The 57,671-nt window shown below is 37.4% G+C and carries 42 protein-coding genes (1 of these 42 running past the window's edge); 22 read left to right on the top strand and 20 right to left on the bottom strand.

From position 1 onward, the window contains the following. Together uvrA and FW754_RS00205 are read left to right on the top strand one after the other, a co-directional pair. Nucleotides 1-2,766, top strand: partial view of an excinuclease ABC subunit UvrA gene (gene uvrA / locus FW754_RS00210; RefSeq protein WP_446323545.1) — the 3' portion only. Its footprint begins 66 nt before the window's first position; only the last 2,766 of its 2,832 coding nucleotides appear in the window; its start codon lies off the left edge, out of view; its stop codon occupies nt 2,764-2,766. A 110-nt stretch (nt 2,767-2,876) separates the two neighbouring features. Further along, entirely contained in the window at nt 2,877-3,719 is an 843-nt protein-coding gene (locus FW754_RS00205; RefSeq protein WP_446323544.1) for an AbiJ-NTD4 domain-containing protein, read from the top strand. 32 nt (nt 3,720-3,751) lie between these two features. Here FW754_RS00205 and FW754_RS00200 read toward each other — a convergent pair whose 3' ends face one another. The 4 genes from FW754_RS00200 to blaOXA form a co-directional block, all read right to left on the bottom strand. Next, a complete protein-coding gene (locus FW754_RS00200) occupies nt 3,752-4,219 on the bottom strand; it encodes an HIT family protein (protein WP_446323543.1) in 468 nt (155 codons plus the stop codon). A 282-nt stretch (nt 4,220-4,501) separates the two neighbouring features. After that, nucleotides 4,502-6,757, bottom strand: coding sequence for a TonB-dependent siderophore receptor (locus FW754_RS00195; protein ID WP_446323542.1), 2,256 nt, complete (start codon nt 6,755-6,757; stop codon nt 4,502-4,504). Between the two features lie 160 nt (nt 6,758-6,917). Continuing rightward, a complete protein-coding gene (locus FW754_RS00190; RefSeq protein WP_446323541.1) occupies nt 6,918-8,633 on the bottom strand; it encodes a diguanylate cyclase in 1,716 nt (571 codons plus the stop codon). 215 nt (nt 8,634-8,848) lie between these two features. Beyond that, a complete protein-coding gene (gene blaOXA / locus FW754_RS00185; RefSeq protein ID WP_446323690.1) occupies nt 8,849-9,631 on the bottom strand; it encodes a class D beta-lactamase in 783 nt (260 codons plus the stop codon). 1,010 nt (nt 9,632-10,641) lie between these two features. On the opposite strand from blaOXA, the gene omp33-36 reads away from it, so the two are divergent. Then, nucleotides 10,642-11,538, top strand: a complete 897-nt coding sequence (omp33-36, locus tag FW754_RS00180) for a porin Omp33-36 (protein WP_446323540.1) — start codon at nt 10,642-10,644, stop codon at nt 11,536-11,538. 81 nt (nt 11,539-11,619) lie between these two features. Here omp33-36 and FW754_RS00175 read toward each other — a convergent pair whose 3' ends face one another. From FW754_RS00175 to FW754_RS00160, 4 genes are all read right to left on the bottom strand, one after another. Continuing rightward, nucleotides 11,620-13,587: a BCCT family transporter gene (locus FW754_RS00175; RefSeq protein WP_409512314.1), complete on the bottom strand. Its 1,968-nt coding sequence runs from the start codon at nt 13,585-13,587 to the stop codon at nt 11,620-11,622. Between the two features lie 161 nt (nt 13,588-13,748). Next, entirely contained in the window at nt 13,749-14,435 is a 687-nt protein-coding gene (locus FW754_RS00170; protein WP_409512313.1) for an ion channel, read from the bottom strand. Between the two features lie 154 nt (nt 14,436-14,589). Next, nucleotides 14,590-16,305 carry a cation acetate symporter gene (locus FW754_RS00165; RefSeq protein ID WP_409512312.1) on the bottom strand — a complete coding sequence of 572 codons (1,716 nt, stop codon included), beginning with the start codon at nt 16,303-16,305 and terminating at the stop codon, nt 14,590-14,592. A gap of 1 nt (nt 16,306) precedes the next feature. After that, nucleotides 16,307-16,639, bottom strand: coding sequence for a DUF485 domain-containing protein (locus tag FW754_RS00160; RefSeq protein WP_409512311.1), 333 nt, complete (start codon nt 16,637-16,639; stop codon nt 16,307-16,309). A 187-nt stretch (nt 16,640-16,826) separates the two neighbouring features. Here FW754_RS00160 and FW754_RS00155 point away from each other — a divergent pair, with 187 nt between their 5' ends. Both FW754_RS00155 and FW754_RS00150 read left to right on the top strand, forming a co-directional pair. Beyond that, nucleotides 16,827-20,318, top strand: coding sequence for a hybrid sensor histidine kinase/response regulator (locus tag FW754_RS00155; RefSeq protein ID WP_409512310.1), 3,492 nt, complete (start codon nt 16,827-16,829; stop codon nt 20,316-20,318). 444 nt (nt 20,319-20,762) lie between these two features. After that, entirely contained in the window at nt 20,763-21,530 is a 768-nt protein-coding gene (locus FW754_RS00150; protein ID WP_409512309.1) for a hypothetical protein, read from the top strand. 94 nt (nt 21,531-21,624) lie between these two features. Here FW754_RS00150 and FW754_RS00145 read toward each other — a convergent pair whose 3' ends face one another. Then, the gene (locus FW754_RS00145) at nt 21,625-22,275 is read right to left on the bottom strand and encodes a response regulator (protein ID WP_409512308.1); all 651 of its coding nucleotides are present in this window, start codon (nt 22,273-22,275) and stop codon (nt 21,625-21,627) included. A gap of 395 nt (nt 22,276-22,670) precedes the next feature. On the opposite strand from FW754_RS00145, the gene msuE reads away from it, so the two are divergent. From msuE to FW754_RS00115, 6 genes are all read left to right on the top strand, one after another. Continuing rightward, entirely contained in the window at nt 22,671-23,402 is a 732-nt protein-coding gene (msuE, locus tag FW754_RS00140; protein ID WP_446323539.1) for an FMN reductase, read from the top strand. Nucleotides 23,403-23,428: 26 nt separating this feature from the next. Further along, nucleotides 23,429-24,544, top strand: a complete 1,116-nt coding sequence (gene sfnG, locus FW754_RS00135; protein WP_409512306.1) for a dimethylsulfone monooxygenase SfnG — start codon at nt 23,429-23,431, stop codon at nt 24,542-24,544. A 115-nt stretch (nt 24,545-24,659) separates the two neighbouring features. Next, on the top strand, nt 24,660-25,049 hold the full coding sequence (locus FW754_RS00130; protein WP_409512320.1) for a DoxX-like family protein: 390 nt from the start codon (nt 24,660-24,662) through the stop codon (nt 25,047-25,049). 14 nt (nt 25,050-25,063) lie between these two features. Continuing rightward, a complete protein-coding gene (locus FW754_RS00125; protein WP_446323538.1) occupies nt 25,064-25,900 on the top strand; it encodes an SDR family NAD(P)-dependent oxidoreductase in 837 nt (278 codons plus the stop codon). 267 nt (nt 25,901-26,167) lie between these two features. Beyond that, nucleotides 26,168-29,002 (top strand): ImpA family metalloprotease, encoded by a 2,835-nt coding sequence (locus FW754_RS00120; RefSeq protein ID WP_446323537.1) that lies wholly within the window; start codon nt 26,168-26,170, stop codon nt 29,000-29,002. Nucleotides 29,003-29,376: 374 nt separating this feature from the next. Beyond that, nucleotides 29,377-29,541 (top strand): tautomerase family protein, encoded by a 165-nt coding sequence (locus FW754_RS00115; RefSeq protein ID WP_446323536.1) that lies wholly within the window; start codon nt 29,377-29,379, stop codon nt 29,539-29,541. Between the two features lie 36 nt (nt 29,542-29,577). On the opposite strand, the gene FW754_RS00110 is transcribed toward FW754_RS00115, so the two are convergent. From FW754_RS00110 to FW754_RS00090, 5 genes are all read right to left on the bottom strand, one after another. Continuing rightward, entirely contained in the window at nt 29,578-30,756 is a 1,179-nt protein-coding gene (locus FW754_RS00110; RefSeq protein ID WP_446323535.1) for an acyl-CoA dehydrogenase family protein, read from the bottom strand. 275 nt (nt 30,757-31,031) lie between these two features. Beyond that, nucleotides 31,032-32,975 carry an acetate--CoA ligase gene (acs, locus tag FW754_RS00105; protein ID WP_446323534.1) on the bottom strand — a complete coding sequence of 648 codons (1,944 nt, stop codon included), beginning with the start codon at nt 32,973-32,975 and terminating at the stop codon, nt 31,032-31,034. A gap of 254 nt (nt 32,976-33,229) precedes the next feature. Then, nucleotides 33,230-34,549 carry a niacin transporter NiaP gene (gene niaP, locus FW754_RS00100; protein WP_419345743.1) on the bottom strand — a complete coding sequence of 440 codons (1,320 nt, stop codon included), beginning with the start codon at nt 34,547-34,549 and terminating at the stop codon, nt 33,230-33,232. A 143-nt stretch (nt 34,550-34,692) separates the two neighbouring features. Then, nucleotides 34,693-35,337 carry a trimeric intracellular cation channel family protein gene (locus FW754_RS00095; RefSeq protein WP_409512300.1) on the bottom strand — a complete coding sequence of 215 codons (645 nt, stop codon included), beginning with the start codon at nt 35,335-35,337 and terminating at the stop codon, nt 34,693-34,695. A gap of 61 nt (nt 35,338-35,398) precedes the next feature. Further along, on the bottom strand, nt 35,399-35,878 hold the full coding sequence (locus FW754_RS00090) for a YchJ family protein (protein ID WP_409512299.1): 480 nt from the start codon (nt 35,876-35,878) through the stop codon (nt 35,399-35,401). A 331-nt stretch (nt 35,879-36,209) separates the two neighbouring features. On the opposite strand from FW754_RS00090, the gene FW754_RS00085 reads away from it, so the two are divergent. Further along, complete coding sequence (locus FW754_RS00085; protein WP_446323533.1) at nt 36,210-37,259, top strand: linear amide C-N hydrolase; 1,050 nt, start codon at nt 36,210-36,212, stop codon at nt 37,257-37,259. 10 nt (nt 37,260-37,269) lie between these two features. Beyond that, nucleotides 37,270-37,743 (top strand): hypothetical protein, encoded by a 474-nt coding sequence (locus FW754_RS00080; RefSeq protein WP_409512297.1) that lies wholly within the window; start codon nt 37,270-37,272, stop codon nt 37,741-37,743. Between the two features lie 221 nt (nt 37,744-37,964). On the opposite strand, the gene FW754_RS00075 is transcribed toward FW754_RS00080, so the two are convergent. Next, a complete protein-coding gene (locus FW754_RS00075; protein WP_446323532.1) occupies nt 37,965-39,542 on the bottom strand; it encodes a TerC family protein in 1,578 nt (525 codons plus the stop codon). Between the two features lie 340 nt (nt 39,543-39,882). Here FW754_RS00075 and FW754_RS00070 point away from each other — a divergent pair, with 340 nt between their 5' ends. Then, complete coding sequence (locus FW754_RS00070) at nt 39,883-40,506, top strand: LOG family protein (protein ID WP_409512295.1); 624 nt, start codon at nt 39,883-39,885, stop codon at nt 40,504-40,506. Between the two features lie 282 nt (nt 40,507-40,788). Here the strand turns inward: FW754_RS00070 and FW754_RS00065 are convergent, their stop codons facing one another. Further along, nucleotides 40,789-41,763 (bottom strand): hypothetical protein, encoded by a 975-nt coding sequence (locus FW754_RS00065; RefSeq protein WP_409512294.1) that lies wholly within the window; start codon nt 41,761-41,763, stop codon nt 40,789-40,791. 251 nt (nt 41,764-42,014) lie between these two features. Here FW754_RS00065 and mdtD point away from each other — a divergent pair, with 251 nt between their 5' ends. From mdtD to FW754_RS00025, 8 genes are all read left to right on the top strand, one after another. Further along, complete coding sequence (mdtD, locus tag FW754_RS00060; protein ID WP_409512293.1) at nt 42,015-43,406, top strand: multidrug transporter subunit MdtD; 1,392 nt, start codon at nt 42,015-42,017, stop codon at nt 43,404-43,406. 182 nt (nt 43,407-43,588) lie between these two features. Further along, complete coding sequence (locus tag FW754_RS00055) at nt 43,589-44,281, top strand: glycoside hydrolase family 25 protein (protein ID WP_419345880.1); 693 nt, start codon at nt 43,589-43,591, stop codon at nt 44,279-44,281. A 179-nt stretch (nt 44,282-44,460) separates the two neighbouring features. Further along, complete coding sequence (dinB, locus tag FW754_RS00050) at nt 44,461-45,519, top strand: DNA polymerase IV (RefSeq protein WP_419345737.1); 1,059 nt, start codon at nt 44,461-44,463, stop codon at nt 45,517-45,519. Nucleotides 45,520-45,976: 457 nt separating this feature from the next. Next, the gene (gene creB, locus FW754_RS00045) at nt 45,977-46,693 is read left to right on the top strand and encodes a two-component system response regulator CreB (protein WP_446323531.1); all 717 of its coding nucleotides are present in this window, start codon (nt 45,977-45,979) and stop codon (nt 46,691-46,693) included. Nucleotides 46,694-46,696: 3 nt separating this feature from the next. Beyond that, on the top strand, nt 46,697-48,178 hold the full coding sequence (gene creC / locus FW754_RS00040) for a two-component system sensor histidine kinase CreC (RefSeq protein ID WP_446323530.1): 1,482 nt from the start codon (nt 46,697-46,699) through the stop codon (nt 48,176-48,178). Nucleotides 48,179-48,325: 147 nt separating this feature from the next. Next, nucleotides 48,326-49,756: a cell envelope integrity protein CreD gene (gene creD / locus FW754_RS00035; RefSeq protein WP_446323529.1), complete on the top strand. Its 1,431-nt coding sequence runs from the start codon at nt 48,326-48,328 to the stop codon at nt 49,754-49,756. A 105-nt stretch (nt 49,757-49,861) separates the two neighbouring features. Continuing rightward, nucleotides 49,862-50,113, top strand: a complete 252-nt coding sequence (locus FW754_RS00030; RefSeq protein ID WP_446323689.1) for a hypothetical protein — start codon at nt 49,862-49,864, stop codon at nt 50,111-50,113. A 40-nt stretch (nt 50,114-50,153) separates the two neighbouring features. Continuing rightward, nucleotides 50,154-50,510, top strand: a complete 357-nt coding sequence (locus FW754_RS00025; RefSeq protein WP_446323528.1) for a RidA family protein — start codon at nt 50,154-50,156, stop codon at nt 50,508-50,510. 46 nt (nt 50,511-50,556) lie between these two features. On the opposite strand, the gene FW754_RS00020 is transcribed toward FW754_RS00025, so the two are convergent. The 4 genes from FW754_RS00020 to FW754_RS00005 all read right to left on the bottom strand — a co-directional run bounded on the left by FW754_RS00020 (nt 50,557) and on the right by FW754_RS00005 (nt 57,084). Then, nucleotides 50,557-51,096: a DUF2726 domain-containing protein gene (locus FW754_RS00020; protein ID WP_446323527.1), complete on the bottom strand. Its 540-nt coding sequence runs from the start codon at nt 51,094-51,096 to the stop codon at nt 50,557-50,559. 463 nt (nt 51,097-51,559) lie between these two features. Further along, complete coding sequence (locus tag FW754_RS00015; protein WP_446323526.1) at nt 51,560-53,974, bottom strand: YgiQ family radical SAM protein; 2,415 nt, start codon at nt 53,972-53,974, stop codon at nt 51,560-51,562. Between the two features lie 396 nt (nt 53,975-54,370). Continuing rightward, entirely contained in the window at nt 54,371-55,594 is a 1,224-nt protein-coding gene (locus FW754_RS00010; protein WP_446323525.1) for an MFS transporter, read from the bottom strand. Nucleotides 55,595-55,740: 146 nt separating this feature from the next. After that, on the bottom strand, nt 55,741-57,084 hold the full coding sequence (locus FW754_RS00005; RefSeq protein WP_409512283.1) for an aromatic acid/H+ symport family MFS transporter: 1,344 nt from the start codon (nt 57,082-57,084) through the stop codon (nt 55,741-55,743). Nucleotides 57,085-57,671 lie beyond the last annotated feature (587 nt).

The following is a 57,671-nucleotide window of genomic DNA, read 5'->3' as shown; positions in this document are numbered from 1 at the left end:
ATTCCACGCGACAAGTTTGTGGTGATTACGGGACTTTCAGGTTCAGGTAAATCATCACTGGCATTTGATACTTTATATGCAGAAGGTCAGCGACGCTATGTAGAATCACTTTCAGCATATGCACGTCAATTTCTATCACAAATGGAAAAACCTGAAGTCGATTCAATTGAAGGTTTAAGCCCTGCCATTGCTATTGAGCAAAAATCGACAAGTCATAATCCACGTTCAACGGTAGGAACGATTACCGAAATTTATGACTATTTACGACTTCTCTATGCACGTGTCGGTACACCGTACTGCCCTGAACATGATTTACCGATGGTGGCACAAACGGTTTCGGAAATGGTCGATGCAGTAAAAGCCTTAGAGGAAGGCACAGCATTGATGCTTCTTGCACCTGTCGTGCGTGAGCGCAAAGGTGAATACACCAACCTGTTTGAACAATTACAAAGCCAAGGTTTTGTTCGTGCCCGTGTCGATGGTGAAGTCATTGATATTGATACACCCCCAGAACTCGATAAAAAGAAAAAACACACCATTGAAGTAGTAGTAGACCGCTTTAAAGTCCGTGATGATTTGGGTAACCGTATTGCAGAAAGTTTTGAAACTGCACTTCGTTTAGGCGGTGATATTGCAACATTGTCGTGGATGAATGGCGAACACTCTGATCGTGTTTTTTCAGCAAAACATTCCTGTCCAAAATGTGACCGAGCTGTTGCTGAATTAGAACCTCGCCTATTTTCATTTAATAATCCATTTGGTGCATGTCCTGTTTGTGATGGTTTGGGTACACGTAGCCATTTTAGTGCCGACAAACTCATTCCAAGCCCTGAATTTAGCCTAAATCAAGGTGCAATTCGAGGTTGGGACAGACAGCGTCCGTACTATTACAGCATGATTGAAAAAGTCGCTGCGCACTTTGAGTTATCTTTAGATACGCCATGGAATGAACTTGATGCCGATACCAAAAAGAAATTCCTTTATGGTACAGGCAAAGAAAAAGTGGACTTAAGTTATATCGATGAACGTGGTCGTAAACATAGCCGCGTGCAAGCTTTTGAAGGGATTTTGCCACACCTAGAACGCCGCTACCGTGAAACTGAAAGCAACTATGTTCGTGATGATTTAGCACAGTATTTGTCGAATGCAGCATGCGATGCTTGCGATGGTTCGCGTCTGAATGAAATCTCTCGTAATGTAAAAATTTTGGATAAAACCATTGCCCAAGTCACAAAAATGTCAATTGGTGATGCGGAAAATTATTATCAAGATTTAAATCTTGAAGGGGCAAAAGGCGAAATCGCCGATAAAATTTTTAAAGAAATCCGTGAGCGTTTGCACTTCCTTGTATCTGTGGGTTTGAATTATTTAAGTTTGTCACGTTCTGCTGAAACCCTTTCAGGTGGTGAAGCACAGCGTATTCGTTTGGCATCGCAAATTGGTGCAGGCTTAATGGGAGTCATGTATGTCCTTGATGAACCTTCAATCGGTTTGCATCAACGAGATAATGATCGTCTATTAGAAACTTTAGTTCGTTTACGTGATCTTGGAAATACCGTTTTAGTCGTTGAACATGATGAAGATGCCATCCGTGCAGCCGATCATATTATTGATATTGGTCCAGGTGCAGGTATTCACGGCGGGCATGTCATTGCCGAAGGAACATATGATGAAATTTTGGCAAATGAAAATTCTCTTACAGGACAATATTTATCAGGTAAATTAAAAATTGCCGTACCAAAAGTCCGCACTCAGCCACCAAAACCAGAAGAACAAATTAAGCTGATGGGTGCATCAGGTCATAACCTACAAAATGTCGATTTAACTATTCCTTTGGGTGTGATGACATGTGTAACTGGTGTTTCGGGTTCAGGAAAATCAACTTTAATTAACCGTACATTATTACCTCTTGCTGCAACGCAGTTGAATGGTGCAACGACGCTTACCGCTGAAAAATTCGATTCAATTGATGGTCTACAATTTTTAGATAAAGTCGTCGATATTGACCAAAGCCCAATTGGACGCACCCCTCGTTCTAACCCAGCGACCTATACAGGTTTATTTACTCCAATTCGTGAATTGTTTGCTCAAACACCTGAAGCCAAAGCACGTGGTTATGCTGCGGGCCGTTTCTCGTTTAACGTAAAAGGCGGTCGTTGTGAAGCCTGCGAGGGTGACGGCATGATCAAGGTAGCGATGCACTTCTTACCTGATATGTATGTGCCATGTGACTCGTGTCATGGTGATCGTTATAACCGTGAAACTTTAGAAGTTGGCTATAAAGGCAAAAACATTTCTGATGTTTTAGGTATGACTGTTGAAGATGCAATGCATTTCTTTGATGCGATTCCTGTCATTCACCGTCGTTTAGAAACCTTGAATCAAGTCGGTTTGGGTTATATCCGTTTAGGGCAATCTGCAACGACACTTTCAGGTGGTGAAGCTCAACGTGTAAAACTCGCTCGTGAACTTGCGAAGCGTGATACAGGTAAAACCTTGTATGTGCTTGATGAGCCAACGACTGGTTTGCATTTCCACGATATTGCGAAACTTTTGGATATTCTTCATGAGCTTCGTAATAAGGGCAATACCATTGTGGTGATTGAGCATAATTTGGATGTGATCAAAACTGCTGATTGGGTGATTGATTTGGGTCCTGAAGGTGGTGCAGGAGGCGGTATGATTATTGCCGAAGGTACGCCAGAAGACGTGGTGAAATCTAAAGTTTCACATACAGCAAAGTTTTTGAAGCCGTTGTTGAAGTAAGAATCACCCCTAGCCCCTCTTTCTTAAAGAGGGGGAATTCCCTCCTTTAGAAAAGGAGGGTTAGGGAGGATTAAAAGAAAAAGTTTAAACAGTAATTTATTGGGGACACAATGCGCTTTTCGGAAAGATATGGATATAAACCTGTTCGAGAAATTATTCAAAAAGAGTCAATAGATAAAGAACTAAGAAATGCTTTATGGTCTCTATATGACAGAATCATCTTTGCTAATTATCAACATCTAGTCAATCATCGAAGCACAAGAATTCTAGGAAGTAATTTAGAAGGATTTTTCCTAAATATTTATATGAATCAATTTCATAAGCCCACTGATGAAATACCTCCATTTATTGATGGCGGTATTGCTAGCTTAAAACAGTATTTTATGCGTTGTGAGTGGTATAGCATTTATGATTTCATTGAAATTACTTTAGATAATTATCCTAACATTTCACATGATGCTAAGAGTTTTTCTCAATCAATCAACTCAAGCCTTGAGCAGTATTTATCAGCATATCGCCTTTTCAATGGCGCTATCATTGAACTTACAAGTGAACAAGAAATCCAATCCATCGAAGAAGCATTTGAAAATACAAGTCCATATTCGGGTGTTCAACAACATTTAAAGCAAGCCTTACAGCTTATGTCAGATCGTCAAAATCCTGATTACCGAAATTCGATCAAAGAATCTATCAGTGCTGTTGAATCTATTTGTAAAATAGTGACAGGTGATGACAAAGCCACTCTAGGAAAAGCCTTAAAAATCGTTGAGGATAAATTTGGCTTACATCCTGCGCTTAAAGGAAGTTTAAGCCAACTCTATGGTTACACATCTGACGGTGATGGTATCCGCCATGCAATGATTGAAGAATCAAATTTAAGTTATATAGATGCTAAATTCATGCTTGTTGCTTGTACCAATTTCATCAATTACTTGATTGAAAAGACTAAATAATAATTTAAAGGAGTAATAAAATTTGCTCCTTTTTAGTTAAAATCTCTAATCCCCTCTGCCAACTTAGCCAGCTCTCCATCATCCGCACGTTTAAAATCATGCGAGGAAATATAACCTTCATATTGGTCAAAATACTTATCGACATTTGAACTGACTTGCTTCCAATTTTCATGCATTTGCTTGGTTCCGTGCATTGGAAATAATTTCGCATGAATATGATCCACACCGAAACCCTCAAATACCATCGCTGTACGACCAACATCCTCAAAAAAATGATCTAACTTTTTAGCAATCTGTTTGGTATAAAGCATCAAACCAGTTAAAACATCATCTTCAAGATCAAAGGCATAACTTGGATAATGCTTTTTCGGAATCACAACCGTTGCACCCAAAGTATTCGGAAAAATTGTTAAAAAAGCCATAAAATCTTCGTTTTCATCAACCAAATGGCACGGCATTTCATTTTTAATTATTTTACAAAAAATACATGACTCACTCATTATCATTATCCCTATTCATTCATTTTTATAACTTCAAATCTTCTACTAGACTACATTCTATTTCAATCAACTCAATACTTTATTTTCGCCCTTGCACCTTTGCTTTAAACAAAAACTTAATTTGGAAATATCAAACAAAATATGCCTATATTGATCATTAATAAGATTAAAGTAATCAATATTTAAAAAACATATCCGTCTAACGTAATAAAACCCGAGTTCAATTACAATTTTATTGAAACTCAGGTTTTATATTCAAAAATAACTTATCTTATTTATATCTTAGAATCGAGTTCTTAAAGACAAGGTGACATTACGTGGCTCACCCCAATACACACCATTGTAGAAACCCACTTGCTGATAATACTTTTCATCAAACAAGTTATTTACTTGTAAGTTTGCACTGAAGTAATCACTAAATGTATAACCAACATTTGCACTTGCTAAGAAGTACGCATCTTGTCGAACATAACCATCGGAGTTCTTAGGTGCACTGCTCGATTTACTTTCAACATCACTTTGCCAATTCACACCAAAGCCGACATTCACTTTATTGGCACCTGTCCACAACGTCTCAGGCAATTTAAAATTTGTATACACTTTAACTAGGTTCTGAGGAATTGTTGTTGAAGCCTTAACCTGTTCCGAACTAACACTATTAACATACGTATAGCCTGCTGTGATATTCCAGTCTGGCGTAATACGACCAATCGCTTCAATTTCAAAGCCTTCTATTTTAAGACCTTCACCTGAAGCCTTCATTGGATCACCACCATCATCGGTTTTAATCCCTTCAGCAATTGCCTGTTCATCTCGAACAGCTACATTGGTTTTCTTTGTCCAAAACATAGCAGCTGTTGCCAACAGTTGATCATCTAACAAACTCGCTTTTAAACCCGCCTCGTAGCTTTCACCTGTTTCTGGATCTAAGAAACTATTATTACGATCTTTACTACTGCTCGGATTAAACATATCTGTGTAGCTTGCATATGCTGTTACAATATCATTAATATCATATGTCGCCCCAAAATACGGCGTAAAAGCATCGGTCTCAACATCACTTTTAGTACCATTCGTTGCAGAATAGTCACTATAACGACCACCTAAAATAAGTTTTAATGCTTCCGTCATATTTAACTTTAACGTTGTATAAACGCCGTAATTTCGCTGTTCTGCATCTTTAGTACTCGGTATTACCGTATAACTAGGCTTTGTTGTTGCATTGCCATCCCAAATACGCCAATCATTAATTACACATGTATCTCCAAGATTATTTGATGGAACTTTCACACCATTAACTGTTTTAGTACATGTAAGCTGATCACTTGCAATACCGTTTATAGTACCCGAAGGGCTATCTGTTGAACGGTCGAAACCATTACCTCCAATTACTAACTCATGCTCACGGTTAAACAGTTTGAACGGACCACTTGCATACAGCTCTAAACTTGTTTTCTTTGATTCTGAAGTAGGATAGGTTGTAGACCAAACTCCTACACCTGTACCATCTTGATTCGGAAAACCAGAACCGCCGTAGGACATCAACCAAAAACTCTTAGATAATGAATATGAGCCTGCAGCTTTTATGATCCAATTATTATCAAATTTATAGGTTAAATCTGCAAAAGCAGTTTTGTCACTTTGGCTAATTGTATTCCAGCGATTCGCCAAACTAAAATTACGAGGTAAGTTTGCTAAAGAACCATCCTGATACCAATATGGGACTGTTCCCCAAGTCGATCCTCTTGGCTGATTATCTTGATATTGGAAGCCAATACTTCCTGTTAAATTTGATGAAAAGTCAGCTTCGACCATCGCCATTGCAGCTGTTGACTCCAATGAATAATAATCCATGTAAGACTCGCCATCTCGATGTGCTGCCATTACACGACTCCGAACACTTCCATCTTTTGTTAATGGAATAGAAACATCCGCTTCTGTTCGAATCGTATCCCATCGACTAAACGATGTAGCTGCAGAACCCGACAACTCTTTTGTTGGTCGCTTTCTAATCATATTAATAGTCGCTGATGGGTTTCCTGTTGCTCCAGTTAAACCTGCTGCTCCTTTAATCACTTCAATTCTATCGAAGAAAAAACTGTCTACTCGTGGGCTATTTTCTCCAATAGGCATTCCATCAATTTGACGATTTGTAATTCCATAGCCTCTAGCCGAGTAGTTAGATCGTTCACTATCATTTTTCGTCACAGTTACGCCAGGAGTAGCGGCAAGGACATCATCAATAATATTGAGATTTCGCTGTTCAATTTGCTCTCGCGTAATCACACTCACCGATTGAGGCGTATCTTTTAAGGAGAGTTTTAATTTAGACGATGTCCTAGATGACTCAGCTTTATAACTTTTACTGCCTTCTGTTACATCCTTATCTGAATTAGCAACAATTGTAATAGTAGGTAAGGAATAATTTTCGGCTTCATTGTCTTGCTCTTGCGCAAAAACACTTTGTGATAAAACACAGCTGATCAAAACTGATTTTATAGCAATATTTAAAGCAGTTTGTTTAAGCTTAATTTCCATAATACTTAAATCTAAATATAAATAAGAATTATTATTATTACTATTTAATAAAGAAAAACAAACAATTTCTACATACTATTTCTATAATTCAAAGGCAGCCAATAAAGCATACCCGTACAAACCATTGATATATATCTATTTTTATAAATATTAAATATAGTTAGACAATGAGTCGATTCCGCCCACCTGCCTTGGCTTTAAATAATGATTGATCTGCTTTCATAAACAGAGCTTGCCAACTCTCAGCACCACTCGCAATACCTATACTCACAGATACTTTTAGTTTTTCATTTGATTCAACTTTACTTGGTAAATCAAACTCTAACGCGGAAACATCCGCCAAAATACTTTCTGCAATTTGTATAATCCAATCTGTATGAGTTTTTTCTAATAAAATCAAAAACTCATCACCACCAAAACGAATAATAAGGTCAGAATGTGCAACATTATTTTTTAAACAAGAGGAGATTGCAACGATCACTTCATCACCAAAAAAATGTCCGTAACAATCGTTCACTGCTTTAAAATTATCAATATCAACAACAATTAAATTTAAAGTTTGAAAGCGTTGTGGCTGCATTTCCATGTCTTTCAAATAAGCATCCAAAGCTGTTCTATTAGAAACACCCGTTAAGCGATCCGTATTTGCCATATTTTTGAGTTGTTCTTCAAATGCATCTCTTTGAATCAACATATTTTTTAAACTTTCAATCGCCTCAGATAAACTTTCTTTGCCATCATGCCGAGCTAAATTATTTAACTCTTGACCTAAATCGGCCTGAGAAGATAATGCAACAATACTATTTCGTGCCTGAATTAACGGTTCAAATAAATTTTTTCGCGTATAAATCATGATAAAAATCGCAACACCCAAAGACAGTATTGAAATAAATAAAGTTAAAAAGAATTTACGCTGAGCAATATGAATATTGTGTCGGGCATTAAGTGCATGTGCTTCTAAAAGATAAGTTTGTAAATCAACCACGCTTGAAAAACGACTTACCATATATTCTGTCAATTGATTTGGCGTTAAAAAATAAGCTTGATTGTGCTGACTTTCTGAAATTAAACGATTTACAGCTGACAATCCCTGCCCCAAAAAATTTGCTTCAACATTTTTATGCAATTCAATATATTGGGGTGTTTTTAATTGCTCAGGTTGCATTGAATCCATTAGACGCCACAAATATTTTGCTTGCTCTTGTGCCAATAGTGAACTCAGGTGATTTTCTTCAGGAATTTTCTGTTGCGCGCTTAAGGGAGCCATTATAGTTGATGCAACTCGCCCTGCTTGATCACGCAAATCTGCTAATAATAAAACAATCGATGCAAAGTCATTTACAGACGTATTATTTTTCTTAGCCGCTGCAATTAATTGCTGAAAAATATTCCGACAACTATCCCATGCACCAAACATTGAAAAAATTGCTGCATTCATTTGTGTTGTTGTTCTTTGATCAGCATGTATATAACGATCTACTTGATGGCGTGCACTTTGTAAATCTGACCGTAACTCAACATCGACTTGTTGCGCTAACTGATAAAATCCTGATTTTTCAAGCATCCTAACAGTCAAATCCATTTGCTGATCGACTTCAATACGATATTTTTGCAATGCGTTCAAGTTAATTGCTAAATTACTTATATCACTCGACATTGCTTTATTTGCAGGCGCACGTTCACGTGAAATTTTATTAGATAATTCTGCAAATACTCTTAAATTTTGAATATCAACTAAGGTTTGTTGTGATTGTTGGTAATAGCGTTTACTTTCTAAAATTTGAGGTAATGCAATAAAAATAATAGATAAAATAACGACAAGCATCAGAATTAACAATCGGGCTTTTATTTGCTCTGAATGTAATTCGTTCGTCATAATCTCTATCCTACTCAAAGCTTTTTGACATTTACGAATTTTCAATATCAATGAATGATGCTGATTTACTCTATATAGTCATCATCTCTTGAGGACAGCACTACATAAAGCCTAAACAAACGAATGTTTTAATTTTAACCACATCTATTGCTACACATTCTATTTAAAAAAAGCGAGATGTCTACTTTTATCATTCCCGCTTAAAAAAGTGACAATTATCGTAAGTAAAAAAATATGCCTAACTTATCTAAAACATCTAAAGTCAGTTGCTTACGCTCTGTTGCATCATCCCCTTCTTTCATTTCCATGTTTAAAGTAAAAGCTGTGATTTTGCCATTCGGTTGCTCCACCCAACCTGTATACCAACCGACTTGTGGACTCACATCCGAAGCCCAACCACTTTTAGCATATAATTTGGCATCACCTCGTCTTTCTATATACAGCATCTCTTTCACTTGTTGTTGAACAGCAGTATCAAAAGGCAAAGATTGGGTTGCTAATTGATAAGCAAATTTAGCTTCTTGCTCAGGTGTCACTTTCAAAGGTCCAACAAGCCAAAAATTATCGACTTGATGACCTATGTCAGCATTACCAAAACCAACACGTTTTACTTCGCTACGCATTAAATCTAAACCAATACGACGTGCCAATTCTTGATAAACTGGGACTGCTGAAGCCTGCATTGCTTCAGTTAAAGTCATATCTTTTTCCCAAGCTTTGAAAGATCGCTTTTCGCCCTGCCATTTAAACACTTCATTTGGATCAGTCTTTTTATGTTGCAAACCAATCAACGCATTTAGCATTTTAAACGTCGACGCTGGTACATAAGCCCTTTGTGCACGTGTTAAATCATTACCATAGCTTTTCAGCTGAATACCATCATAAGTGACAAAAACCGCTTGAGTTTGCGCTTCATTGAATAATAGTGGAATTTCTTGTACACGAGATGTTTGAGTGGAATCCATCATATTTTCCTTAATATCTATATGATGATTCATCGATACATTTGAACTACATGCGCCAAGCAGAGCCGAAACCATAATTAATATAAAATGACGATACATTGCAAAATTCTCACTTTCTCTTTCAGTCTGAATTTTAATCTATTGCTTTCCGCTAACACTATAAATTTTATTAAAAAATTATTTTTTTTATTCAACTCAGGAAAAATAATATTTACACATGCTACATCATAGTGCATAATGCACCGCATTAGGGCAGTAATAGATTTTTCCTCAGCAGGATGTTTATTTCTCCCTCAGATTTTGGCGAGAAAATCCGAATTTTAACGAATTCGGATTTTTTTTATGCTAAATATTACATTTTGAAATAAATCATACCTAATAGCTCACTTATTTACGCACCATATTGATGCACTTATTTTATACATTCTTTACTTATCAAAACTTTAGTTTTTAACTAATCTCAAATTTTAGACAAAAAAAAAGCCCAACCTTGGGGAAAGCTGGGCATATAAAAACAAATATGGAGAACATTTATAGAAAATAAATCTATATTTGATATAAATATTATGTGAAAAAAGCATGATTATGTAAAGTTGATTAATTTGATCAGATTTAAATTATTTATCATAATATTCGATTAACATTGATATTGTCACAGTTCAATTGCAAAATTGATTGCGAATAAACATAATCTATTTTTTATGTATTTTAAGATCGTAAATTTTAAAAATTAATGATGTTTATCTTCATTTCTTAATCAAAATTAACGATTAATAATCGAAATTAAATTTATTTTTACCATGAAAATTATGGTTAAAATAAAATCAACCCTTCATCTTTCAATCTATTTTTTAAGCTTTAGCTTCTTGTTCTTATTTAAGTTTTATGTTCGTTGACAAATCAAATTTTGTTTGAACACTTTTCACCCATACCATAATTAAAGCCAATTACCAAATGTTAAATATTGTTAAACATCATTGATATAATATTTTGTAACAATACAATGGCTCACGTTTAACCCATTTCAACCTTTGGAAATGATCATGAAAAAACTCGGTTTAGCCACTGCTCTATTATTAGCCATGACCGGCGCTCAAGCGTATCAATTTGAAGTACAAGGTCAATCTGAGTACACAGATACAACTGTAAATGACAAAGATTTCACTGGTGGTCTTCAAGGGACTTACTACTTCAAAAATGTTGACGCAACTAAAGGTCCACTTGCTGAAGCTGCTTTTGTAAACCAAGCATCAAATGTATCTTTGGCTTACAACTATGGTGAAATCGGTACTCAAGGTATTGATATTACTGCGCACAACTATGGTGCTAAAGCTGAAGCTTATGTTCCAACTAAATTCGTTCCTGCTTATGCAAGCGCGTCTTATAGCCACACAATCTTAGATAGCAAGAATGACAGTGCTAAAGATGATAGTGGCGACCGTTATGCATTAGAACTTGGTGTACTTCCTACTCAGAACTTTTTGGTTGCTGTAGGTTACACAAGTGCTGCAAACCAAGCTGCTGTTGATGCATTCAATGTTATGGGTAACGGCGTAGCGAAAGCTGCTGCTGAAGCTGTAACGATTGGTGATGATCAAGATGCCGTTACTGCTCGTGCTAAATACGTTGGCGGTATTGATAATACAAATATGTCTATCGGCTTTGAATCTGCAATCATTTATGGTGATGACACTGCTTACCAATTCAAAACTGACCTATTCTTAACGCCTAAGTTAAGCGTTGGCGCTTCTTATGCAGAATCAAGCTACGAAGGTACACCTGACTCAGCTTGGGGTGCAAACGTAAATTACTTCATCACTCCTGCTATTGCAGTTGGTGCAAGCTACGTAAATGCAAACTACGAAGCAGCTAAAGGTCAAACTGTTGCTTATGCTGGTGACACTCAATCTGTTGGCGTAAATGCTAAATTCCGTTTCTAATTTTTAAACTTTAGATACTGAAATAAAAAAGGACTCTAATTTAGAGTCCTTTTTTATGCTTTGTGCTACTTAATAAAAATATTAATTCCGAACTACATTTAAGAAATGTAAATGACGCTCATACTGATCAATAATATCTTGCAATAAATCATCTTGCGTCCAATCCATGACATTATAATTTTGACCGCCTTCTCGTAAAAACACTTCAGCTTGATAAAAATTATCCGTTTCTTGATGTTGTTCATTCATCATAAAACTTGGTGCAACTGTTGGGCGTGCAATCACTTTATAAATAAAGTTAAATTCATCATGATGATCTACACTCAGTTGAAGACCATCTTCAACCTCTTTCACTACAACATTTAAATGTCGACGTTTAAATTCGTAACGTACACTTTCAAATGCTTTAATCACCTCTTGATTAATATAACTTTGAACTTCTACATGATGATGAGGATGATGCATAATCAGTCCTAATCGTTGTTGCCAACTCCGAGGATTTTGCACAGCACGTGGCGTAATTCTTGCCACTTGTAAAGCCTGAGTTTTAGTGACATCTAGACGCAATGATTTCAGCAATCCCCAACAAAGTAACAACATGATGATAGTAAATGGTAAAGCACTCAACATGGTCGCCGATTGTAAAGCACCTAAACCACCAACAACCAACAAAATAATGGATAAAATTGCCATTAATGCTGTCCAAAATAGACGTTGCCAGATTGGAGAGTTTTCAGTTTTTGCAGTTAAATAATCTGTCACTAATGCACCTGAATCTGCCGAAGTCACAAAAAATAAAATAACCAAAACCGTAGCGACTAAACTAGAAATACTCGCAAATGGAAGATAGGTGAGAAACTCAAATAGCGCCACTGAAGAATCCTGTTGTACTGCTGAAATCAGTCCAACGTGCCCTTGCTCCAAAATGCTAAATAAAGCCGCATTACCCATAAAGCCCATCCAAATCAGGGTAAAACCTGTAGGAATAAGCAATACACCAACAATAAATTCACGAATCGTACGTCCTTTGGATACCCTTGCAATGAACATCCCTACAAATGGCGACCATGAAATCCACCATGCCCAATACATGATTGTCCAGCCACCAATCCAATCACCTGGTTGATAAGCATATAAATTAAAGGTCATGCTAAATAAATTGGAAAAATACTGTCCAGCATTTTGAATCGTGCCTTGTAAAATATAGACACTTGAACTTGCGAAAAAAACAAAACCAAGCAATAGCAAGGCTAAGAGCAAATTCAACTCAGATAAACGTTTAATCCCTTTATCTAAGCCTAAAAATACTGATAATGAAGCCAAACTACTGACAAAAATAATCAGTATGATTTGCATGCTAATCGTGCTTTCCCAACCCAACAAATAACTTAAACCTGAGCTAATTTGGGTTACACCAAAACCTAAAGTTGTCGCAACACCAAAGACTGTACCAATAGTTGCAAAAGTATCGACAGCATCACCAATAGGACCATAAATTTTTTGTCCTATCAGTGGGTATAAGCCCGAGCGTACTTTAAGGGGTAGGTTATAACGAAATGCAAAATACGCTAGTGTCAGTCCAACGATGGCATAGATTGCCCATGCATGAAAACCCCAATGGAAAAAAGTAATTCTCATGGCTTGTTGTGCAGATTGAATTGTTTGTGGATCGCCTGTCGGTGGATTGACATAGTGCATCACAGGTTCAGCAATACCAAAGAACATCAGTCCAATACCCATGCCTGCGGTAAATAACATCGCAAACCATGAACCATTGCTGTATTCAGGTTGACTATGATCTGGACCTAATTTAATTTTACCCATTTCAGACATGGCAATAAAAATGAGTACTATTAAAAAAATCGCAACAGATAATACATAGAACCAACTAAATGAATCTGTGATCCATTGTTTCATTTGCTGTGTAATGAGTTCAAATGCATTTGGTGCAAAGATGACAACCATCAGAAAAATAAAAATAATTCCAACGGTACTTAAGAAAACATTTGGATTGACGTTATCAAACCAAGTTGTTTTTTTGGAAGGCATATTTCCCCCAGGTTTTTATATTTAAAGGACAGACTTTTAAAGTCAAAAAGGCATTCACAGATGTGAAAAAAGACGAACTCTGTAGAAAATCGTTCGAGTTCGGTAAGAATTGTAATTTAAATTGTTGCTTTTAGCAGTTTAGCAAATGTAACCATTTACCATTATTCACTCGAATCTCTTTTATGTACTACATAATGTAATGATATTAATCTCGATACAATTAATGCCAAATACATCACTCCACAAAGCATCTGAATCATGGCAATGACACGAGCGGCAGGTAATATTGGCATTAAATCGGATAGTCCAGTTGCCGATTGAAGACTAAAACTCAAAAAAAGTAAGTCTAACCAACGCTGATAATCCCCTGCGAAATTTGGATTTTGAAAACTTCCTGGAATCAATAACTGACAAATACTATAGAGAAATGCAAAGCCCCAAGCGATAAGAGTAAAAACGGCTCCTGCCGCAAACAATTCATCTTTGGTTAAATACTTGTCTTCAAACATATAACGAATTAAACCATACGCTGCACAAAAATAAGCCGATGCTTCAAAAGCATGTGCAATTACTTGTAAATAATTATTGTTTATTCCAAATAACATCAGCGATGAAAAAATGAATGCTCCTCCAACAAAAATCAGCCCCATCATTGTAAAAGTCGGCGTATTTCGAATCACTTTGGCAATAATCAATAAAGCAAGTACACCCATTGCCCAACTTAAAATCTGGTAAGTTCGGCTTTCTATAGTAAAAATAGACAGAATGAGAATTAACAACTGTACTAATAACAGCCAAGCAGAAGGAAGTAATTTTAAGTCTTGCCAAAAGTGATTGATTATTTTCATCTTTGATCAGATTTTGTTTTATTTGAATGATTTCAACTTAACATATTTAAAATCTCAACGAAAAGAGAAAAATGTATGGTTAAGCAGTTTAAAACCTTTCAATTTTAGACATAAAAAAAACACCTCAAATGAGGTGTTTTTTCAGTGAGTCAGATTAGTGATCTGATGCACCTGAGATACCAATACCTGTTTGTGAGCGTACAAACTGTGCATCAAATGCTTTACGTTCAGCTTGTGCACGTGGCGAGTTATCGGTTACAGAGAACAACCAGCAGCAGAAGAACGCTAATGGCATTGCAAAGATTGCAGGACCATTGAATGGGTTTACTGGTGTATCAGAGATCCCCAATGTATCAACCCAAACCGCTTTAGATAGAACAATCAGTGTTACTGCTAGTCCTAGCCCTACAACACCACCAACAACAGCACCACGAGTCGTTAAACCTTTCCAGAACATTGAAAGTACAAGTACTGGGAAGTTTGCACATGCTGCTACAGAGAATGCTAAACCAACCATGAATGCAACGTTTTGCTTCTCGAAGATAATACCAAGAATCATGGCAAAAATCGCAAGACCTAAAGTTGCAATTTTAGACATACGTAGTTCAGATTCAGGCGTTGTTTGACCTTTCTTAAATACGTTTGCATATAAGTCATGAGAAATTGCAGATGCACCAGACAGCGTCAGACCTGCTACAACCGCAAGGATTGTTGCAAATGCTACAGCTGAAATAAAGCCCATGAACAAGTCACCGCCAACCGCATCAGACAAGTGAACCGCAGCCATGTTATTACCACCAACAAGCTCAAGCTTGCCAGTCACAGCCATTTTCGCTACATCAATAAATTGTGGGTTGTTTGATACAAAAAGAATCGCACCGAAACCAATAATGAAAGTTAAAAGATAGAAGTAACCAATGAAACCTGTTGCTACAACCACAGATTTACGTGCTTCTTTTGCATCTTTAACTGTAAAGAAACGCATTAAAATGTGTGGAAGACCTGCTGTACCAAACATTAATGCCAAACCTAAAGACAATGCATCTAGTGGATTAGCCGCAAGTTTACCAGGTCCCATAATGTTAGATGCTTCTGCAACCGTCATATTATGTACTTTCGCAAATACATCAATAGATTGACGGAACATTTCAGAAAAGCTATATCCAACAGAATGCATCACCATAAATGCCATGAACGTTGCACCAGACAGCAACATTACTGCTTTAATGATTTGTACCCAAGTCGTTGCTAACATACCACCAAACATTACATAAGCCATCATTAGAAGACCAACGATAACAACAGCAATATTATAGTTCAAACCAAATAATAGTTTGATCAACTGACCTGCACCAACCATCTGCGCAATTAAGTAAAATGCAACAACAACCAGCGAGCTAATTGCAGCCAAAGTACGAACTGGTTTTTCTTCCAAACGGAATGAAACCACATCAGATAAATTGAATTTACCTAAGTTACGTAAACGTTCAGCAATTAAGAACAATACGATTGGCCAACCCACCATGAAGCCTAGAGAATACAATAGACCGTCAAAACCTGAACTAAATACAAGTGCAGAAATACCCAAGAACGATGCTGCTGACATATAGTCACCTGCAATCGCCAAGCCATTTTGAAAACCTGAAATACCACCACCAGCGGTATAGAAATCCGCAGTACTTGTCGTTTGTTTTGCAGCCCACTTGGTAATGAATAGTGTAAAACCAACAAAAATAGCAAACATGACAATCGCATGCCAGTTGGTTGCTTGTTGTTGTGCTTCACCTAAATCAGGACCTGCCTGAGCAACGGTAGACAACAATGCGGTTGATGCGAGTGCCGCACACGTTTTAATTGAATTCCATTTCATCTTAATGCTGTCCTTTTTCATGTGCGATCGCTTCCACTTCCTTCATCGCATCTTCATTGAGTTGATCAAGTGTGTTATTAGCGATATATGAATAAACGCCGCACAGTACAAAAGACAAAACAATAATACTCAGACCTAATGGCATACCAATAGTCGTTACACCACCACTGACAGAGGTCATTAAAAATTCTTTGTTGTAGCCGACTAAAAGCATAAATCCAACATAAACAACTAGCATAATTGCCGTAAGTGTCCAGCTTAGATTTCTTTTTTTAGCAACCATTTCCTTAAACTTTGGATTTTGAAGAATCGCTTCTACTTGTTTCTCATCCATAACGCTGCTCCTTGATAAGCCATCAGTCCACTGATTGCTTTTTTATTCATCTTTTTTACTGCGCTAAAATTAACAATGTTATAGGGGGGACGTAACTTAGACTTTGGTCGTTAAATTTTTCTCAAAATCAATGTCAATGCTGTCCAATGCGGTATCATTATGACCATCCTTTATACTGTAAAACCTTATGAACAGTTGGTTGATTATTGGGGTTCTAGCCCTTTACATCCTCATTTTATTTGTCTGTGCATTCTTTGGTGAGAAGCATGCAAGCCGATTAAGCACACGTGGACGAATGCTTCTCTTTAGTCTAACACTGGGGGTGTATTGCTCATCTTGGACCTTTTATGGTGCAACAGGAGCAGCTGTTCGTGAGGGGATTATTTTTCTACCCATTTATCTTGGACCTCTCATTTTTGTCGGTTTGGGCTATGACATTTGGCGTAGATTGGGTCGTGTCAGACAGCATCATGCCATCTCATCGATTGCCGATTTTGTCGCAGCACGTTACGGTAAAAGTGGGACGTTAGCATCTTTAGTCACCATTTTGGCTGTAGTTGCCATTATTCCGTATTTGGCTTTACAGCTACGTGCTATTGCACTCAGCGCATCGGTCATGCTCGATCACAACACTCAAGTTGTTTCGACCACAACCAATGGCGTACTGGGACTTACAGCAGTTCTTGCAATACTTGCCATGATGTTTGGTACACGACAAATTGCCAACACAGAACAACATGGCGGTTTGATGCTTGCTGTGGCATTTGAATCATTCGTTAAACTGTTTGCCCTACTCTGTGTTGCTCTATTTTTTATTTTTGAAGCACCTGAAAATATTATTCAAATTTCAAAAGATGTCACACAAACATTTCATCAAGTTCAGCTCTTTGGTGTGCCTGAAACTTTTTGGATTCAAACACTACTTGCCTCTTTAGCGATTATTTGTTTACCGCGTCAATTTCATGTCGCTGTGGTTGAATTACGTGATGAAAAACACATCCGTGGTGCGCGTCGTTGGTTTGCCGCTTATCTGATTTTAACTATTGTTGCCATTATTCCTATTGCAAGTTGGGCATTGCATGCAGCACCTGAATATCTGTCTATTCCCGATGTTGCAGTTTTGTCTTTACCACTGAGTTACAACCAAGACTGGCTAACCTTATTGGCATTTTTAGGGGGCTTTTCAGCATCTACAGGCATGCTGTTGGTTTCATCTGTGGCATTATCTATCATGCTGAGTAATGACTTGATCATGCCTGCATTGTGGCGTTTTAATATTATTTCTCGACATGATAAAAGACTGCCTCAGGTGCTTAAATTTACCCGTAGAGTCTGTATTCTTGCGGTGATGTTCCTTGGCTTCTTATTTTTCCATTTCTTTAATGATATTGATCAACTTTCAACTTTTGGTTTATTAGCATTTAGTGCTGTCGCACAGTTTTCTCCCGCGCTCATTGGCGGGCTCTATTGGCGTGGTGGGAGTCGTCAAGGAGTTTATGCAGGATTAGTGACTGGGTTTATCTTATGGAGTTATACCCTTTTACTACCGACTATTTTACGTAGTTTTCCTTCCGAATATAGCGTCATTGGGCAACAGTTTCTAGCGATGGGTCCATTCGGAATCAATTGGCTACGACCTGAAGCCTTACTTGGTTTTGAATCTTTTGCTCCACTCACACACGGCGTTATTTGGGCACTTGGGCTCAACATTACATTATATATTTGGGTATCTCGTATATATCGCCCAAGTATTGCAGAACAAATTCAGGCGGAAAGTTTCTTTTACTACGAAACCAAACCGCTTCCTGCTCAGAGTGCATCAACAGAAATTAGCTATTTACATCATGATGTTGCACGTTTAAAAGTGGGTGATTTAATTGCACTTGCCAAACGTATTACTGGTGAAGGACCAACCATTCATGCCTTTCAACAATTTTGCGCCATGAACAATGTGGTACTAAATGAAAATAGTAGTGCAAATGGCATGTGGTGGCGCTTCACAGAACAATATTTAGCAGGAACCATTGGTGCTGCTTCAGCCCGTACCTTACTGACGACAGCAATGGTGAATAATGGCTTAGCACTTGGTCAAGTCGCCAATATTCTCGATCAGGCTTCACAATGGCAACGTTTTAATCAAAACCTCATCATGACCATGATTGATCACATGACCCAAGGGGTAAGTGTAGTCGATGAGAATATGTGCTTAGTTGCTTGGAACAATCAATACTTAAAACTTTTTGATTATCCAAAAGATTTGGTCTATGTCGGCTGTCCAATTTCAGACCTGATTCGCTATAACGCAGAACGTGGTGAATGTGGACCGGGTTCAATTGAGGAACATGTGCGTAAGCGGATTCATTGGATGAAAGTCGGCAGTGCACATGAATTTGAACGTATTCGTAAAGATGGGCTCGTGATTCAAATGCGAGGTAATCCAATTGAAGGCGGTGGCTTTGTAACAACATTTGCCGATATTACCGCATTCCGTGAAAATGAAGCTTTGCTCGAAGGTCGTGTACACGATCGTACCCAACAATTGGCAAATGCCTTAACTGAACAACAACTTGCACGTGAACAAGCTGACCGTGCCAATATGTCAAAAAGTCGCTTCATTGCCGCAGCAAGCCATGATTTATTACAGCCGATGCATGCAGCACGCTTATTTAGTACCGCACTTGAGCAAAGTATTCAGTCTGATGATGACCGTAAGACATTACAACAATTAGATCGTGCCTTACATGGTGCAGAAAGCATGCTCTCTGCCCTGCTTGATATTGCTCGCCTTGAAGGTGGGACGATTCAACCGAAACGTCAGCCTTATCCATTACATGACTTGCTCAACGACCTTGAATTACAATTCAAATCAATTGCAGCACAACGTCAAATTCGCTTTCACGTGCATGATGCTCAATTTTGGATAGATACCGACCCACAATGGATTCGTCGTATTATTCAAAATTTTGTCAGCAATGCACTACGTTATACCGCTCGTGGTCGTGTCATCGTTGGCGTATTAAGAGCATCAGATCGTTTCGGCTATATCCGTATCGGTGTTTGGGATACAGGTCCAGGCATTGCAGAGGAACAACGGATTAAACTATTTCAAGAGTTTGAACGCTGTGGGCATACCTCACCATGGGGTGAACAAGGTTTAGGGCTTGGGCTTGCCATTGTGCAACGTATGACAGGACTACTTGATCATCCTGTACATGTTTATTCAGAAATTAGGCGAGGTTCATGCTTCATGATTGAAGTGCCTGTGGTTGCTGCACCTAAAATTATTGCTGCACCTGTACAAGCCGTACCACTGAAAACCAAAGCCTATAAAATTTTATGCTTGGACAATGATGAAACCATTTTAGAAGGTATGAGCACTTTACTGACTAAGTGGGGCTATCAGGTGTTTAAAGCCACCGAACCTGAACAAGCTTTGGAAATTATTCAGCAGGAAAATATTCAAGTTTGGTTAGTCGATCAGCATCTAAATAACCAAAAAATCGGACTCGATTTTATTACTGGAAACCGTCAAGAAAATGTGCCTGTGGCACTCATTACCGCAGATTCTGATCCTGAATTACCACAGCTTTTAAAAGAGCTGAACATCGTTTTATTAAGAAAACCACTCAAGCCTGCATCTTTACGTTCATGGTTATCAGGCTTGAAAATTTCTAAATAACATCTGAAAAAATGTCCAAATATTTGGACATTTCATTCTGTGTTAAAAATATATTTTGATACATTTAAAGCCTCCATAAAATTTCTTTCGGAGGCTTTTTCTGTTCGATCACTCAGAAAAATAGCAATTCATTTTTTTAATTATGCAAAAGTTTTCAAAAATACCCCTAAAGTTCACTCTGTAATTGGCGAAAAATTTCATTGTTTATTTTGATATGGCATTTTTGCTCAAATTATAAATATACAGTTGTATACTTAGTTACAATTTTTATAATTATTTGATTTATATATCAAATTTTTATAATTTTAGCTGTGTTTAGACTTTAGTCGCATATCTCTTGAAATTCGTATAATTCATAAATCAATTAACATCATTGAATCTTTCTTTTCGCGCAAGGACGTTGCGATCAAATTGATTCCATAAATTTGCAGTAGGAGTAGACGCATGAATATTACAGAATCAGTTTTACACGGTCAGAATCAAACACAACAATTCCATCGTCAGTATGGTGCAAATGCAATTCTTCCTGAGATTAATTGGAATGAACTGTTTAAATTTAGTAAGCTCAATGATGCACAACGACAAGCATTAGATGTGTTATATCGCAGTTCTGTACCACTTGCCCTCAAAGTATTTGAAGAACTTAACTTTGATGTTTTTAGCCCGATTGCCTACCAACCACAAGGTCTTGGCTTATTCGACAAGCTAGCCCAACAAGAACAATTACTGATTCAAAGCCTACAAAATGAGTGTGACTGTTTAAATGAAGAAACTCGCCATCAAATTTGGAGTATGTTACTTCGTGGGGGTGCAGTACTGGTCTTTAAAGCATGGCTAGGTAAAGTTAAAACAGGTGAAGCTGTGCTTGATATGACTCAATTCGATGAGCTTTCTGATTTACTTTTTATTAAAACACCTCCAAACACTCTTGCAGAACGTTTGGCAGTAGATATGCATGCTGAACTTGATCATATTTTCTTAATGTATGGCAACGATATTTTCCTCGACCGTTTCAACAGCCTACAAACAGCCGCATTATTTGTCGATTTAGGCGTTTATGACGCGGCATTCCTAAGCCTACGTGATGATAGCGTGGCAGAATATCTTAAATCTCAAGGTCAAGTCACCCAAGAACAAATTGAAGATCTAAAGTGTGCCTTAAATCCGCTAGGTTGCCCTGACCTCATTGGCAAGCAAGACTGCATTGCTTAATCTATAAAAACTTAAGCACAAAAAAGACCTCTTATGAGGTCTTTTTAAATCTAAATAAAAGTGCTATGCATAAAATAGCACGATGTTTATTCTCTTAGATTTTTCGCTCTTCAATATTTAAAGCGCCAATAGCAAGTACTGCTTGCGTACGATTTTGCACACCAAGTTTACGGAAAATGGCCGTGACATGCGCTTTAATAGTTGCTTCTGATACTTCCAGTTCATAGGCAATTTGTTTATTTAACAGCCCTTCAGCCACCATCATCAATACACGGAACTGCTGCGGTGTTAAAGACTGAATACGTTCTGCCAATGCAGTTTCATCAGCTGCACGTGGGTCAAAATTCATATTCGCAGGCAAGTTCGGTGGTAACCAAATATCACCTTCGAGTACTTGACGAATCGCTTCCCCAATATGACTTGGATGTGCCGATTTTGGAATATAACCCATCGCACCATGTGCAATTGAGCGCTGAATAATAGACACTTCTTCATGCGCCGATACAACAATAATCGGCAAAGATGGATATTGTGCACGAACGTGAACCAATGCAGAAAAGCCTGAAGCGCCTGGTAAATTTAAATCTAACAGCACTAAATCAGGTTCTGGACCATTCTCTAAACGCTCATAGAACTCATTTACTGCAGCAGTCTCACTAATTTGAGCCTGCGGTAAACTGTATCGTACCGCTTGAATTAAAGCGTGGCGAAACAATGGGTGATCATCAACGATTAAAATATTCATAAGCGAAACGAAAAATTTCCAGCACAGAGTATCATTCTAACCCCACTTTTACTGTTAAGGATATGCAAATATTCATGAATTTCAGGATATTTTCTAAACTTATCCTAAAATATCCTCAATTTCGGCATAATTTACACATTATCTGAATAATTTACACATTATCTGAAATAGATATCAGCTTTTTATATAACTCAAACCACTGAAAATGAAATACTTATTCTCTATAAATATAATATATTTTATCAATAACTTAATTCGCTTAAATCATTCAAATTTTATACTTTTCACGTATATCTTAAATTCTGATAACCAATCTGTTTTTGCTTATTTTACAGCATAATCCTGAATATTGATTAATAAACCTATTCCGAGATTATCAAGTTTTAGGTTCTATTATGTCTTTTCCAAATCTTCAAAAGCCCCTTAATATTGTTGCTGTTTCAGGTGGATTAAATCACCCATCAAAAACCGAAGCTTTAGTTCAAGCCATTTTAGATGAGCTTGGTGAAGCAACCCCTATTCAAGTGCATTTCATCAAATTCAGCGAAATTGGCTCGTTATTAGGTGGTGCAATTTACCGTAACCAACTGCCACAACGTGTACAAGATGACTTAGCTGCAGTAGAAGCTGCCGATGCTTTAATTGTGGGTACCCCTGTTTACCGTGCATCATTTACAGGTCTATTTAAACATTTTTTTGATTTTGTTGAACAAACTGCATTGGTTGACGTACCTGTATTACTTGCAGCTTCAGGTGGTTCAGATCGTCATGCTCTTGTTTTAGAGCATCAACTTCGTCCATTGTTTAGTTTTTTTCAAGCACAAACTTTACCAATTGGCGTATATGCTACAGATCGTGATTTCACCCCTGAATATACCATTCATAGCGAATTCCTTCGTGACCGTATCACTTTAGCTATTGCACGTGCACTGCCAATTTTAGAATGGGCACCTGCCAAAGGTCAGCGTGCAGAATCCATCAAAACAAAATCTCAACAAGCAAGCCAAAATCTCGGTATTAACAAGCAAATTGAACAAGAAGAAGTCCTACCCTCTGCTGCTGTGCCTAGTTTAGATGCTGCTGAAGCACGTTTACACTCCAAAAAACCAAAATCGAAAGTCGCGTAAAGACACAAAAAAATGAGGGTCGTAAAATGGCACAAGCACAAAATAATATTACTTTTGCTTATTGGGTTCCCAATGTCAGCGGTGGTTTAGTCGTCAGCAATGTTGAACAACGTACCGATTGGAGCTACGAATATAATGTCCGTTTAGCACAAGCAGCGGAGAAAAGTGGCTTTGAATATGCACTGACGCAAATCCGTTTTACTGCAGGTTATAACGCAGATAATCAGCATGAATCGGTGAGTTTTAGCCATGGGATTTTAGCGAAAACTGAAAAGCTTAAAGTGATTGCTGCTATTTTACCGGGCCCTTGGAAGCCTGCGCTTGCGGCGAAACAACTAGCAACCATCGACCATCTCACCCATGGGCGTATTGCCATTAATGTGGTCAGTGGGTGGTTTCGTGGTGAGTTTGATGCCATTGGTGAACCGTGGCCTGAACATGATGAACGCTATGTCCGTTCGGAAGAATTTATTCGCAGTTTAAAAGGGGTATGGACGCAGGATAATTTTAGCTTTGATGGTAAGTATTACCAATTCAAAGACTATACACTCAGTCCAAAACCATTACAAAAACCACATATTGAAATTTTCCAAGGTGGAAGTTCACGTGCGGCACGTGACATGGCTTCTCGTGTTTCAGATTGGTACTTTACTAACGGTAATACCCCTACCGAGTTAAAAAAACAAATTGATGATATTCGTGAAAAAGCCAAAGCGAATGGTCACAGTGTAAAAATTGGTGTCAATGCTTTTATCATTGCCCGTGATACCGAAGAAGAAGCTCAAGCCGTTCTTCAATCAATTATTGATGGTGCAAATGTTGAAGCGGTAAACGCATTTGGTGATGCCACTCGTGAAGCAGGTGCAGCATCTAAAGAAGGTGAAGGTAATTGGGCAAAATCAACTTTTGAAGATTTAGTACAATATAACGATGGTTTTAAAACCAATTTGATTGGTACACCACAACAAATCGCTGAACGTATTATTGAACTCAAAAGTATTGGTGTTGATTTAGTACTTTCAGGCTTTCTACATTTCATTGAAGAAGTTGAATATTTTGGTGAAAAAGTTTTGCCCTTGGTCCGTGAACTGGAAGAAGCACAAAAAAATGGTCATCCACACATTACAGCAAAGTCGGCTTGATGATGATGTATTCAAACAACAATAAATAACTCAAAGTTTTACAACTTTTCCCTCTAAACTCGGTTAGAGGGATTTTTTTATGTATAATTTTAAAAAGAAAATTTTTATCTCATCTATGAATCAAAATACTATTTATAAATTCATTTCTATCACACTTGCTTTTTTATGGTGTTACCAAGGGCTTGTCCCCAAATTGTTGTTTATTCATGCTGATGAAATTGCTATCTGGCAATGGTTTGGTCTTTGCTACTCTCATGCAATATTGGCTGGTCAAATCTCCGGTGTGCTAGAAATTATTTTTGGATTAACCTTTTTAATTTCATCTCATAAATATCTACATTATTTAAATATTATGAGTCTAATTGGCTTATTCATTTTGGTTACACTCCTCCTTCCCCAAAGTCTGATCCAAGCATTCAATCCTGTTATTATGAATTTCTCAATGCTTAGTCTTTCTGTCATTTTTCTAATGCTTAAACAAAACTTTCAAAACAGTTATTCCTGATATTAGAGATCATAATGAACAAAACTAAAACTATTTTGATCACAGGTAGCTCTAAAGGTATCGGTTTTAACCTCGCTAATGCCTTTTTAAAAGAAGGACATACTGTAGTCATATCTGGACGAAATCAAGACATTTTAAACGCAGCCTTTCATACTTTAAGTTCACGTTATTCACCAACTCAACTTCATGCAATCAATTGTGATGTTAGCCAACATGAAGAAGTTCAAAACTTGTGGAATGCCGCTATAGAACGGTTTGGTAAAGTCGATATATGGATTAATAATGCAGGTACTTGCACTGTAGCTTTAGATTTTATTGAGATACCTTCAATTGAAATTCAAAATACAATTCAGACAAATGTTATAGGTAGCCTGCTTTGCTCACAAGTTGCTTTACAAGGTATGCTAAAACAAGGGTTTGGACAAATATTCAATATGGAAGGTTGGGGAAGCAAGGGAGAATGGAGTGCAGGAATGACCGTTTATGCAACAAGCAAACGTGCTGTTGATTATTTCAGCCATGCTCTCCATAAAGAAATCCGAAACACAAATATTCTAACAGGAACACTTAGCCCAGGTATGGTCGTAACCGATCTACTAGTTACATCGTGGGAGAATGGCAAAGTTAAAAATTGGAAAAAAATGAAACGCCTCTTTTTATTTATTATTGATCCACCTGAAGTTGTTTGTCATTTTTTAGCGAAACGCATTTTAGAAAATACCAAATCTAATGTCCGAATCGTTTGGATGACACCGTTACGTCTATTATCACGATTTTTTCTCCCTTACTATTGGAAAAGGAATCCGATCAAAGGTACAGGCTTAGAACACTTGGATTCGGATTCTAAATAGGCACATCTTAATGCTTTAAATCATTCAAAGTTAACCTCCTACTATGATTTATTCATTAAAAGGAACTTAGAACCACGTTAAAATTATTTACATTAACTCTAATTCAATCACAACATTTTATGTTTATATGCATTTTATCAACTTAAAAAACAACAAGATAAAACCAATATAAGATGACCAATTTTTTTTTCTCTTTATAATTAAAATCTTTTAATGACAGATTCTTAACCTGTCATTATTTTTATAATTCTCAGGGGGAAATTGATTATGCTTAAAAATGCATTCGCATTTAAAACACCATTGTTAACACTCACGCTTGCCCTAAGTGTGGTTGCCTGTGGTGGCGGCGGTGGAAGTGGTTCCAATCAACAAGAACAAAATCCTCCCTCAATAATCCCCCCCGTTGTCATTCCTGATAATCGAGTAAAAATGGCATTAAGCACAGGTGATGCATCTCAACTCACTGAGCAGGATCGTAAAACATTATTGCAAATGGCACTCAATACAGCTTTAGAACAACAAAAATGGCAAAAAAGTTTACTCACTGCGTTATATACCAATAGCAATAATCAAGTTATACAGCCGTATTTGCAATTTACCCCAAATGCTTCCATCAATATTTACCCGACAGATTTAAGCGTTGCACTACCTATTGCCGTCAGCGATAAAAACTGTAATTGGGCTTTAGATTTACAAAAAGATAAAGGCTGTGGCTTGGGTATCGCAAGTCAAATCGGTCAAGGTCGTGCGCTTGCCTATGGGCAAAATATGTTTACAGCTATCGTAAATAATAATGCCGATTTCACACAATTTACTGAGGTTTTAAACAACAGTTTACGTTGGCTTTTAACAGGCAATACACAGCAAAGTATCAATAAAACATTAACCGTAAGTGTTCAAGGTATGCCCGCTGATCCTGTTAAAAATTATTTAGAAAAACAACTCGGTACAACGGTCAGTTTCTCACAATGTAATGTACTTGATCCTGCAAACACCTGTTGGCAGGATGTTGATTTGATGGTCATTAGTTCGAATATTGGTGCACAAAATTTTGAAAAAGAGCTCATTGAAAAATACTTAAAAGCGGGTAAATCCATTTATTTCCAAGCCAATACATGGGGTACCAATAGCAATATTGATAAAGTATTGTCGGCAATGAAAATGCAAGCTAACAACAGCTATTATCGGAGTAAAGAAGAACTTTTACTGTCAAATAAACTGAGTACACAGCAACGTTGGGAACAATTTAACCAAATTGACCGCACGATCAATGTGCTTCAATATTTTATTGATCCTAAGAGTATAACTTTGGGCGAGCTCAACGAAAATAATTCAATTATTCAGGGAATTCGTAGTCTTTCAAGCGCCTTACAAGGTTTAAATCAACAAGGGCTTTCAGTCTTTGATCAAGAAAATAACAATACACTACTGAAATCATTAGTGTTGGTTGCTGATACATGGCGTCCAACAGTGAATTACACCACTTTAAATAAAAATGGTGATGCACAAACCTTTATGCAAGCCTATGCATCTGATGCTTGGCTTGACTATAAGCGTCAGACAACGACAGCATCTGCAACAGGTTCAGGCGACTACATGCCTGCCGAAGCACAAAATATGTCTGTGAGCAATGATTGGGAAACCGTGACCGTAACCATTCCACAAGGGAGCGGAATTACAGCAATTGGACGTGCAAGTATCCCTGCAAAAGCAGTCAATATTCAGGTGATTGATGCACAAGGTGCAAACCTTTCAGTGCAAACGAGTTATTTACGTGCTTGGGGTAATCCATTTGATGATGCAGGTTATAAACGCCCGCTTCGCCCGCATAGTTATAGTGTAAAACTCACATCTCCAGTGGATAATGCTTTTATCAGTCCATTTGGTGGTCCACTCATGCTGAATTATAATAATGCTCAAGCAGGCAGTACCGTTACTTTAAAAATTAAAGGCAGTGCCAAATATGCACACTATGATTTTACTCAAAGCATGACGCAAGCTGAAAAAAATCAGGCGACACAAGTTCTGCAAAGTAAAACCTTTGGCTGGAATACCTTTAAATTTGTCGGCGGTGAAATTCAGCAAACGAATGCTTATGCATTGAAAGCTATTGGTAATTTAAGCCCTGATACTTATATTGACCGCATTAAAACTGTAATTTTCGACAGTAACCATATTGCCAATGGTTATAATAATATGCCTTTGGACAACAGCACTCAGCAATATTGCAATACTTTAGGTTGGGACTGTACGAGTAATGTGCATCGTGCGCCAAACGTACAACATTTTGTTGGATGGATTGCAACCTGCGGTTTCCTTTGCTCAGGTAATCCATCGGATGGTTATACAGGACTCGATATCGGTTGGGGTTGGGTACATGAGTTGGGACACAACACTGTGCAAGGTGTACTGACCATGACTTTCCCATCGACAGAAAATCAAAGCACGATTGGCTGTGGTACGGAGTGTAATAATAATATTTTAGCGGGCTTGAGCATGCTTCGTAAAAATGAAATTTATGCACTCGACAATAATGGTAATAATTTCAACCATCCTCAACTGTATAGTTATATCCAAGCGAGTCGTATTACAGGTTTAAATGGCGAAGCACTACGTCAAGATATGAAAAAACGTTTATGGCAAGGCAGTGACAATGCGAAACAAGCGTTCCATTTGCAACTTGCACACGTTTATACTCAAGTGCATCAAGGGAAAGCGAAACCTGATTCGCAAGGTGTTTTTGAGTTTATACGTTTACTCAATATTTCTCAGCGTTTGTATAATCAAATTGATTTAAGTAAAGCAACAGAAGCTGAAAAAAATAAATTGGGCTTAGGCGCTTATTCGTCAAAAAATAATATCAGCCGCCCTGACATGATTTATTTACTTAGTTCGAAAATTATGGGTTATGACTTAAAAGATGTATTTAATTTATATGGCTTAGCGACTTCAAGTACTGCACAGTCTTCAATTGCAATGTTGAATTTGCCTACAGCACCATTAAAGTTCTATGCACAACCTGCCAATCGATCAAATTATTTAGCTGAAGGTACTTGGATCAATGTTCCTGCAAATGGTGTGGTTGCAAATTATCCGTATTAAGTTTTATATTTTAAATGAAATAAGATAATCGCTCTTTTCAAAATGCCCGATAAAATTTATCGGGCATTTAAAATATAAAACTAATTTGATTTATCTCGGCAATACAGTGACTTTTTAGTACGTAAATAAACATCATAAGGAAGAATATGATGCCAACGATAAGTATTGATATTAGAAAAAATATCCGCGTGAAATAGAAATAATGCTAATAAATGCCGTTTATATCGCCTGTAAACATGCATTTAAATTGCCTGACCATGATCGAGATATACGTTTAAATATACATGAACCACATTTATTTCTTTGCCCAACAAATTTAACGCAACCAGAGTACTTTAATTCAAATCGATTGCTTTTTAGGGCGCTCAGTCGAAGTGAAAAGAACACTATACCAATCAATTATTCAAAACTTATCTGCTTTAAATATTCCTCATGATCATATAAAAATTCTCGTTCGAGAATTACCCACTGAAAATTGGGGAATAAGAGCCGGACAAGCAGCTTGCGATGTAAATTTAGGGTTTAATATCCAAATATAACCTAATCAACATCACATATTATTAATATTAAAATAATTAAGCATAAAAACTCGGATCAGGTACTTTTCCAGTTAACACCCATTCCCCGACTTCCTGATATTTATAATCAATCGGGTCATGCAAAGTCTGCGTGCGTACATTGCGCCAAAAACGATCTAAATTCAGTTTGGCTGTAGTCGCTCTAGCACCGATGACTTGGAAAATATTCTGCGTGACAAAAAGCGAAGTATTAGTCGCTGCAATTTTTGCAGTTGCAATTGCAATCGAGACTTCTCCACGCTGTTCAGCCGTTAGATTTTCACCAATATCCCAGGCCTTTTGCAAAATTTCGACTGCTTTATTTGCCAATAAACGCACACCTTCAAGTTGTACATAAAATTCAGCAAAATGCTTTTGAGTAAATGGATCATTCACCGCATTTTCAACTAGCGATTTCGACCATGCTTTTTGACTTTGCACAGTTTCTTTTGCGACTTCAAAAGCCCCTTCTGCAACACCTAAAAATAAATGTACAAAAATTAATTGGGCAATAAGCGGACGTAAACTCGAATATGGCGTACTTAGAGGACCGGGATTTAACAATAATTCATCTTTAGAAATTTTTACTTGTTCAAAATGGCTTGTTCCACTATCGGTTTGGCGCTGTCCCATATTGTTCCAATCCCCCAAGAAGCTTACGCCTTCACGAGCTGTTGGAATCACACCAATCAATAATTTTCCTGCTTCGTCATAAGCTGAACAAAGTAAAATATCGGAATCAATTGAACCTGAGCAGAAACTTTTATCACCCTGAAAAATAAATTCATTTTCAGAAATTTTCTGTACTGTTGTTCGTTTATCTAAAGGATTTAAAGTATTGCCCCAAAACAAATTTTCTTTGGCAGTTTGTTCAAACCATTTTGCATATTGTTCTGGTTGTGAAAATAACTGAACAGTGGCAATCAGTAAATGATGAAAACCATAAACATGTGCAACAGAACTATCCACTTGTGCAATGGTTTGAATGGTTTTAAAAATTGTTTTCCAATTGGTACCTTGCCCACCATATTGCTTCGGAATGGATAGCCCTAACAAACCACTTTGGCGAATTAAATCACGCTCAGCTTTCGGATTCCCGCCCGCCTTATCTCGTTCACATGCTGTAAGCGCAAACTGATCTGCAAGCTGTTTTGCAACATGAATGGGGTCTGCCAAAGTCTGTTGTGATACGTTCATTATCCTGTCCTTTTTTAACTTCCATGAGCTTAGCAGACTGAAGCAAATACGCTTATCTGAATGCTTGCTGTGCTTATTCTATCAATAAAAATACCGCCTGATTGATCACGGCGGTATTCCACTTTGGATTAGATCACAAAAATAAAAAGTGCTTTTAAATGAAAATCTTCTCCCTAACTCTCTCCTTTAAAAAGAAGAGGTGAGGAATATATTCCACAAGATTGTGAATTAACTTTATTCAAAATCGAATGATATAAAAAAGATACTTTTCAAAATCAACTATTCGCCTGCACTTCTTTAATCAACTGATCGACCACACTTGGATCAGCTAATGTTGACGTATCGCCTAAGCTGTCCAATTCATTGGCTACAATTTTACGTAAAATACGGCGCATAATTTTACCTGAACGAGTTTTTGGCAAAGCGGGTGCCCAAAATATCGCATCAGGTGTTGCCACAGGTCCTAATACTTTACGTACCCAATTAACTAATTCTTTCCGCAGCTCCTCAGTTTCAGGCTCACCTGCTTGCAAGGTTACATAAGCTGCAACACCTTGCCCTTTTATGTCATGAGGCATACCAACTACAGCAGACTCAGCAACTTTTTCATGCGCTACTAAAGCACTTTCAATTTCTGCTGTGCCTAAACGATGACCTGAAACATTGAGCACATCATCAACACGCCCTGTAATCCAATAATAGCCATCAGCATCACGGCGAGCACCATCACCTGTAAAATAATTTCCAGGATAAGTTGAAAAATAGGCTTCTATAAAACGTTCAGGATCACCCCAAATGGTACGCATCTGACCTGGCCATGAAGCTTTTATAATCAAATTACCTTCAGCTGCACCTTCTATTTCATGACCTTCAGCATCAACTATTGCAGGTTGAATACCAAAAAATGGACGTGTTGCTGAACCTGGTTTCAGCGCAGTTGCTCCTGGTAAAGGTGAAATGAGAATACCGCCTGTTTCCGTTTGCCACCATGTATCGACAATTGGACAACGGCTTTCACCAACAACGGTATAGTACCAATTCCATGCTTCAGGATTGATCGGCTCACCGACTGAACCCAATAAACGTAAGCTACTACGATCACTTTCACGAACAAATGCATCACCCTCACGCATCATCGCGCGAATGGCAGTCGGTGCTGTATAGAGAATGCTGATATTGTGTTTGTCGACAATATGCCCTGTACGAGCCCACGTTGGGTATTGTGGAATTCCTTCTGACATCACGGTGGTCGTACCATTGGACAAGGGTCCATACAGCACATACGAATGCCCTGTAATCCACCCCACATCTGCGGTACACCAAAAAACATCATTTTGTTTAATATCGAAAATTTCGCGAAATGTTGTATTCACATAAGTCAGATAGCCACCTGTCGTATGCAACACTCCTTTCGGCTTTCCTGTTGAGCCTGATGTATACAAAATAAAGAGTGGATCTTCGGCATTGATTGGTTCAGCAGGACAAATATCCGTCACGGTCATAATTTCCATGTGATACCACAAATCACGATCTTCTTTCATCGTAATCGGATGACCTGTTCGATGCACAACTATCATCTTTTGAACCGATTCTGTCCCTGCAATCTGTAAGGCTGCATCGACATTTTCTTTCAGGGGAATAGTTTTTCCACCACGCATGCCTTGATCGGCAGTAATGACCAATTTTGCCTGACTGTCTTCAATACGACTTGCCAAGGAATCAGGTGAAAAACCACCAAATACTACGCAGTGCACCGCTCCAATACGAGTACATGCAAGCATAGCAATCGCAGCTTCAGGAATCATCGGCATATACAAAATCACACGATCACCTTTGCCAACACCTTGTTTCTTCAGTACATTGGCAAAACGGCAAACCTCATCGTGTAGTTCAACAAATGAAATAATTTTATGCCGAGATGGATGATCTCCTTCCCAAATAATTGCAGGTTTTAAGGGATGTTCTTTTAAATGACGATCAAGGCAATTTTCACTGACATTCAATTGCCCATCGGCAAACCATTCAATTTTGAAATTATTTGGGTCATAACTTGAGCCATTTACTTTGGTAAAAGGCTTGATCCAATCTAATTTTTTGGCTGCCTCTGCCCAAAAATCATCAAGATTAGAAATAGAGTCTTGATAACGCTCAAAATATTGCTGCTCATTGGTTCGAGCTGTTTTCGCAAATGCATCGGGTACAGGATAGAGTTCTTTCATTGTAATCTTCCTTGTCTTATTGCTCTCCTCACGAGAGACTTACTGAGTTTATTGATTATTTTTTAAACTATTACTCAAGTATTACGATACTGCAAAGTGGCGAACAATTGTGCTTTGGTCGTAGACCTCGGATTCACATCTTGATTATATTTTGTACCATATAATCTGAAATGATGTGAAGCCTTTGAGGTCATACACTGTTTTTATTTTTCTATTTGATTTTTATTTTATTTTCGATATTGAACAATCAATTTTTATAAGCCAATCTCTTCTAAGGTTTTACCTTTGGTTTCCTCACCCAAAATTAAAATTACGGCAGCAACAGCCAATAGAACAATGGTAAACATCATAAAGACATTACTAAAACCATTTGCCGATACCATCATATGGGTTACCACAAGCGGCGCAACAATGCCACCAACACGCCCGACGGCTGAAGCCCAACCTGAACCAAAGGCACGAATATTGGTTGGGTACTGTTCAGGGGTATAGGTATATAAAACGCCCCATGCACCCAAGTTAAAGAATGACATCAAACAGCCCCACAGCATAATCATTTGTACAGAATCTGCCTGTCCAAAGAAATAAGCTGAAACAGCACACATACCAATAAATCCTGCCAAAGTTGCTTTACGTCCAAGTTTTTCAACCAACCATGCGGCAACGATATAACCCGGAAGTTGTGCCAAAATCATACCCAAAACATATTCAAATGACTGCACAATGGTATAGCCCTCTTTAACCAATAAGCTCGGCAACCATGTGAAAATTCCATAATATGAATACACAATACCGAACCAAATGAGCCATAACATTAGCGTACGTTTAGCAAAAGGATTTGACCAAAGCTGTGAAAATGACACAGTCTGTTTTTCGGCAACAGGCTTCACTTCAATGGTTTCAATCACTTCTACACCACATTCACGTTCTAGCCTTTGCACCAAAGCATGTGCTTCTTCTATACGTCCACGATTAATGAGATATGGCACAGATTCAGGCACTTTTTTCAAAATCATAAAGACATAAAGCGCAGGTAAGCCACCAATTAAAAAGGCAATGTGCCATCCATAACTTGGAATGACGAAATAAGAAATCAGTGCTGCAACGAGCCAACCCAAGCCCCAAAAACTTTCAAGTAAAACAATAAACCGCCCACGAACATGTGCAGGAATGTATTCACTTACCAAAGTTACAGCGACAGGAAGTTGCCCACCTAACCCCAAACCGACGATAAAACGGAATACCAAAAGCCACGTTAAATTTGGTGCAAAAGCACAAAGTGCCGTTGCAATACTATAGGTCACTAAAGTAATGGCAAAAACGGTTTTTCGTCCAATTCGATCAGCAAGTCCACCTGAGAACACTGCACCAATCGCCATTCCGACAAAACCAATGGACACCACCCAACCTTTTTCAGTCGGTGTCATTTGCCATTCTTCGGCCATTCTTGCCAAAATGAATGAAATCAGACCTGTATCCATGGCATCGAACATCCAACCAAGTCCAATCACCCACAATAAGGTATAGTGAAATTTGCCAATCGGTAAGCGTTGTACCCGTGATACTAGATCCATAATAACTACTCTGTATGCGCCTGTAGAGGCGAAAAAAGGAGATGCTGTTTTTTCAACAGGGTTATTTTTATCGCTTATTATTGAAAATGGTTAAGCTCAACTTAACCATTCTCTATTTTCATTGACGCAGTATAGCGTAGATATTAGCTTTCATCTTTGGAAGATGCCGATTGTTCATCATCTTCTTTATAAATAAATTTCGGCATTTCTAAACCAAAATAAATGGCGATGCAACGTAATGAAAAACCAAAAACTAAGGTCGAAATAACCGTAAGTTCAAGTGATGCACCCATGTCGATACAAAACCAATAGAAGATCACCGCAACAAATGAAATAGATGCATATAACTCACGGCGGAAGACCAATGGGACATCATTACACAAGATATCTCGTAAAATACCACCCGACACGCCTGTTAGTACGCCTGCAACGGCACAAACCACAAAGCCGTGCCCCATTTGTAATGCCACTTGGCAGCCAATAATGGTAAAGGCGATTAGCCCCATTGCATCCAACAATAAGAAAATTGAATGTAAGTGCTTCATCCATTTGGCAATAATGATAGTGACGAACGCTGCAAAACAGGTTAAAACAAGGTATTCAGGATGTTTAACCCAAGTCAGTGGATAATGTCCAAGTAAAACATCTCGAACTGATCCGCCACCGAGTGCGGTCACACAGGCAATTAAAATGACGCCAAACCAATCCATACTGCGTCGTCCTGCTGACAACGCGCCGGTCATGGCTTCCGTCGTAATTGCAATAATGTAAATAACGGTGAGTAACATTGCCCTTCATCCGCTGATGGGTAAAAGATGCGCGCTAGTTTAAGTCAAATTGAATGAAAAGTTACAAAAATTGTGCGCAACATTGCTTAAATTTTTTACCCGAACCACAAATACAGGGTTGTTTCATTGTGATTTGCTGATCTGTAGTCGGATCAAGGAAATACCATTCATTTTCATGGCGTACAAAGTGTGAAATTTCATGGTGTATTTCCACCTGTTGAGTATGACTATTTTGGTCGACATAGTGGGCTTTAAACTCCACTTGAGCATGATTTTTATCCAATTTTTCTTGGGCTTTTACAATTTCGAGTTTTAACCATTGATTGGCTTTACTCCAATCTGCAATAGCTTTGACATCTAAAGCTTGCTGTTGTCCAAGTGCAGTGGTTTTTACAATATAATCAATTTCATATTTTGCAAATGCACTGTAACGTGAACGCATCAATTGTTCGGCACTTTGTGCTTTTGTCTTTCCTATATGTAAAGGCTGACAGCATTGGCTATATAGTACTGAACCGCATGGACAAGAGAGATTTGACATAAACAAAAACCGTATAAATAACCAAACGAATTATAAATAATCTGGATTATAAATAGCAGATACCTATTGAAGTTTTGTTATTTTTATTGATGAAAACCTAGCCACTTTGACGAAGACTTACACTCCAACATCACATAAAAAATTTTATATTCAACATGCGAAAAGAAAGACTTTCTATCTAGCATTTTGACCAAGACCATATCTAAAACCACAAAAAATTTAGTATTAAAATTAATATAATAGATTTACATACTTAGAGTACCGTATTACAGTATTGTTCAAATATTAAACTTTCTTAAATAAGCCTAAAAACTTCTGAAAGGAGTTAAGCATGTATAGTACCCTAACAAAAAAATTGTTGTTGGCAGTTGGTATCCTCGTTATCGCTGAGGTTGCAATAGCATGTACACGTGTTGTTTATCTAGGAGATAATGATGTAATAACAGCACGCTCTATGGACTGGAAAAGCGATGTAGGAACTAATCTTTGGATTCTACCAAGTAATGTCAAACGAACTGGCATGGCTGGACCTAAGTCTATTCAGTGGACATCAAAATATGGCAGTGTTATTGCCACTGGTTACGATATTTCCACCACAGATGGGGTGAACGAAAAAGGTTTAGTAGCAAACTTACTTTGGTTAGTTGAATCTGAATATCCCGATGTTCAGAAAAATAAGAAACCACCGCTGAGTATCTCGCTTTGGGCACAGTATGTATTAGATAATTATGCAACTGTAAATGAAGCAATTCAGGCTTTAGAAAAAGAACCTTTCATGATTGTGACTGATCAAGTTCCTGGTGAAAAGCGTTTAGCAACGTTGCATTTGTCTATTTCTGATTCTACAGGTGATAGTGCTATTATTGAATATATTGCTGGTAAGCAAACGATTCATCATGATAAAAAATATCAAGTAATGACAAACTCTCCAACATTTGATCAGCAACTTGCTTTAAATACATATTGGAAACAAATAGGTGGGACAACCATGTTGCCTGGTACTAACCGAGCAGCAGATCGTTTTGCTAGAGCATCATTTTATATTAATGCAATTCCTAAAAATGCGACACCTAAACACTCATTAGCGAGTGTATTTAGTGTAATTCGCAATACATCCGTTCCCTTTGGGCTTAATACTGAAGAAGAACCAAATATATCGTCTACTCGCTGGCGTAGCGTAATTGATCATAAAAAAGGTTTATATTTTTTTGAATCTGCTGTATCGCCAAATATTTTTTGGGTGGACTTAAAAGAAATTAACTTTAAAGATGGTCAAACTAAAAAGCTTGAATTGGGCCCAGATCAAGCGAAAACATATGCAGGCAAAGCCAATTCTTATTTTAAGATTACTCAACCATTTCTATTTTTAGGTATTCAGTAGGATATTGAACATGATAAAGAATTTTTTCTACATTCCTTTTATTATATTGATGATTACAGGCTGTACTTCAAATCCTAACGATACTAATCCAAACTTAGGCACAAGAGGTTTATTAATTTGTGAGACAAATGAGATTTGTCCAATTGTTACAGTCGTATGGAACGAAACTCATAAAGATATTTTAAAGGTAAATTTGAGCTTAAGTAGTGTATATAAAAAATATAATATTGAAAAAGTTGTATTTAGTAATGATATAAAAAATCTATCATTTAATGTAATTGGACCCACTGAAATTGATTTTATATTTAAAGCTAATCGTTCACGTAATAGTATTATAGTTCCTATCAATATGATGACTGAATTTCAAGGATCTCAAAATGTATTTATGAAAATATATACAGATCAAGGTGTTATTAAACGTTATATTGTGAAAGATAATGTTAAAGCACCTGTATTTGAAGACTTTACGAAATACTATAAATAACATAAATTTAATGAATTTTTAGCGAATTATAGAAATGTTATTTATAAATTCAATCGTTTTTATCCGAATATTTAAAAGTTAGATTTCCCTACACTACCTAAATTTAAGAGGTCATTTGATCGAATAAGTCCACTAGTGATTGAGAGTTACTCATATTTAAATCAGTTACATACTAAAAATAAAAAGCCAATCTTCTGATTGGCTTTTTATTTGAAAATTACTTACTCATCATCAGACTGCTTCAATGCCACAATATGCACTTTCTCAATTTTATGACCATCCATGGTTACTACTTCAAACTCATATCCATCTGCATGAAGTTTCTGACCATTTTCAGGCAAACGACCTAAATGATGTAAAATATAACCAGATAATGTCGAATATTGTTCTGACTCATCAACTAAGTCACGACCAAGTAATAAAGATACATGACGAATATCGGTTGAACCCTCTAAAATCAAGGAACCATCAGCTAGACTTTCAGCCGCAGCATCAAGTTCATCTTCATCAGGAAACTCACCTGCAATCGCTTCAAGAACATCGATTGGCGTTGCAATTCCTTCAATTGAACCATATTCATTGAGGACAATCGCCATTTGAAGTGGAGCTTGGCGAAGTTGTTCCATGACCATAAGAACTTGGGCATTTTCATGCACAATTACAGGTTCACGTAAGTGTTTTTGAAAATCTAAAATACCCGTTTCAATATAATCATTTAAGACTTTATGGGTAAGTACAATCCCTGCAATATTGTCCAATTCACCATGTGCCACAATTAAACGAGAATGTGTCATCGACATTAAACGCTCTTTTACAGAAACATGATCATCATCTAAATCAATCCATTCGAGTTCAGGTCGTGGAGTCATCACCGATTTGACAGGACGTTCAGATAAGCCCAATACACCTTGAACCATGACACTGTGATATGCGCCATTTTCATCATCAAATATTTCATCGGCAAGTGCCTGTGTTGCAATCACATCTTCATTTTTACCATTTTGATTGTCTGAGTTTTTCCCTCCCAACATTTTCAAAACCGCAGAAGCAGTACGGAAACGTAAATCTGTAGTTGTCACCATTTTTTCTTGGTTTTTACGCATGACTTGGTTCATAAACTCAACCAATACTGAGAAGCCAATCGCTGCGTACAAGTAACCTTTTGGAATGTGATAACCAAAGCCTTCAATAATCAGAGAGAAACCGATCATCATCAGGAAACCAAGGCATAAAATCACCACTGTCGGATGGTTATTGACAAAATTCATTAGGGCTTTAGATGCCCACAGCATAATGCCAACAGCAATCACTACAGCAATCATCATTACGGACAATTCTTTGACCATACCAACTGCTGTAATCACACTGTCTAAAGAAAATACAGCATCAAGTACCACAATTTGGACAATAACCATCCAAAATACAGCGTGAACAGGATTTTCGTCTTTCACTGCTTGTACACCCTCTAGACGCTCGTGTAGCTCCATCGTTCCTTTAAACAACAGGAATACACCGCCAAAGAGCAAGATCAAATCACGTCCCGAGAAGGCGTGATCAAGCACATGGAATAGTGGTTCGGTAAGTGTAATCACCCATGCAATGGATGCAAGCAACACCATTCGCATACAGAGTGCGAGTAGTAAACCAATAATCCGGGCTTTATCACGTTGTTCAGGTGGCAGTTTTTCTGCCAAAATTGCAATAAAGACTAAATTATCGACACCCAAAACAATTTCAAGGACAACCAATGTCGCAAGACCAACCCATGCAGAAGGATCAGACATCCATTCCAATATCATTGATTGTGCCCCTGCATGTCAGTACTTGGCTTAGTTGAATTTAAGAAATGTAAGATTTTCTTCAGTTTAGACTGAGAATTTATTATGTATGAAGACTGTGTCTTTATTGAGCGACGACAACCACTACTCATGATGATTCATTTGTTGTGAAAATTAGTATTCATTATAGGCAAATATCGGGAAAACTTCATCTGTTTATTTTTTTCAACTGCATTCTTCACTCATGTTGCATGTGCAAAAAATCTCTGAATATCACGCTAAAATGGCTTTGTCATATTTATGTCTTTAAATACAGACTACGCTATGTAGAACATGCTAAGTTAAGATGAAATAAAAATTGATGAACAGTGTATTAAAAAATATGACACATAATGCGTTAAATTCTTCCCATAAAACCACTCAACCTCTCATTGCACTGTACTGCGGTTCTCGTGCGGGTAACCATCCTATTTATCGTGAAAAAGCCATTCATTTAGCACGTGGTATTGCCGAACAAAACTTTGGTATTGTCTATGGTGGTGCAAGTATTGGGTTAATGGGACAAGTGGCCGACACCGTGATTGAGTACGGTGGTGAAGTGGTTGGTGTGATCCCTGAATTTATGCTCGATTATGAAATTGCGCATAATACATTGACTGAATTACATATTGTTCAAAATATGCATGAGCGTAAAGCCATGATGGCAGAACGTGCCAATGCCTTTGTTGCCCTCCCAGGTGGTTTTGGTACTTTTGAAGAGATTTTGGAAATAGCGACTTGGGCCCAACTCAATCAGCACCAAAAACCAATGATGCTCTACAATGTGAATGGGTTTTATGATCATATGATTGCCCAACTTGATCATGCTGTTGCTGAAGGTTTTTTACCGCCACAGCACCGTGCAAAATTAATTGTATGCAACCATTCTGACCAAATTTTTAACGCCATTAAAAATTTGAATAATCCTGAAAAATTTGTAGTTTAATTATTAAACTTTTCAATAAAAAACCGTCTTTTTATGTGGCTCACGCTAGTCAGGAAGAAAATTTATTTGATAGATATTTAAATCTTCCCTTTCCTCTCTTTAAAAAGAGAGGAACTACCTGAAATTTAATAAGATTTAGATCATAAAAATCTCCCTCCTTTTTCAAAGGAGGGTTGGAAATGATTTAAAAATTATGAATTGACGAACATTACTTTCATATAATGGTTTTTATTGTGTCGATCTCAAATAAGATGTTTAAGACTGCAAACCTAAAATCACATATTAATGACGTAAAGATTCAATCCAATGATATAACCATGGCAATGTGGTTGCGAGTAAAATACTCATCAATAAACCAATCAAAAGTTTGAGTGCATCTTTACTTACATTACGTGAAGTACGGTGTTTATTGACTTCGACCAAATGCATAGACATGGCAAATTCACGACCTGCGAGTAAACCTAAGAATACCCAAGTCGTACTCATTGGAATATTACTCATTTCTTTAAAGACAAGTAAAATTAATGCATAAATGAAATCGATAATCGTTGCAGAGCGCACATCTTGCACCCCTGTTTTGGTATCAATAATATTCTGAATTGCACCGCCACGTTGATAAAAAACGATACCTAATAAAACTACAAACACGGTAATCGCAAACAACATAAACCAAAATGGCACAACACGAGGCACATAAACAAAGATATTCGCCAAATCTTGAATCAGCCACTGACTCCACAAAAAACCTGTCGATACCCATTGAATCGCCATCCATGTCTTAGAAGCAGGTTCATCGCGGGTTTGTGAAAAATACAACGTGACTTTTTTAATGACAAAACGATAAATTAAAATTGCCGCAACAAAAGCTACTGCGTAACCGAGCATTGACTTGGTGAGCATTGAACTTAAACTGCTTGGAGAAAAAATTGTAAGTACAAGGAACGTGGTACTGACAGGAATCCCAAAACGAGTTAAAAACAGGAGTAATACAGGCGGTACAATATACAGCCATGTCATACCCTCTTTTGGAAATGGAATAGTGTCTAAACGTCCATAAGATGCATCACCTACACCCGATGTCCACCAACCATACATCAATACAACAGCTAAAATAGTACTCGTATATATCCATAACACCCACCAAGGTCGGTGTGCATTGGATGAAATAAATGTCCCTAGTGTTTGAGGAACGTCATTTCCGACAATTGAATACGCAGCTAAGCAAAAGCCGACGATCATCAACAGTTCAATGCCCATGATTTTTCACCTTGTTGAATGCCATAAAATAGTCTTTCATTTTGAGAAAGTGTCCGAGATTATGCCAATTTTGCAATTTTTTAAACCTTTAGTTTTCACTATTGTATAGCGCATTATAAAAACTGTTCCACAACATATGATCAATATCCTTTGAATTACATGGTATCTATAAGCTTTTGCAACAGCGTGTGAACACATTTTGTTTTACACTCAATAGCCTATATATAACGATCTTGTCCAAACGAAAATATATGACGGATGCTCCTGTACATCAAAAATTACAGCCTCAATTTTTACTGTTGGTGTTCCTTGTATCTATCGGTTTTTTTATGCAAGGTTTGGACACCACCATTATTAATACGGCACTGCCAACTATCGCAAAGGATCTCAATGAAGATCCCTTACGTATGCATGGTTTGATTATCAGTTATGTTTTATCTGTCGCTGTGTGTATTCCTTTAAGCGGTTGGTTGGCAGATCGTTTTGGCATTCGAAATACTTTTTTTGCTGCTATCGTTATTTTTACTTTCGCCTCACTCGGTTGTGCACTGTCTCATAGTTTTTATTCACTAATCAGCTTTCGTGTCATTCAAGGCATTGGTGGTGCTTTACTCATGCCTGTTGGGCGTCTTGCTATGCTTCGACTGATTCCACGAGAACAATTTCTCTCTGCGATGAGCATCATGAGCTTAGCAGGATTATTGGGTCCATTAACTGGACCTATTTTAGGAGGATGGTTAGTTGAATATATGTCTTGGCATTGGATCTTTCTGATCAATTTACCCATGGGGCTACTCGGCATGTTTATGGCTTTTAAAATCATGCCAAACCGCACCGAATCGAATGTGAAAAAGTTTGATTTGAGTGGCTTTATTTTATTGATGATTGCGATGGCAGGCATGGCGCTTGGTATTGAAAATATGGCAAGTCATGAAGTGTCTGGTACATTAAGCATCGGACTATTTATTTCAGGATTTATTGCAGCTTTTCTCTATGCTTGGCATGCCCATCATCATACCAATGCTTTGTTTCAAAGTAAGTTGTTTAAAAATAGAATTTACGCCATTGGTATTGTCGGTAATTTATTTGCACGTTTTGGTGCCAATGCTATTCCCTTTATTGTACCGCTTATGCTTCAAGTTGCGTTCCACATGGAACCTTTGATGACCGGAATCATGATGACCCCTGTCGTCTTAGGATCTCTTTTTTCTAAACCAATTATTCGTCCAATCATTCAGCGGGTAGGTTATCGTCGTTTTTTACTCCTTAATACAATCTTGGTCGGTGCTTGTATTGCAAGCTTTGCCTTAACCACGGCAGATACACCTTTTTGGCTTCGCGCCCTACATTTCTTTATTTTTGGCGTACTCAATTCACTACAGTTTGTCAGCATGAATACCTTAACGCTCAAAGATCTGCCACAACAAGATGCGAGTAGCGGTAATAGTTTCTTGTCAATGATTATGATGTTATCCATGAGTATCGGGATTGCGTTTGCAGGAACTTTACTAAATATCTTTACGGCACATTTTGGACAAGCACACATTACACAAGCCTTTCATACAACGCTGATGATTTTAGGTTCAATTAATATCATTACAGCTTGGATCTTTTATCAACTTCCAAAAGACCAACAAATCTAGGTAAATAGTCACTATGCGCTTAAGCATGCAGTAAAAGATAGTTTTGAAATGTCGTTCACGCTAAACTATGAGTCGTAGATCTTTTCTTTATTTTTAAAATTATGCTTTAAATCATCATGGCAAAAAGTAAAAAATATAAATTTCATCAGCTCAATAGTAAGTTCATCTTATTTACTTTGGTAATGTTGAGTGCCTTTGCCTTGATAATTACATTGATTATCTATAATAAACAAGCTACTGCAGAGCCCTATACCATTAAAGGCTTTGATGTGTCACATCATCAAGGTGAGATCAATTGGAAAAAAATTTCTCCACAGCAATATCAGTTTGTATATTTAAAAGCGACTGAGGGTGGAGATTATCAAGATGATCACTTTCAAAATTATTGGCTAAAAGCACGTGAACAAGGTTTACATGTCGGGGCATATCATTTTTTTAGGCTTTGCCGTGATGGTGCAATTCAAGCACAGAATTTCATTGCAACTGTCCCAAATAAACCTGATGCCCTCCCGCCTGTAATGGACTTGGAATATGACAGCAATTGCATCAATACACACACCAAAGAACAATTGCTCAAACAAATTCAAATCATGCATGACCAATTGCGCTCACACTATGATAAACAACCAATTTTTTATACTTCAAAAGCTTTTTATAACATTGTTCTTTTGGGAGAATTTAAAAATACCCCCATTTGGATTCGTGAATATAAAGAACAGCCTAATCTGAAAGATGGTCGTAAATGGACATTTTGGCAACACAACAATCAGGGTAAAATTTCAGGCATTGAAAAACCTGTCGATTTAAATGTGTTTTATGCTGATGCCCAAGCATGGCAACAATTTCTAAAGAAAAGCCAAATCATTCAACAGTAAAAAGGCGTGAAAAATTTCTGTATAAAAAATGTGCTCATTGAGCATGCCGAAAAACAAATCTTTAGTTTATTTTGCCGACACAAGCTGTCGTTTATTCTCTTGATGATGCATCTAAATCAATCTATTCAGGTTAAAATTGATTTTACCTACTCATATCACCTCAGCATGAAGACATATGTATGAGAAAAATCATTCATATTGATATGGACGCATTCTATGCATCCGTTGAACTCCTTGACCGACCTGAACTGAAACATTTGCCTGTGGTGATTTCTTCACATCACCCACGTGCAGTGATTGCGGCAGCATCCTACCCTGCCCGTGAGTTTGGTCTACGTTCGGCAATGTCGATGTCACAAGCCAAAAAACGCTGTCCTCAAGTCATTGTGATTGAACCTAATTTTGAAAAATACCGTGATGTTTCTGTAAAAATTCATCAGATTTTTCAAAATTATACGGGACTAATTGAACCTCTTTCACTCGATGAAGCTTATTTGGATGTCACCGAAAATTTAAAAAATATTCCAAGTGCGACAGAAGTTGCAGAATGCATTCGTGCTGATATTTTTCAAACGACAGGACTGACTGCTTCGGCAGGTGTTGCACCAAATAAATTTCTCGCCAAAATTGCCTCAGATTGGCATAAACCAAATGGTATCTGCATTATTAAACCGAATCAGGTTCAGCATTTTATTCAACATTTAGCACTGAAAAAAATTCCTGGTGTAGGTAAAGTCACGCAAGAAAAATTAAAAAGTCTCAATTTAGAAACGCTTGGTGATTTACAGCGAGTCGATGAAAATTTTCTGATTCATCATTTTGGAAAGTATGGCAAACAACTATTTTTATATGCGCAAGGTATTGATGATCGTCCTGTGCAAGCTGAACGCCAACGTCAACAAATTTCTAAAGAAACTACCTTTGATGATGATTTGAATATTCACCAATGTCAGTCCTATTGGGGCAATTTGATTGAACGAGTTTGGATCAGTTTAGGAAAACGTCAAATGCAAGCACGAGGCGTTACTGTCAAATTAAAACTTAAAAATTTTCAGGTTTTACAACACAGTAAAAGTTTTAAACAGCCTCTTAACTCACAGCAAGAAATGATTCAAGTGATTCAGATTTTACTGAAAGAAATGAATATTCCTGAACATTTTCAATTCCGTTTAATTGGTGTTGGACTTTACCAACTCTCTGAACAGCAAGAAGAATCTCAGTTATCTTTATGGCAATAAAAAGTTGAAGCTCAACTTTTTATTGGGTCTGAATCACAAAAATATTTGTTATCTTTATACTAATGATTCATACAGACTATCATTTTTGATGAATTATTAAACAACACATCAATATTCGACTAAATATTTATCCCCAATGATCAAAAAATAGCGTACTCTGTTCCCCGCAATACATTACCCATGTTGTTGCCGAGATATCGAAGTCATCAATACTTACGATATATTGTCCTGTGATTGGCGTGACGATCAAATCCGAATATTACAGGGCGCTCAGAATTTCACATGGGGAAAAACCCTCAAAATTCTATTCTTATCGATTTTTTGCACTTCAAATACTCAATTTCAAATATTAAAAATATCATCTATTATAAAGTTCACTTAAACTTCACCTAAATCACATCGCCATTCTGCTTCATTTTCAGTACACTGAAATTGTTGTCACTTATGTTTTAAGCCTATGAATAATAAAAAACAAATCTTATGTGTAGAAGATGATGCTGCCATTATTATGCCTCTACGTTATGCACTTGAACTCGAAGATTGGCTGGTGACTTGGGCAAATACAGGCATGTCTGCTATTCAACAAATTGAGCAAAACCACTTTGATTTTATTATTCTAGATGTTGGCTTACCTGATTTAAGCGGATTCGAAGTCTGTAAAAAAATCCGAACCTTTAATCATACACCTTTGCTCTTTTTAACTGCTCGAGATGATGAAATAGATCGTATTGTTGGGCTTGAAATTGGCGCAGATGATTATTGTGCAAAGCCTTTTAGCTCAAGAGAAATTGTATCTCGCATCAAAGCCATTTGGCGTAGAATGGAAATTCAACAACAACTTCTTGCTGAAAAACAGCAATCCATTTCGTCACAACAGCCTTCTAATATTTGGCAATGTCAGGATGAAACCTTGCAAATTCATTACTATGCCATTGCCTTACAACTCACCCGTTATGAATATCGTTTACTAAAATTACTTATCCAGCACCCCGAACAGGTTTTTAGCCGCCAACAATTGATGGATCATGTATGGGAACATCCTGAGCATAGTTTAGAGCGCACAGTCGATACCCATATTAAAAGTATTCGTAATAAACTCAAACAGATCTCACCTGAACATGAACCCATTGAAACGCATCGTGGTTTTGGCTATAGCTTGAAGCGGATGAGCTAAAGCATGTCTATTTTTATCCGTATTTGGTTTTTCTTCGGGTTAATTATTTTGCTCGGTTTATGCTTTATGTCATATACCTTTAATCAGCAAGTCAAACCCAATGTCCGCCAAGTGGTAGAAGATACCCTTGCAGAAAATGCCAATATTATCGCCATGTTAGTGGCTGAAGATGTTCATGATGGCAGAGTCGATACAGCGCAATTCGATCAAAAAATTCAAAATGCGCTCAATCGCAAACTTAATGCCAATATTTGGCAACACAATAAAAATGAGATCAATCAACAAATTTATATTACCGATGCCAAAGGCAAAGTGATTTACGATTCTCAAGGTATTGCCACAGGGCAAGATTATTCAAAATGGAATGATGTTTATCTAACTTTACAGGGCAAATATGGTGTGCGTTCAACTCGAAGTTATGACCTTAAAGGTAATGACAGTGGTGCTTATAGCAGTACTATGTTTATTGCAGCACCCATTTTTTATCAGGTGAATGGAAAAGCCCAACTAATTGGCGTGGTTAGTATTGGTAAACCGAATATTTCAGTACAACCCTATATTCAACGTGCGGAAGATCAATTGCTACGTCAGGCGGGTTGGATTGGTTTGATTAGCCTGTTTTTGGCAAGTTTAGTTGCCTATTGGCTCAAACATAGTATTGATCGCGTTCGTAAATATGCACAGGCACTTGCACCCGTTAATCAAACTCCCTATTTCCGTTCTGCTAAAGAACTCAATCAAGTAGCTCAAGCCGTTGAAAATATGCGGGAAAAACTTGAAGATCGTGCTTATGTCGAACATTATGTCAATACACTAACCCATGAATTAAAAAGCCCACTCACGGCGATTCAAGCAAGTGCTGAGTTGCTCAAAGAAGACCTCCCCTTAGAAGATCAGCAACAATTTGCAACCCATATACATGAGCAAAGCCACCGATTAAAAACCTTAATTGATCGTATGTTATTATTGACACGACTTGAAAAATCTCAGCATCAAATTGAACCACAATATTTCAACTTATCTGAGCTAATTCAACAAGTTTTAGATCAACATGCGAGTCAGATTCAGCAACAGCAGATACAATGCTTACTCGATATTGAACCCAATTGTATGATTAGTGCCGATCGTTTTTGGATTCAGCAAACCCTTGCCAATGTCCTTGATAATGCTTTGGACTTTACCCCATCTACAGATAAAATTTTTTTTAAACTCATTCATTTAGATAATAAAAAAATTCAAATTAGCCTGTTCAACGAAAGTGCTTCAATTCCTAATTATGCATTACCTCAAATCTTTGATACTTATTTTTCTTTACCCCGTCCCAGCAATCAACAACGCAGTTCAGGCATTGGTCTGAGCATCGTTAAGCAAGTGATTGAACAACATCATGGACAAATTAAAATTGAAAATATTCAATCCAATCACATTACTAAATTAATACCCCATACATCAGGCGTCTTAGTCAGTATTGAATTGCCGTTGTAATGAATGTTGTCATGAACCCTCCAAAAAATTTGGGTATGGCATCTGACGTACTTCACCTAAACTTCACATTGAAATCAATTTACACTCAAATAAAACACATATAGCACTCGCAAACTCTCCTCACCGAAAGAACAACAAGGAACTGCGATGCGATCAAATTTTTTAACCCTCAAAATCATTGCTATTATTATTTTAATGGCAATATTTTGGGTCGGGCTCAATTTCATTTCAAACTTGGTTTCAGAGCGACAACGATATCAACAAGACTTCTTACAAGATATTGCTCAGAACCATATCCGCCCTCAAAGCATTGTTTCACCGTATATTCGTGTACCTTATCAAGAAAATAGAATCTGTCAAAATGAGAAAAAAGAACCCTATAAGTGTATCGAAACTCATTGGACACTGATTGGCGCAGATCAAACGCACTGGACATCACAATTTGATGTCTCTGATAACCAATATAAGCGTACTATTTACCGAGCAATCAGCTATCAAGCACTTCTCACAGCACAAGGTAGTTTTCAAAAACCACTTTTAGAACAACACCCTTATCAATGGAATCAAGCGGAAATTGTATTGCCCGTGTCTGATCCACGCAGTTTAAATCAGAATCCAACGATCAATATTTTAAATCAAAATTATCAGTTTGAAATTACCCCACAAGATACTACCAATTCAGGACTAAATTTTATGCGAATTGGCGTAAAACAACGACCTGAACTACTCAATGCCATTCAAAATGGTTTTCAATTTAAACTGCAGATAAATACCGCAGGACTGAATAAATTTACCCTTATTCCCACTAGTAATGTGATTACCTACGCTGCAAAAGGCAATTGGGCAGATGCTAAATATGATGGTCAAAGCCTACCTTATAAAAAGGATAGTGCTGAAAAACAATTCTCTGCACAGTGGAAAAATATTGCACTTGGGCAACAAAATCTTAATGTTTTAGCAAACTGTACTGCCAATAATGGAAATAATCAAAATTGCTTAAATCCATTGAAATCATCGCAATACTCAGACAATGAAGAGAATTATACTGCTGAAAATACTCATGTAAAAATCGGGCTTTCTACCGAATTTTTAGAATCCGTCAATGTCTATACTCAAACTGACCGTGCCATTAAATACGGTATTGTGATTATCCTCATTACCTTTGGCTGTTTCTTCCTATTTGAAGTACTGAAAAGTTTACGCATTCACCCAATTCAATACGCATTAGTGGCAATGGCGCAAGGCATTTTCTTTGTCCTTTTACTCGCAATCAGTGAATATTATGCTTTTGCATGGGCATACATGGTGGCTGCTATTGCCTGTATCAGCCTGATGACATGGTATTTATTCTTTGTCATGAAAGGCTTCAAAGCTGCTGCCTTATTTGGCGTTATTCTCAGTATCCTGTACGGCATCATGTATATGTTATTGCAATCATCAGGAAAAACATTCTTGATGGGTTCGGTGATCGCTTTCATTATCCTGAGCATTGTGATGTTCATTACCCGAAATATCGATTGGTATCAATTGAATGGGCGGACTGAACGTGAATTAAAAATTTACACTCCACCACAATAATTCACCCTTGAGTGGATGGCACACTACCATCCACTTTTTAAGTATCTTTAAAATAAAATGATTTTGATCCATAGGTCTAAAAATGAATATTTCTACACAGAAAAAATATCCAAAACAGCAAAACACAACACAACACAAATTCAACAACTCTGCCCCCTGGAATGTTCGATTGCATTTTGCTTAAATCAATTACGTTCAGCTAAAATTCAATTTCTCAATTTGGGAAATCTCGTAATTTGCCCAAAACAAAACTGCCTGATTATTTTTAAATACAAAATGTTGATTCGAATCGATACACTTACCAACAAGCAACACACGGCACAAAATCTGAAAATCAGATGTGCAGATGGCTCATGATCACGTAAACTTTAAGCTAAGAGAAAATTTGAGAATGACCATGACTGTACAACGTCTGCACGTTGCAAAACGCTTTTCTGAAATTGCAATTTCAGGCAATTTAGTTCATTTAGCAGGACAATTGGCTAGTGATTTCAGCTTAGATATTAAAGGACAAACACAGCAGACACTCGATATTATTGATCAGTTTCTTGCAGATGCAGGTACCGATAAAAGCCATATCATGTCTGTGACCATTTATTTAAAAGATATTGATAAAGATTACGATGCATTTAATGAAATTTGGGATGCTTGGGTATCAGATATTGAAGCACTGCCACGTGCGTGTGTAGAAGCGAAAATGTATCATCCTGATGTTCTTGTAGAAATGACAGTTGTTGCTGTTAAACCTGAATAAAATATAGAGTCAAATAAAAATGCATGGTTTAGACCATGCATTTTGTTTAACCAAAAATACGAATACGATTTACTGTAGTTAAATACAGATCAGACTTCCCCATACTCATCGTATACTCCTGTTCAGGCTGATGCATCCCTGTAAACTCCATCAGAAAGTCTTCACGTAATTGCTGATATTCCGGAGCACCGTTATAGCGAACCATTCGATACCCTGCCGATTCCAGTAAAGCATCTTGATGTGCCTGTTGTTTCATGCGCTTCAACGCATGGATGTCATCTAAAGCCACTATTGCAATCACTTTACAATTTTTATCAAGCACCACGAAGTCTGCAAACATCTTTTGATATTTACGGCGAGTGTGTAAATATTTAGTAGTCAACAAAGCATCAAATGAAACATGAGCCAATACATTTGCTTCAGGAAGCACTTCTTTTAAGCGGGTAAATGTCATCATCTCAATTGAATTAAAAACAGCTCTACGACGTAATGCACTGTCATTTTTTTTGTCATTTTTCAAGTTATTGAAAAAAATAACACTGAATAGACTCAGTATGATAAGGCTTACGATAACGATCAAATCCATGATTTATTATCCTTTCATTTTTTATAATATTCGGCTTATGACCGATTCTTCTTGGTTCTAAGTTCTATTATATAACTGATTATTGCTATAGCTTAGTTTTGTAAAAAAACAATATGAATCATTACACGATTATCTCAAACATTAACAATTCGTTGCGAGACAATTTTTAAAATCTAAATGGTATTCATGAATCAACGATCATTTATACAATTATAATTTGAACTAAACTATATTTTATTCACGTAATATGACATTTTTATGAAAATACAACAACTATATATTTATAGCGGTATTTTCTATAAAGTACAAATATTTCCGATAAAATTATTAATATAGAACCGTTTATTTTAAATTACCTATTCAAAATTTTATTCTTATTTTCGGCACTTGTTCTCAACATTAAAAAAGGATGCCGAAGCATCCTTTAATTTATTCAAAAATAAAGTCGTATATTTAAAATACTTTATGCCTTAGCTTTACCTTTATTTTTAGGCTTAGACCCACCAAATGGCTTTTTACTGTCCCCTGTTTCACGTGGAGGCAAACCTGTATGTTGCGTTAAAATTTGACCACGCTCAGGACGTTTTTTGGTATTTGAAGGGCGTGACTGACCTTGTGATGCCTTAGTACGATTGCCTTGCTCACCATTACGTTTTTGCGAATCACCATCTACCGTAGAGTTTTTCTTACGCGCAGATTGGTAATTACCCTCTGCCGAACCCGCAGGCTGATAGGTCGGAATCAAATGATGCTTCGAATTACCAATCAAATCCTGACGACCCATTTCTTTCAAGGCTTCACGGAGCAACGGCCAGTTATTTGAATCATGGTAACGCAAGAATGCTTTATGCAAACGACGACGTTTGTCACCTTTTACAATATCGACATTTTCAGTATAACGTGCCACTTTTGCGAGTGGGTTTTTACCTGTGTAATACATAGTTGTCGCTGTTGCCATTGGCGATGGATAGAAGGTCTGTACCTGATCGGCACGGAAATCATTCTTCTTCAACCAAATAGCAAGGTTCATCATGTCATAGTCAGTTGTACCAGGATGCGCTGCGATAAAGTACGGAATTAAATACTGTTCTTTGCCTGCTTCCTTACTGAAACGCTCGAACATCTGTTTGAAACGGTCATAGGTGCCTATGCCCGGTTTCATCATCTTGTTCAATGGACCTTTTTCAGTATGTTCAGGGGCAATTTTTAAATAACCACCCACATGATGCGTCACCAATTCTTTCACATATTCGGGGTTCAAAACTGCAAGGTCATAACGTAGACCTGAACCAATCAGAATTTTTTTCACGCCTTTAATAGCACGTGCTTTACGATACAACTGAGTCAGCGGTGCATGATCGGTATGTAAGTTTTGGCATACACCTGGGAATACACATGATGGCTTACGACAGTTCTTTTCAATCTCAGGATCTTTACACTGCAAACGATACATGTTTGCTGTTGGACCACCTAAATCAGAGATAATGCCTGTAAAGCCAGGAGCTGTATCACGAATTTTTTCAACTTCACGTAAAATCGATTCTTCAGAACGATTCTGAATAATACGACCCTCATGCTCTGTGATTGAACAGAAAGTACAACCACCAAAACAACCACGCATGATATTCACAGAGAATTTAATCATGTCAAATGCAGGGAAACGTGCTTCACCATAAGATGGATGTGGCAGACGCGCATAAGGCAAATCAAACACATAATCCATTTCTTCGGTGGTTAATGGAATTGGTGGTGCATTCAACCACACATCACGTTCACCATGCTTTTGTACCATGGCACGGGCATTGCCGGGATTGGTTTCCAAATGCAAAATACGGTTAGCATGCGCATATAAAACAGGATCTTCTGCAACTTCTTCAAATGCAGGTAAGCGAATGACCGCTAATTCACGGGGTGGTAATTTATGCTTAATGGCTTTAGATACAGGTTGTAATTGAACAATCTGTGTATCTGCATCCAAATGATCGCCTTCACGAATAATTGGATTAGCAACAAGTTCTTTTTGGAAATTTTGATATTGAGTTAAAGAGTTACCTTTATCTTTCTCAATCTCACAGCCATCTAAATCTTCTGTCATCACATAAGGGTTGATGATTGGATCAACACGACCAATTGCATCAACATCATTCGATGCAATTTCAACAAACTTAGATTTAGAGGCACGATTATGTTTATTGACAATAAATGCCGTACCACGAACATCCGTAATGTCTGTAATTTTTTCACCACGCGCCAAACGGTGCATGACTTCAGTAATTGAACGCTCGCCATTGCCGTACATGAGTAAATCGGCTTTCGAATCCATCAACACCGAGCGGCGGACTTTGTCTGACCAATAATCATAATGAGCAATACGGCGCAGTGATGCTTCAATCCCACCCAATAATACAGGAACATCAGGATAAGCTTCACGGACACGCTGACAGTACACAGTCGCTGCACGGTCAGGACGTTTATTTGGAACGTTATCAGGAGAATAGGCATCATCCGAGCGGATTTTACGGTCAGCCGTATAACGGTTGATCATCGAATCCATGTTCCCTGCGGTTACGCCCCAAGCGAGATTAGGCTTACCCAATACTTTAAATGCTTCGGCAGACGTCCAATCAGGCTGTGCGATAATACCAACACGAAAACCTTGTGCTTCTAAAACACGCCCAATAATGCCTGAACAAAAAGATGCATGATCGATGTAAGCATCGCCACAGACCAAAATAAAATCACAACTGTCCCAACCAAGTTGATCCATTTCCTCACGTGACATCGGCAAAAATGGGGCAGGCTCAAAGCACGAAGCCCAATATTTGTCGTAATCAAACAACGCTGTAGGCGCAGTTTGAGCAGTATAAGCAGTAGACATGATGAGTAATCTCGATTGGCAGTTGGCGATCGGGAGATGATCTAAGATGAAAGCCGATCATTTTACCATGAATTCTGCTCATGTTGCTTGATTAAAAAACAAACATTTTTACTTTATGAGTGTCAAACATCATATAAACACCGATCCATTTAATTGAATAAATAAATATGATGAATGGAAACTCAAATAAATATGCTAAATCAGTTGATTATGAAATACTCTATCTAAAATCAACTTAAAAAGGAGTTTACATGTCAACTATGTCAATTTTTTCGCGGCATTTCATTCTAAGGTTGAGTATAAAAATAAAAGGGGCAAGCCGAAGATCTTGAACAATTCAAACGAAGTAGCATTCAATTTATTCAGCAAAATATTAGCAACTAAGAAAAAATCATTTCAATTCATCTTCAATTTTTCCTGAATTTGGATCTGCTTCAATTTAAATGCAATGAATACCCCAATGATCAGAACAAGTGTAATGGCTATAGTTAAACCAAACCAACCTCCTTGCTCCCAAACCAATCCACCACTGCTCCCCAAGAAACTTGAGCCTAAGTAATAACAAAATAAGTAAAGTGATGAACCTACTGCACGATATTGCAAGGATTGTACCGACACCCAACTACTTGACGTTGAATGTGCTGCAAAAAATGAAAAAGTAAAAATAAGTAATCCCGCTAAAATAGCCCATAAAGTAGGAATGAGCATAATCCAGAGACCGAAGATCATCATGCTCAACATTGCAATGAGGACGTTATCTCTCCCGAATTTATGACTCCAACTTGCTGCACGAGGTGAACTATAAATTCCCGATAAATATGCAATTGAAATTAGACCAATCCACATCTGTGAAAGCTCAAAAGGCTTTTCAAGCAAGTGATAACTCATATAGTTAAACACGGTCACGAAGCAGCCCATCAAAATAAAGCCTTCAGCAAAAAGTAGTCGAAGTCTGACATCTGCCAAATTCTTTTTAAAAGACTCTATAAAGCGATTCAAATTAATTGGATAAGCTTTAAAATGTTTCGATGCAGGCAATGCCATATAAAACGTAATGGCAATTAATAAATTAAGTGCACCAATAATGCTAGTCGCTGTCTGCCAAGAGATATAATCGAGTAATACACCTGCGATCAATCTCCCTCCCATTCCCCCAATGGCTGTCCCTGAAATATATAAACCCATGGCAAATCCAACATCTTTTTGCGCAATTTCTTCCCCTATATATGTCATCGCAACAGATGCCACACCACTGACAGCAAGTCCAACCATCATGCGAGTCGCAAGAAATATTTCCCAATAGGGCAAAATTGAACTAATTAATAATAAAATAGAGGTCGAAAATAAGGAGATGACCATAATCTTTTTACGACCAAAACGATCTGAAATTAAGCCTGCAAATAACAGTCCTAAAGCGAGTGCAATGGTCGAAAATGAAAGTGGAAAGCTGCTATGTGTGGGTGTCACCTGAAAGAATTTTGCTAAAAATGGCATCATCGGTTGCACGCAATATAATGATGAAAAAACAGCAAAACCTGCTAAAAATAGCGAAAAGAGAATAGCAAGAAAGGGACGAGTACCATACTCAATATAATTAGTGGATGTGGACGTTTTAGACATAATCACTCCTCATGTCTAACTCAGTATACGCTTGTTTATGATGATGCAAAAATTAAAACCTAAACGACCCTATTCACCCATTTCAATTTATATTTACCCATAAAAAAACCCTCAACAATGTGAGGGTTTTTCATTATCTTAAATTATTAAGCTTTTGCTGTCACACCTGAACCGATTTTTTCAGATTCATTGCTATTCATAATTAACGAAACTGCAATTGCGGTAATTAACACAGGTAAGCCAACCGCCATAAAATTGAAATGTGCAGGTAAATTCATACCTAACAAACCACCAATTAAAATTGGACCAATAATCGCCCCCATACGACCAATCGCAGATGACCAACCAATCCCTGTCGAACGTACCGCCAATGGATAAAACTGTGCAACATAGCTATACAGCAACATTTGCGAGCCAATTGATGCTGCACCTGCCAAGAAGACTAAAATATAGAGTAGGAATTCATTCGACTGAAAGCCCATTAAACTCATGACTACTGCGCCAATTATACCAAGACACATTAAAACAGGTTTTAAATGGAAACGATCCGCTAAAATTCCGCCACCAATAATACCAATCACAGCACCAATGTTCATCACCATCATAAACATTAAGCTGTTATCCATTGAATAACCCGCTGCCATCATTAGTTTTGGCAACCAACTGCTTAATGCATACATCGTGAGTAAACAAGTGAAGAAAGCTATCCAAAACAATACTGTATTCATCGCACGACCACGACGGAACAAACTCATTACACTTGCAGACTCAGGAACATCGACTTTATCTAATTCAAATGTCGTTGTTTCTTTTACTGTGATGGTTGGTTCTAAACGACTTACGATTTTTCGTGCTTCTGCTTGACGATCTTGTTGAACAATAAAAGTTAAAGATTCAGGTAAAAACTTCCAAATTACTGGCAATAAAAATAACGGAATACCTGCAATAAAGAACATGATTTGCCAACCAAAATCTGGGGTGAACCATGAGCCAAGTAAAGCAGCCATCACACCACCTACGGCATAACCACTGAACATACCTGTTACAAGCGTACTACGCATACGAATTGGTGCATACTCTGAGGTTAAGGCTACAAGGTTCGGCATTACACCACCAATACCTAAACCTGCAAGAAAACGTAAAATGGCAAATTCTGTTGGATTAGATGCAAAACCACCTGCAAATGTTAAACCACTGAATAGCACAATACAGATCATAATGACTTTCTTACGACCAATTTTATCTGCGAGCGAACCAAAAATCATCGCACCAAACATCATACCTGCTAAAGCTGTACTTGCAAGCATACCTGCCTGCATTGCTGTCAAACCCCACTCAGCCATCAAAAGTGGCAACACTACACCATTGATGGCTAAGTCGTAACCATCAAATAAAATAATCAATAAACACCACACCAAAACATTAAAGTGAAATGGTCTAAATTTTGCGTGATCAATAATATGATTAACGTTGACTGCTTTATCCGTCATCATTCAATTCCTGTGAAACTATATTTCAAAAAACGCTCTTCCAAATCATTAGTTTCAATATAATTTTTAGAATAAAACCAACGTCGCTCATCAAAGCAATTGAGACTATATTCACATAATTTATACCACTATAGGAATAGCACATTAGTCTTATTGTTCATTTATTTTTGCGACAAAATTCACACTTTATGTAAATTAAACAATACAGTTTATTTAATTTTTCTTAAGTGATTATTTTTAATACTTTATGAAATGAAATTTACAAAATCATTTTTTGGTAATGCAATCGCGCAAACATCATGCTCTTCATTCAAGGTGATCTATACAATCTAATTCGTTGATAATTCAGTTCTGCTTATTGACCAAAAAGGGTCGTAATTTCAGTGCTAAAATCATTTTTATGAATGATAAATTTTTCCATGATGCCCTTGTGTTTATTTTAGATTCATTACACGCCCTTAATAATTCATTCTTATTTGAAAATGGTGATTTTTTTATAAATATTTATCGACTTTTCACCTATTATTTTCTTAAATTTCGTCTATTTTTCAATTTTCCTCCTGACAATAAAAAACACCCTCTGTCTT

The organism is Acinetobacter sp. 1207_04 (genome assembly GCF_052850415.1).
This window is presented reverse-complemented; position numbering and strand designations above follow the sequence as displayed.

Coding starts and splice junctions, on each gene's coding strand:
- FW754_RS00125 (WP_446323538.1), top strand. CDS start 25,064: ATGAACAAAACTAAAACTATTTTGATCACAGGTAGCTCTAAAGGTATC.
- FW754_RS00065 (WP_409512294.1), bottom strand. CDS start 41,763: ATGGGCATTGAACTGTTGATGATCGTCGGCTTTTGCTTAGCTGCGTAT.
- FW754_RS00160 (WP_409512311.1), bottom strand. CDS start 16,639: ATGGATGAGAAACAAGTAGAAGCGATTCTTCAAAATCCAAAGTTTAAG.
- FW754_RS00020 (WP_446323527.1), bottom strand. CDS start 51,096: ATGGATTTGATCGTTATCGTAAGCCTTATCATACTGAGTCTATTCAGT.
- FW754_RS00205 (WP_446323544.1), top strand. CDS start 2,877: ATGCGCTTTTCGGAAAGATATGGATATAAACCTGTTCGAGAAATTATT.
- sfnG (WP_409512306.1), top strand. CDS start 23,429: ATGGCACAAGCACAAAATAATATTACTTTTGCTTATTGGGTTCCCAAT.
- FW754_RS00085 (WP_446323533.1), top strand. CDS start 36,210: ATGTATAGTACCCTAACAAAAAAATTGTTGTTGGCAGTTGGTATCCTC.
- FW754_RS00010 (WP_446323525.1), bottom strand. CDS start 55,594: ATGTCTAAAACGTCCACATCCACTAATTATATTGAGTATGGTACTCGT.
- msuE (WP_446323539.1), top strand. CDS start 22,671: ATGTCTTTTCCAAATCTTCAAAAGCCCCTTAATATTGTTGCTGTTTCA.
- FW754_RS00195 (WP_446323542.1), bottom strand. CDS start 6,757: ATGGAAATTAAGCTTAAACAAACTGCTTTAAATATTGCTATAAAATCA.
- FW754_RS00090 (WP_409512299.1), bottom strand. CDS start 35,878: ATGTCAAATCTCTCTTGTCCATGCGGTTCAGTACTATATAGCCAATGC.
- FW754_RS00075 (WP_446323532.1), bottom strand. CDS start 39,542: ATGATATTGGAATGGATGTCTGATCCTTCTGCATGGGTTGGTCTTGCG.
- niaP (WP_419345743.1), bottom strand. CDS start 34,549: ATGGATCTAGTATCACGGGTACAACGCTTACCGATTGGCAAATTTCAC.
- FW754_RS00095 (WP_409512300.1), bottom strand. CDS start 35,337: ATGTTACTCACCGTTATTTACATTATTGCAATTACGACGGAAGCCATG.
- FW754_RS00190 (WP_446323541.1), bottom strand. CDS start 8,633: ATGACGAACGAATTACATTCAGAGCAAATAAAAGCCCGATTGTTAATT.
- FW754_RS00015 (WP_446323526.1), bottom strand. CDS start 53,974: ATGTCTACTGCTTATACTGCTCAAACTGCGCCTACAGCGTTGTTTGAT.
- FW754_RS00150 (WP_409512309.1), top strand. CDS start 20,763: ATGAATATTACAGAATCAGTTTTACACGGTCAGAATCAAACACAACAA.
- FW754_RS00175 (WP_409512314.1), bottom strand. CDS start 13,587: ATGCCTTCCAAAAAAACAACTTGGTTTGATAACGTCAATCCAAATGTT.
- FW754_RS00155 (WP_409512310.1), top strand. CDS start 16,827: ATGAACAGTTGGTTGATTATTGGGGTTCTAGCCCTTTACATCCTCATT.
- omp33-36 (WP_446323540.1), top strand. CDS start 10,642: ATGAAAAAACTCGGTTTAGCCACTGCTCTATTATTAGCCATGACCGGC.
- FW754_RS00025 (WP_446323528.1), top strand. CDS start 50,154: ATGACTGTACAACGTCTGCACGTTGCAAAACGCTTTTCTGAAATTGCA.
- FW754_RS00080 (WP_409512297.1), top strand. CDS start 37,270: ATGATAAAGAATTTTTTCTACATTCCTTTTATTATATTGATGATTACA.
- FW754_RS00170 (WP_409512313.1), bottom strand. CDS start 14,435: ATGAAAATAATCAATCACTTTTGGCAAGACTTAAAATTACTTCCTTCT.
- FW754_RS00200 (WP_446323543.1), bottom strand. CDS start 4,219: ATGAGTGAGTCATGTATTTTTTGTAAAATAATTAAAAATGAAATGCCG.
- blaOXA (WP_446323690.1), bottom strand. CDS start 9,631: ATGAATCATCATATAGATATTAAGGAAAATATGATGGATTCCACTCAA.
- FW754_RS00130 (WP_409512320.1), top strand. CDS start 24,660: ATGAATCAAAATACTATTTATAAATTCATTTCTATCACACTTGCTTTT.
- FW754_RS00110 (WP_446323535.1), bottom strand. CDS start 30,756: ATGAACGTATCACAACAGACTTTGGCAGACCCCATTCATGTTGCAAAA.
- creD (WP_446323529.1), top strand. CDS start 48,326: ATGCGATCAAATTTTTTAACCCTCAAAATCATTGCTATTATTATTTTA.
- acs (WP_446323534.1), bottom strand. CDS start 32,975: ATGAAAGAACTCTATCCTGTACCCGATGCATTTGCGAAAACAGCTCGA.
- FW754_RS00145 (WP_409512308.1), bottom strand. CDS start 22,275: ATGAATATTTTAATCGTTGATGATCACCCATTGTTTCGCCACGCTTTA.
- FW754_RS00005 (WP_409512283.1), bottom strand. CDS start 57,084: ATGACGGATAAAGCAGTCAACGTTAATCATATTATTGATCACGCAAAA.
- FW754_RS00165 (WP_409512312.1), bottom strand. CDS start 16,305: ATGAAATGGAATTCAATTAAAACGTGTGCGGCACTCGCATCAACCGCA.
- creB (WP_446323531.1), top strand. CDS start 45,977: ATGAATAATAAAAAACAAATCTTATGTGTAGAAGATGATGCTGCCATT.
- FW754_RS00120 (WP_446323537.1), top strand. CDS start 26,168: ATGCTTAAAAATGCATTCGCATTTAAAACACCATTGTTAACACTCACG.
- FW754_RS00055 (WP_419345880.1), top strand. CDS start 43,589: ATGTTGAGTGCCTTTGCCTTGATAATTACATTGATTATCTATAATAAA.
- dinB (WP_419345737.1), top strand. CDS start 44,461: ATGAGAAAAATCATTCATATTGATATGGACGCATTCTATGCATCCGTT.
- creC (WP_446323530.1), top strand. CDS start 46,697: ATGTCTATTTTTATCCGTATTTGGTTTTTCTTCGGGTTAATTATTTTG.
- FW754_RS00070 (WP_409512295.1), top strand. CDS start 39,883: ATGAACAGTGTATTAAAAAATATGACACATAATGCGTTAAATTCTTCC.
- mdtD (WP_409512293.1), top strand. CDS start 42,015: ATGACGGATGCTCCTGTACATCAAAAATTACAGCCTCAATTTTTACTG.